Origin of the sequence: uncultured Mailhella sp., assembly GCF_944324995.1 — a bacterium.
In the GTDB taxonomy this organism is placed as follows: Bacteria; Desulfobacterota; Desulfovibrionia; order Desulfovibrionales; family Desulfovibrionaceae; genus Mailhella.
Window position 1 is genome coordinate 1 of sequence record NZ_CALUYL010000002.1, and the last position, 57,160, is coordinate 57,160.

Genomic DNA, 57,160 nt, shown 5'->3' on the forward strand with positions numbered 1-57,160 from the left:
GCTCGTTTGAGCCGCTGTGCCTCAGCGCGTTTTCGAGTTATGCCCATTTACCCCCGACTTGTCAAACACTTTTTTGCAGTTTTTTTATTCTTTTTACTCTTTTTATATTTAATATACTGATTACATTTATTTTATTTTTCTATTTTCAATAGCGCCAGGCTCATTGCATCGCGAGTTCTGCCTGTCCGCACGGCGCTCCCCGCCCCGCATTGCCCGCAAAAAAGCAGCGGAAGGGCAACGCCCGCCCTTCTCCGCTGCTTCCAGAGACGCTTCCCCCCTCGCCGTCAGGCGAGTCTGGGGATAACGCGCCTGAACAGTTCCAGCACCTTTTCGGCGTTGGCATGCGCCACGGCAAGAATCGCTTCCCAGGTGACGGCGTCATCCTCTTTCCAGGAATCGTAATCCGTGCTCATGGCCACGGCCGCATAGGGCACGCCCAGCTCATTGGCCATGATCGCCTCCGTGGCGATGCTCATATTGATGATGTCCGCCCCCCAGAGGCGGAACATGCGGGATTCGGCTCTTGTGGAAAAACGCGGCCCTTCGATGGTCACGACCGTGCCGCCGTTGTGAAAGCGATACCCCAGAGCCGAAAGTTCCTCGGCCATGATCCGCCGCAGACCGGCGTCGAACGGTTCGGCCATGGCGGTATGCATGGGAGAACCGGGCTCGAACGATTCAAAAAAGCTCAGCTTGCGCGATCTCGTGAAATCTATGAACTGATCGGGAAGCACCAGATCGCCGCGTCCGATTTCCTCCCGCAGGGAGCCGACCGCCGTGCTGGCCAGCACGTGCGTGCATCCGGCTTCCTTCAGCGCCCAGAGATTGGCCCGATAGTTCACCTGGCTCGGCGGAATGGTGTGTCTGCGTCCGTGCCTGGCCATGAGCACCACCGGAACGCCGCCGATGAAGCCTTCGCGCAGCGAACTGGAAGGCTCGCCCCAGGGCGTGGTCATCTCCGTGTCGCGAGGATGCTCAAACAACGACGGATCGTCAAGTCCGCTGCCGCCGATAATGCCTATTTTCCTTTGCATCTTTCTCTCCTCTCCGTTGTCGGAACAATAATCTGGATCTTCGCCGAGCTCCGGGCAGCCGCCGGCAAGGGCCCTTTCGATTCCGCCCGCCTTTCAGGCAAACGCGAAGCCCTCCGCCGGACGCCCGCCGCTCGGCAACGCCGCACCCGAAACGAACGCCAGGCAACGCCCTCCCCGGTCTGTCGTCTCCCCCTGTCCGGGGCGTCTTTTGTGCGGGAAACCTCTTCCACCGCTCCTCGCGCTAACAGGGAATGTAGCCCTGCGAAAGCATGTAGAGCAGATCGCGCATGTGATCGACGTTCGGGGCGTACATGAGAAAGCCGCCCTGATGCCCGGACATGACGATAATGCCGTCCGCCGGATGCCGCCGCACCAGCTCGGCAACGCTGTGCGCCATGGCCGGAGTGCCGAAGGCCGCGTCCGGCGACGTGGCGGGAGCCTTGCCCGCCATGAGCTGACCGTACAATCCGTCGTTGTGCAGATGGATGACGCATCCGGTCACGGGCGACGCCTCATACACGGCCGCATGAGTCATGGATTCGGAACTCGCCTGCGCGGGCCCCACCGACCACACCGTGTTCGCGTCCACGTCGCAGCGGGTGACCAGACAGTAATGTTCCGGGCCCAGCACGGGAATATGCCCCGTGGCCGTCGCCGTCACCACAAATCCCTGATCCGCGCGCAGGGAAACGTTGCCGTAGCCCACGCCGTTGTCCAGCACGCCCACAAGCCCGGCCCGGACAAGATCGGTGCGCAGCGCGTTCAGCGCCTCCCAGTCGGGATGTTGCGGAGCCGGCCCGTATTCATGCACACAGCGATATTTGACGTATCCTTCATCCACGCTCATGGCTTGCTCCTCAATCATTGCGATGTTCCGGGTACAGGGAAAGAATCCCCTGCTCCGAGGCCCCGCACACGCCTCTTTCGGTAATGAGTCCGGCAATGAGCCGCGCGGGCGTTACGTCAAAGGCCCAGTTTCGCGCCGAAGTTCCGGCAGGACAGATGCGCACGCTCGTCACGCTCCCGTCGTCCGCAAAGCCGGTCATGACGCGCACCTCGTCGGCGTTTCTCTCCTCTATGGGAATGTCCCTCACGCCGTCGCGCAGAGAAAAATCAAACGTCGAAGACGGCAGCGCCACGTAAAAAGGCACGTTGTTGTCCGCCGCGGCCAGCGCCTTCAGATAGGTGCCTATCTTGTTGGCCGCGTCGCCGCAGCGCGTCACTCTGTCCGCACCGGTAATCACCATGTCCACCATGCCGTGCTGCATGAGATGGCCGCCCGCGTTGTCCGCAATGAGATCATGCGGCACGCCGTGCATGCCGAGCTCCCACGCGGTGAGGCTCGCGCCCTGATTGCGCGGCCGCGTTTCATCCACCCACACGTGAACGGGAATGCCCGCGTCGAAGGCCGCGTACACCGGAGAGAGCGCGGAACCGTAGTCCACAAAAGCCAGCCACCCGGCGTTGCAGTGCGTCAGAATATTGACCGGACGCCCGGGATGTTTTGCCGCGGCCTCTTCAATGAGACGAAGCCCGTGCGCGCCTATGCGTCGGCAGAATTCCGCGTCCTCATCGGCCACGGCCTTGGCTTCGGCATGGGCGGCAAGCACGGCCTCGCGGCCGGAACGCCCGGCCAGCGCCTTTTTCTGACGCTCCAGCGCCCACGCCAGATTGCTGGCCGTGGGACGGGTCAAGCGCAGCGCCTCCATGCTCCTCGCCATGAATCCGGCAAAATCTCCCTCGGGAGCCGTGCGCGCGGCCACCCACACGCCCCACGCCGCCGCAGCTCCGATAAGTCCCGCGCCGCGAACCCACATGTCGCGGATGGCCCGGCACACGTCATCCACCGTGCGCAGCGCCTTCACCCGAAATTCGTGGGGCAGCGCCGTCTGATCGATGATGAACAGCGTTTCGTTCTCGCCTTCGCCCTCCGTCCAGATGGTGCGGTAATGCCTTCCGTCGACGTTCATCTTCCGCCCCCTACTGGATGCGCAGCTCAAGCGAGTTGCGGTTCAAAGGCACCAGCGCCACCTTGCCCTGCGTTTTCATGTCGAAGACAATGCGGGTCTTGTCGTCGTGCTGGCCTACGCGCACGGCCTCAATAAGCCGGTTGCTCGGCACGCGCGGCACGGCGACGTCCCAGTTGCCCGCCAGATCGAGCACCACGCGGTCGGGTTCGGCGAGCGTGAAATAATGCCCCACCATGGGCGCGTTGCCCTGGAGCACCAGCTTGATCTGACTGCCCTGCATGGAAAATCTGGCGGACGTCACCACCCGCTCATACTGCGGCTTCTTGTCTTCCGACGCGGTTTCCGCGGAAGACTGCGATGCGGCGGATGCCTGTTCAGGCGCGGCTTTTGCGGCAGGCGTCTCTTCTGCCTGTTTGGGGGCCGCATCTTCCGCACTGCTCTTTTTGGACGAGGCGGACGCGTTTTTCTTTCCGCTTTCCGCCTCGGCGACGGGTTCCTTATCCTTTAAAGAGGAAGGGGCAGACGCGACGCGCTGTTTCTTTTCCGAAGCGTCGGCTTTGTTGACTTCACTCTTCCCGGCGTCGTCCGACGCCACGGAAGCGGGTCGCGTATCAAAGGGCGCGGAGGCGGAAGCCGCTTTTCTGTCCGCGGCTCCGTCGTCGACCGCATCCAGCACCCGGCCGACGGACGCCGCAGCACTTTCGTCCCCGTCGGCGCGGACTTCGGACGCCTCGGTGTTTCGGTTTTCCTGATACTCGGTAAGTCCCACGAGTTTTCCCGATATTTCCGAACGTCCGGCCTCGTAGCCGGGATCATCCTTCAGCACGGCGGCAACGCCGACGGCCACGATCAGCATGACCGCCGCATAGACAAAAAGACGCAAAGTCCTGCGCATATCTTCCTCTCATGATGCATGACGCGAAGCAATGTTTTCTCCCTCTATAGCCGAGATGGCCGGGCCATGACAAGCCGCCGCGTCATGTGAAAAATTCTGCCACGGTGGACGGTCGGGACTTTTTACTATAGACCATCTTCATGCATGAACTTTCTCTTATGGCAAGCGTTATGGACATCGCCCAGGAAGAGCTCACCCGTCACGGCGCCCGCCGCCTCACGCTTCTGCGCATCCGGCACGGCGTGCTCGATCAGGTGCAGCCCGACGCCATGCGCATGGCCTTTGAAGCCATGACCGCAGGCACTCCCCACGAAGGGGCAAGGCTCGAACTGGTGGAGGAACCCCTGCGTCTTTCCTGCTGCATGTGCGGCCATCAATTTTCTCCCGAAAACAGAAACGCCCTGTACGAGCCCTGTCCCGCCTGCGGCGAAAGCGTTCCCTTCAGCGTCGTCGGAGGGGAAGGCATTTTTCTCGATCATCTGGAAGCGGAATAACGCCGCTTTTTTCTCTGCATTCTGAACCATTCGAGGCATATCATGGAAATCCCCGTCGTGCGCAACGTCCTGGAAGCCAATGACCGCATTGCCGCCCGCCTTCGCGAAGAATTCGCGAGCCGCGGCACACTCGTGCTCAACCTCATCAGCTCTCCCGGCTCCGGCAAGACCTCTCTTCTGGAACGCACGCTGAACGACCTTGCGGGCGAGTTCCGCATGGCCGTCATCGAAGGCGACCTCCAGACCGACAACGACGCCCGCCGCGTGGCCGCGTCCGGCGCGCAGGCCGTGCAGATCAATACCGAAGGCGGCTGCCATCTCGACAGCAGCATGGTGAGCGAAGCGCTCCGGTCCATCGACTGCGACAATCTCGACATTCTGTTCATCGAAAACGTGGGCAACCTCGTCTGCCCCACGGAATTCGACTGCGGCGAAGACGCCAAGGTGGCCCTGCTCAGCGTGACCGAAGGCGACGACAAGCCCCAGAAGTATCCTTACCTGTTCCACAAGGCCAAGGCCATGATTCTCAACAAGATCGACCTGCTCCCCTACGTGGATTTCGACGTTGCCCGGGCCCGCGCCCACGCCTCCGCCCTGAATCCCGATCTGGCCGTCATGGAAATTTCCTGCCGCGCCCGCACCGGCCTCGACGCCTGGTACGACTGGCTGCGCGCCTCCGTCAAAGCCAAAAAAGAAGCCTCCCATGAGTGAAACGCCTTCCTGCTGCATGCTGTCCGCTTCCGCGCCCTTCCACTCCTATGAGGAAGTGCTGCGTCATCTCGATTCTCTGGGCATGTTCCACATGGACATGGGCCTCGGCCGCATGGAACGTTCCCTGCGCGCGCTCGGTCTGACGAAGTTCCGCTGTCCGGCCGTGCAGGTCGTGGGAACCAACGGCAAGGGTTCGACGTCCGTGTTTCTGCAGTCCATAGCCATGGCCCACGGCATGAACGTAGGGCTCTACACCTCGCCGCACTTCGTCTGGCCGGAAGAGCGCATTCAGCTCAATCACACCATGCTGCCCCGCCGCGTGTGGCCCGCTCTGGCGGACAGCGCCGTGGAAGTGGAAAAGGATCTCACCTACTTCGAGCTGCTCACCGTCATGGCGGCCGAAGCCTTCCAGACCAGCGAAAGCGATCTCATGATCTTTGAAGCCGGTCTCGGCGGCCGCTACGACGCCACCACGTCCCTGCCTGTGGACATGGTGTGCTTCGCCCCCATCGGCATGGATCACATGAACGTGCTCGGCGACACTCTCGCCGCCATTGCCGACGACAAGTCCGACGCCCTGCGCGCGGGCGTGTCTCTGGCCGTGAGCGCGCCCCAGCAGGAAGAGGCCCGCAGCATACTCCTGTCCAAGGCGGAAGCGCGGGGCATTCCCCTGTGTTCCTGCCCCGCGCCGGAAGGCTGCGACGGCACCAAAGCGGGCAAGGCTCTGTGGGAATGCCTGCCCGACGACTTGAAGGCCTGCTCCGTGCTGCCGGAAGACGTGACTCTCGGCCTGCGCGGCGCTCATCAGCGCATGAACGCGCAGACGGCCGTGCTGGCCTGGGTCATGCTGTGCCAGCGCTTCCACTGGAAGACCGACGCACACACCATTGCCCGCGGACTTTCCCGCGCCTTCATTCCCGGCAGACTGCAGTTTGCGCCCGCCGGAGAAGGGCATCCCGCCCTGTGGCTGGACGGCGCGCACAATCCGCACGGCATGACGGCCCTCCTGACCGCCGTGGAAGGCATGAGCGAGAACGAGCGCCCCGGCGCGGTGGTGTTCTCCTGCCTTGCCGACAAGCAGCCGGAAAAGCTCACCGCACTGGTGAAGAAGCTGGCCGGAGACAAACCGCTGTTCGTGCCCGCCATTCAGGACAATCCCCGCGCCGCCTCGCCGGAAACGCTGGCCGCGCTGCTCGGCGACAACGCCGTCGCCCTGCCGGATCTGAAAGCGGCGCTCGCCGCCGCAGAAAAGGCCGCCGGCGGCAGGCCCGTGCTGGTGTGCGGCTCTTTGTATCTGCTTTCGGAACTGTTCAGCCTCTGGCCTTCCCTGCTCAAGCCTGCCGAAAGCGTCCGCTGAACGGCTTTTCCCGGATCCCGTCCGAAGCTGGTCTTCGGCGGGATTCCGTCATATGAGGAGAATCCATGTCGTCACTTTTCCGCTCTCTTCCCTCGGTGGACGCGTGTCTCCGCTGGCTGGAGGACTCCTTTCCCTCCACGCCGCACAGCGTGCTTCTGGAATGCTCCCGCGCCCTGCTCGACGAACTGCGCGAAGACATCCGCTTCGGCCGCGTGACGGACGAAGCCGCCCTGAGCCCGAACGCCGTGAAGCCCCGTCTTGAAGCGCTCGTCGCCCGCAAGGACAGGCCCCGGCTGCGCCGGGTCATCAACGGGGCAGGCGTGGTGGTTCACACCAATCTCGGCCGCTCCGTGCTGGCCAAAGAAGCGCAGGAAGCGGTGCGCATTGCCGCGTCCGGCTACAGCAATCTGGAATTCGACCTCGAAACCGGAGAGCGCGGCAGCCGCATCAGCCTTGTGGAAGAGCTGCTCTGCTCCCTCACCGGAGCCGAGGCGGCGCTCGTGGTGAACAACAACGCCGCGGCCGTGCTGCTCATGCTGGACACGCTGTGCAAGGGCGGCGAAGTGCTGCTTTCCCGCGGGCAGCTTGTGGAAATCGGCGGCAGCTTCCGCATTCCCGACGTCATGGAGCGCAGCGGCGCCACGCTCAGGGAAGTGGGCACCACCAACCGCACGCACCTTGCCGACTACGAGCGCGCCCTTTCCGAAAACACGCGCGCCGTGCTCTGGGTGCATCCCTCCAACTACCGCATCATCGGCTTCCATTCCAGCGTGCCCGCCAATGAACTCGCCGACTTCGCCCACGCCCATCAGCTGCCCATGCTCGAAGATCTCGGCAGCGGCAGCCTCATGGACTTCTCCCGCTGGGGACTGCACGACGAACCCACCGTGCCCGAAGTGCTGCGTCAGGGAACCGACGTGGTCACCTTCTCGGGCGACAAGGTGCTCGGCGGACCGCAGGCGGGCATCATCGTGGGCCGCAAGGTCTATGTCGATCAGATGAAGAAGAATCAGCTTCTGCGCGCCCTGCGCTGCGACAAGCTCACCCTTGCCGCCCTGGAAGCCACGCTGCGGCTGTACCGCGATCCGGAAACGGCCCGCAGGGCGATTCCCACGGTGCGGCGCATGAGCATGGACACCGCAGAGCTCAGAAGCCGTGCCGAGAAGCTCGCCGCCCTGCTTTCGCGCGAACTCGACGGCCTCGCCGTCTGCTCGCTCAAGGACGATTTTTCCCGCGTGGGCGGCGGCTCCTTCCCCGAACAGGGCATGCCCACCACGCTGGTGTGCGTGCATCCGGCAAAGGGTTCGGCCACGCATCTGAAAATGCGCCTGCTCTCCACCGAGCCCCCGGTCGTGGGCAGACTGGAAGGCCCGTATTTCCAGCTCGATCCGCGCACCATGGAAGACGACGACTTTGCCGACGCATCCCGGGCGCTCAGGGAAGCGCTGCTGCGCGAAGACTGATCATAAAAAAGCGCCTCGTCTCCCCGGCGAGGCGCTTCGTTTTTGTCTTCCGCCCGCCCCTGAACGGAATCACGGCATTTGACGCAACGCGTCCGCGTACTTATTTTTTAGGCGTTGCCCGAGGCGAACCGCCCTTTTTCTGGAAAACAAACGTTTTTTCCGCAAGAGCGCCGCGCCCGGGCACGACAACCTTTGCACATCATTCCATTTTCCTATCGAGGTTATCATGGACGAACTTGCATCCTGTTCCAAATCCGGCTGGGAAGTTTATCGCTCGGCCGAAGACCGCCGGGCCATGACGACGCTGGCCGACGACTACATCCGCTTCATTTCCGACTGCAAAACCGAACGCGAAGCCGTGGACGGCGTGATCGCCCGTCTGAAAGACGCCGGATACACGGAAGGCTTCGGCACCGGCAAGGGTTGGCAGGCCCTGCACGGCAAGGCCATCTTCGTGGCCCGCAGAGGCCGCAAGCCTCTTTCCGAAGGCATCCGCCTCATCAGTGCCCACACCGACAGCCCCCGCCTCGACCTCAAGCAGCATCCGCTCATGGAACAGGTGGGCGTGGGACAGGCCAAAACCCATTATTACGGCGGCCTGCGCAAGTATCAGTGGTTTGCCCGTCCTCTGGCCATTCACGGCGTCATCGTGAAATCCGACGGCGAAGTCATCCGCGTCCGCCTCGGTGAAGAGGAAAACGAACCCGTGTTCACCATTGCCGATCTGCTGCCGCATCTCGCCCACAAGGACGGCAATCTCAAGCTCTCCGAAGCCTTCGACGCGGAAAAGCTCAACATCATCATGGGTCACGAACCCGTGCTCGCCGACAAGGACAAGGAAGACGACAAGGCTCCCAAGGACGCCGTGAAGGCCCGCGTGCTCCAGCTTCTGAACGAAAAATACGGCATCCGCGAAGACGACCTCATTTCCGCCGAACTGGAAGCCGTGCCCGCCGGACGCGCCCGCTACGTAGGCCTCGACAAGGGCATTGTCGGCGGCTACGGCCAGGACGACCGCATCTGCGTCTATACCGCTCTTCAGGCCCTGCTCGATGCCGAAGACCCCGAATATACGAGCTGCCTCATCTTCTGGGACAAGGAAGAAATCGGCTCCGACGGCTCAACCGGCGCAAGCTCCCGCTTCTTCCAGTACTGCGTGGAAGACATGGCCGCCGCCTGGGAGCCGGAAACGCCCTTCCGCAAGATCATGATGAACACCAGGGCCATGTCCGGCGACGTCCACGCCGCCGTTGATCCCGACTGGCAGGATCGTCATGAACTCAAGAACTCCGCCTTCTTCGGCTACGGCGTGGCGTTCTGCAAGTTCACGGGCTCCCGCGGCAAGTACGGCGCCAACGACGCGCACCCCGAATACATCGGCTGGATGCGCGGCGTGCTCGACGCCAAATCCATTCCGTGGCAGCTTGCGGAACTCGGCAAGGTCGATGTGGGCGGCGGCGGCACCGTGGCGCTGTTCCTGGCCGCCTACGGCATGGACGTGGTGGACGCCGGTCCCGCCCTGCTCGGCATGCACAGCCCCTTTGAGCTGGCCTCCGTGCCCGACATCTACTCCACCAAGCTGGCCTATCAGGCCTTCCTGGAAGCCAAATAACCAAATAATGTGCTTCTTCTGACGAAAAGAGCCGCTCCATCGTGGGCGGCTCTTCTTTTTTTTGCCGAACGCTTTCCGCCCTGCGACGCCCGATTGAACATCAGCAAGGGCGCATCCTCCCCGCTCCCGGCCGAAAGTCTGCATTTTTCTGTAGCGACGCAAAGCCTTCTCCCGGCACGACGCGCCGCGATGGCGCTTTCCCTGCATTTCTCAGCAAAGACCGCTCCCGCGGAGCGATCCGCGCCCACAAACCGCGCCACCATCCGCGCGCCGAGGAGCGAACGGCAGGCGGCCGCCCTTCTCGCTGCCGCGAACCAGAGCTCGAGGCCGGTCCGACCACCCGCAGCGACGCCCGCGCGAATCGAATCACGCTCTCCGCGGGATGCCGCCCTGCGCAGCGCCGCCAACGCGGCATGCCGACGCCAGCCGCGGCGTCGGTCAGCCTTGTCGTCGATGCGGTTCAGACACTTCGTCAACACCGACGGCAACACCAGACGCGGACTAAAAAAGAGACGTGCGCATATGCCGACCATATGCGCACGTCATCGGGGAGGTGGATGTACCAGGTTAATGCCGGAGGGGAGACTCCGGCATCATTTCATGCCGCTCTTACAGAGCCTTCTTGTAGATGGCCGCCACGGCAGCGTCGGTCATCGTACGAGGGTTGGTCAGGCCGCAGGCGTCCTTCTGAGCGTTGGCGGTCATGATCGGGATGTCTTCTTCGCGCACTTCCTTGCCGTACTTCTTGCCGAGGGCGATGAGGCCTTCGGGGATGTCGACGTCGCGGGACAGTTCGCGGATGGCCTTCACAGCGGCTTCAGCGGACTGGTTGGCGGTGTAGCCTTCGGTGCGTTCGCCGAGCAGAGTGGCGATGCGGCCGAAGCGGCGGCGGGCAGCGATGAGGTTGTATTCGCAGACGTAGGGCAGCAGGATGGCGTTGCATTCGCCGTGAGGCAGGTTGTAGAAGCCGCCCAGCTGGTGAGCCATGGCATGCACGTGGCCGAGGCTGGCGTTGTTGAACGCCATGCCGGCGAGGTATTCAGCGTAGCACATGCCTTCGCGGGCTTCTTTGTCCTTGCCGTTGGCCACGGCGCGACGCAGGTAGCGGTTGATGAATTCAATGGCCTTTTCAGCGCAGGCGTCGGTCATGGGAGTGGCGGCGGTGGAAACATAGGCTTCCACGGCGTGGGTCAGGGCGTCCATGCCGGTGGCGGCGGTCAGGGAAGGCGGCATGCCCATCATGAGGACGGGGTCGTCGATGGCGACGCTGGGAGTGCAGCGCCAGTCAACGATGGCCATCTTAACCTTGCGGGCAACGTCGGTGATGATGCAGAAACGGGTCATTTCCGAAGCGGTGCCGGCGGTGGTGTTCACGGCAACATAGGGAGGGAAGGGCTTGGAGGACTTGTCCACGCCTTCGTAGTCCTGAATCTTGCCGCCGTTGCTGACCAGGAAGCCGACGCCCTTGCCGCAGTCGTGAGAGCTGCCGCCGCCGAGGGTGATGAGGCTGTCGCAGCCGTTGGCCTTGTAAACTTCGGCAGCGTCATGCACGTTCTTGTCGGTGGGGTTCGGAACAGCGCCGTCGAACACGACATAAGACACGCCGCCTTCGTCGAGAATGTCGGTAATCTGCTTCAGAATGCCGCAGGCAACAATACCCTTGTCAGTTACTATCAGAGGATGCTTGGCGCCCAGGCTCTTCAGACGGTAAGGAATTTCCTTGCTGCAGTTAGGACCAACGAGAGTCACAGTAGGAATAAAGAAGGAAGTGATCTGTCCCTGGTACATGCATTTGACATCAGTGCTCATAGTAACTCCTTGAAAGCAGTAGTTAGCAAAAGGATAAGAGACTTGTACTGTATTTGTCCTACGGTACTGCTGAGAAAAAGTCAAAGGTTCTGAAAAAATAAAAAAATAACTTTTTCATTTCAAAATTCAATAAATAAAATAATCAATCATCAGGCCATATTACCGCGTTACTAAAAAAAACAAGCTCGAAACTTTTCCCGTTTCATTTCAAAATTCCATTTCAAAATTCACCCTTTTTCCCCTGTTTTGTGCCTCTTGGGGAAGTGCGTAACATTCTCGGCGCATTCCCTGGATATTCATTCTTAACATTGCATAATATCATAATAAATTTTATTTTTTATTTCAAAACTACGGCATCGCGCCCCTTTTGCCTCTTCCGCGTTTCCCTCTTTTCTTATTAAGAATGGCTCTCCTTTTATAACCATGCGCCCAGGAAAATCGGCGGCCCGCGGCACGAAAAACCACCCCTTCCCGACCGGCGCCGCAGGGAAAACCGCCCCCCTCTTGAAACGCTCCCGGCACTACGCTATAAAAAGGAAAAATCGGAAGAGCAGATATGACGACATCTGGGCTGCCGTATCTGCCTTTTGCAAAACACGGAGTAGGATATCATGCGTCGCACTCTTCTCACCTGCGCCCTTCTGGCCGCTCTGGTTGTTCCCGCTTCCGCCGCTGTCGATACCAGCAAACTCCAGCTTCCCGGCGATCTTACGCTCGAACAGGCGCAGAAGGTCGTTGACGGCGCCTTGGCCTTCGCCAAGAAACAGGGCGTGCCCATGAACATCAGCGTCATCGACGCCGGCGGCAACCTGAAAGCCTTCTGCCGCATGGACGGCGCCTTCCTCGGCAGCATCGACGTTTCCATGAAGAAGGCCAAGACCGCCCGTCTGTTCAACATGTCCAGCGCCGAACTCGGCGCGGCCGCCCAGCCCGGCGGCGAACTGTACGGCATTGAAGTCACCAACAACGGCCTCGTCATCTTCGGCGGCGGCGAACTGCTGAAGGACAAGAACGGCGTTGTCGTCGGCGCCATCGGCGTGAGCGGCGGCTCCGTGCAGGAAGACACCAACGTGGCCAAGGCCGGCGTTGCCTCCCTGAACAAGTAGCGCTCCGGCCGCCTGAACTCCGGCATGAGGGCGCAGATTCCCTTCATGCCTGCCCGTTTTCCCGGGGCGGATGTCTTCAGGCATCCGCCCTTTTTCGCTCTCCCCTTCCTTTCTTTAATAGGAGACTCATCATGGATGTTTTGGAAGCCATAGAAAAACGACGCAGCATTCGCAGCTACACGGATCGTCCCGTGGAAAAGGACGTGCTGGAAAGGCTCGTGAAGACGGCCGTGAAGGCTCCCACCGGCTCCGGCATGGAGCCGTGGGGATTCGTGGTTCTTCAGGACCAAAAGGAAATCGACACGCTCTCGGAACGCGTCAAGCAGAAGGTGCTGAACAATATGGCGGACTATCCGCAGTTCAGCCAGTACGAATCCTGGCTCAGGAATGAGAAATACCACATCTTCAATCACGCGGGCACGGTGCTCATCGTCTATGGCGACTGCGCTTCGCCCTGGCATGTGTACGACTGCTCCCTCGTGGCCGGCAACATCATGCTCGCCGCGGAAAACGAAGGCATAGGCTGCTGCTGGATAGGCTTTGCCGAAGCCCTCTTCAACGACGCCGACTTCAAGGCCGAGCATCATGTTCCCGAAGGCTACCATCTGGTTTCCACGCTGAGCATGGGCTACACCAAGGTGCCCGTGCCGCCGTGCACCCGCAAGGATCCGGTGTTCTTTTCCTGGACAAAGTAGCAGGCGACTTGCCGCACGGGGCAGACTCTCTGCCCCGCCGCCTCCTGACCGTCACGAAATGGGAGATCTTCATAAAAAGCGTGATTGTTTTTTCTCTTCCTTGACGAAAAAAAACATACGGCCCTATGGTCGGCTTAAAGAGGCTTCTCCGATTATCGTGAATCCATAACCCAAGGAGCACACGGCATGTTTCGTTTTCTGCGTGTCAACATGGCTACCAAGAGCTGCGTGTTTGAGGACATCCCCGAAGAATACGCCGGTCTTGGCGGTCGCGCCCTGACCTCCACCATTGTGGCCCGCGAGGTCAACCCCATCTGCACTCCTCTCGGACCGCACAACAAACTCGTTTTTGCCCCCGGTCTGCTGGGCGCCACCAACAGCCCCAACTCCAACCGCATTTCCGTGGGCTGCAAGAGCCCCCTCACCGAAGGCATCAAGGAATCCAACTCCGGCGGTCAGCCCGGCGGCCATCTTGCCAAGCTCGGCATTCTGGCCATCATCGTGGAAGACATGGCCACCGAAGGCGAATGGTGGCAGCTTGAAATCAGCAAGGATTCCGCCAAGCTCGTTCCCTCCACCGTGGCCGGCCTGAACAACTTCGACGCCGTGGCCAAGCTCGTCGAGCAGTACGGCAAGGATTGCAGCTACGTCACCATCGGCCGCGCGGGCGAATTCAAGCTCACCGCCGCCAGCATCGCCTTCACCGACCGCGAACTGCGTCCGCAGCGCCATGCCGGCCGCGGCGGCGTGGGCGCCGTCATGGGTTCCAAGGGCCTCAAGGCCATCATCATCAATCCCGAGGGCGGCAAGAATCATCCTCTCGTGGATGAAGAAGGCTTCAAGGCCGCGTCCAAGCGCTTTGCCAAGGCTCTCACCAGCCATCCCATCACCGGCAAGGGCCTTGCCGAATACGGCACCGCCGTGCTCGTGAACATTCTGCACGAAGCGGGCGGCCTTCCCACCCGCAACTTCACCTGCGGCCAGTTCGAGCATCACGAAGCCGTTTCCGGCGAACGCATGAACAAGCTCACCAAGGAACGCGGCGGCGAAGGCTCCGTGGCCCACGGCTGCATGAGCGGCTGCATCATCCGCTGCAGCGGCATCTTCCCCGACGAAAAGGGCAAGTTCAAGAGCAAGTGGCCCGAATATGAAACCCTGTGGTGCTTCGGTCCCCACAGCAACATCGACGACCTCGATCTCATCTGCACCTTCGACCACATGTGCGACGACATCGGCGTGGACACCATTGACGTCGGCGTGGCCGTCGGCGTGGCCATGGCCGGCGGCGGCATTCCGCTCGGCGACGGCAAGGCCGTCATGGAAGCCATGAAGGGCATCAGCGAAGGCACCCCGCTCGGCCGCATCATCGGCTGCGGCACCGCCACCACCGGCCGCGTGTTCGGCGTGCGCAGAGTGCCCTGCGTCAAGGGTCAGAGCCTGCCCGCCTACGATCCGCGCGCGGTCAAGGGCGTGGGCGTCACCTACGCCACCACCCCCATGGGCGCGGACCACACCGCCGGCTACGCGGTCACCGCGAACATCCTTTCCTGCGGCGGCAAGGTTGATCCGCTCAAGAAGGAAGGTCAGATCGAACTTTCCCGCAATCTGCAGATCGCCACGGCTTCCGTGGACAGCGTGGGCCTGTGCCTGTTCACGGCCTTCGCCATCCTCGACATTCCGGACGCCCTCGCGGCCATCGTGGACATGCTGAACGCCAAGTTCGGCTGGAAGCTCACCGGCGACGACGTGGTCACCCTCGGTCAGCGCATCCTGTCCACGGAAATCGACTTCAACCGTCGTGCCGGCATCACCGAAGCCGCCGACCATCTGCCCGACTTCTTCACCGACGAGCCCGTGGCGCCTCACAACACCACCTTCGACTTCACGCCTGAAGAACTGCAGACCACCTTCAACTGGATAAAGAAGTAACCTCTTCCCGTCCCGCGCGGGGTCCGCTCCGCGCGGGACTTTTCTCCCATGAGCATACTGATAAAACTCAGCACCACCCTTCGCGATCTCGTTCCCGACTACGATCCGGAAGCGGGTCTTCAGTTTTCGCTCGGCGAGGGCGAGAGCTCGCTGACCGCCGGAGAACTGGCGAACCGCATCGGCATCCCTCACGAGGAAATCAAAATCGTCATGATCAACAGCCGTCAGAACGACCTTGACTCCACCGTGAACGACGGCGACCGCGTGGCGTATTTTCCCGCCGTGGGAGGAGGCTAAATGCGTCCCTTCCCTTCCGACACGGAACTTGCCGAACGCTTTGCCCCCTATCTCAGGCAGCAGCGCGGCGAACGCTCCATGATTCGGGAAGGCGTGCGCCTTCTGGCGCAGGAACTCGGCATTCCGGAACGCGTCGCCATGACGGAGCTGCTTGCCCGCGACATCTGGCCGGAACGTTTCAGCCGCTGCCGCGGAGCCTTCAGCGCGCAGGCGCTTTCCGCCCTGCTTTCCACGAGAGTTCTCCTTGCCGGATGCGGCGGCCTCGGCGGTCACGCGGCGGCGCTTCTGGCGCGCATGGGCGTGGGGAGCCTTGTGCTCTGCGATCCCGACAGGTTCGAGGAAAGCAATCTCAACCGGCAGCTTTTCTGCACGGAACAGGCGCTGGGACGCTTCAAGGCGGAAGTCTGCCGCGAGGGAGTTCTGAGCATCGCTTCCTACATGGATGTGGAAGCGCGCACCGTGGCTCTGGACGAAGACAATCTGCCGCAGATGCTGGAAGGCGTGGACGTCGTCATGGACTGCCTGGATTCCATCGCTCGCAAAAAGATGCTGGAGGAAGCCGCCAACCGCGTCGGCGTTCCCTGCGTACAGGGTTCCGTGGCCAGAAACGAGGGCCTCGCCCTTTTCGACGGCAGCGGAGACATGCCCTTCTCTCTGGCGTATCCCGGCGAAGATGCGGGCAACAGGGAAGGCGCTCCCATGAACACCCATGTGCTGACCGTGGCAGGCACGGCCTGTCTTATGGCCTCTCTTCTCATGCGGAGACTCTGCCGGAACAAGAACGACGACGGAAAGCTCTTTCATCTCGACCTTTCCATCCCGGAACTGGAAACGCTTACGGTTCTTCCCCGGCGCTGAACCCCAAACATTTCACTCAAAGGAACATGGCATGGCATTCATCAGCGATCAGCAATGGAGACGCATCGAGCCGTTTCTTGCCCGGGGCAAGAAGGTAGGCCGCCCCCGCAAAAGCGACCGGGAAACGCTCGAAGCCGTTCTCTATGTTCTTACCACAGGCTGCCGCTGGAGCGACCTGCCCCGCGACATGGGCAGCTATGTGACGGCGTGGCGACGCTTTACGGCCTGGAAAAAGGACGGCACCTTCGACATCATCCGTTCCTGCCTGCCCGCAAGCGTGCAGCTTTCCGAAAACGCGACGACGCCGCGGAAAATCAAGTCCGGAAAATGCAGTCTGGCCATGAAAAAATATGCCGGAACCAAAACGGCGCAGACCGATTCCTGATATTCGCGCCTTTTCTGTCGCCCATCCGTCCGCCGCGGGTGCCGGACGATTTGCCCGGCACGGCTCGCAGCCTCCGGCAATATTCCTTCCGTTTTCCTGCGGCAAACATGTTTCCTTCGCTCCGACGCCTGTCCTCAGACGTCGGAGTTTTTTCGTTCCGCCATCATTCCGGCAAACGAAAAAACGCCGCACCGAAAGCAAACGGCATCCATCCCGTATCGGCCTGCGCCGGGAAAACCGCCCTGCGGCAGCCCCCGGCCTGCGGCGCAAAAAAAAGCGCGCCCCCGGAAACACTCCGACGACGCGCGTGAACATGCGAAGGCCTGCGGCGTTATTTGCCGTCGTACGTCCAGAGAATCTCGCCGGTGCGATCCGTGCCGTATCCGCCCATGTCGCGCACGTTTTCCTTGAATTCTTCCGAACGTATCACCTCAAGCAGCGCCTGAATGCGGGCGTCCTGCATGTAGCGCTCGGGAATGACGAGGTCGTATTCCTCCACGCCCACGGAAATGAAGTCCAACCCGAGGGCCGCCGCCGCAGAACGCACGCCGAGACCCGCGTCGGCCCGGCCGGAAAGCACCGCCGCCGCCACGTTCATGTGCGTGTATTCCTCGTCGCGATAGCCCTGAATGCGGGCAGGCGAAAGTCCGCGCTTCTTCAGCTCGTAATCCAGCAGCACCCGGGTACCGCTGCCGCGCTGACGATTGATGAACTGCACGTCTTCGCGGCACAGATCCTCAAACGTCGTGATGTTTTTCGGATTGCCGGGCAGCACCATGATGCCCTGTTCGCGATCCACGAGCTGCACCAGCACGGCGGGCATGCCCTTCATGTTCTCCTGAATGGCCTTTCTGTTGTAAATGCCGGTTTCCTCGTCGAGAAGGTGGCTTCCCGCCAGATGGCACTGGCCGCGCCGCAGCGCCAGCAGTCCGCCCAGAGAGCCCACGTGCGCCGAGGTCAGCCGGAAGCCCGGATGCGTGCGCCGAAGCATGCTGTCGATGAGATCCAGCGTATTGTCGTGGCTGCCCACCGCAAGCAGCGCGCCCTCAATTTCTTCCCGGGAGCGCAGAAGTTCCGCCTGCACGGGCTGTCCGGCGTCCAGACCTTCGCGGTCGCGCTCGATGGGAATCACGGCGTCGGCCCGGGAAAGGCTGGTCACCGTGCCCGCGCCGCGCGGCAGCGTGACCGCGTAGCAGGCGCCGTCCACCACGCCGAGCTTCACGCGCACCCGCTCTTCCATGCCGGGGCGCGAGGGAATGGGATTGCAGGGCGTCACGGTGACGGTTTCGCGGCGCTTCACCCCGTGCTTCTGCCAGCGGGCGAGCAGCGGCAGAACGAATTCCTCCATGGCCACGATGGCGGAAACCGGATATCCGGGCGTGCCGACAATGGGAACCCGGCGGCCTCCCACCTCCACAATGCCGAGCGCCGTGGGCTTGCCCGGCATGACCGCCACGCCGTGCACCAGCACCTCGCCCATGCCGGCAATGACGTCGGCCGTGTAGTCGTGGCTGCCCGCCGAAGAGCCCGCGTTCATGATGACGAGATCGGCCCCGTCCTCCACGGCGGAAGCAATGGCCTCGCGGATGCGGTCCATGTCGTCGGGAACGATGGGGCAGACGCGGGCATTGCCGCCCGCCTCCTCGATCATGGCGGAAAAAATGAGGGAATTGAATTCCGGCAGCGCCCGGCCCGCGCGCAGATCTTCTTCCCGCGCCTCGCTGAGCGCCACGATTTCCGAGCCGCTGGGAATCACGGCCACCTCGGGCTTGCGGAACACCGGGGGCCTCACCACCCCGGCGGCGGCCAGCGCGCCCAGTTCATAGGGGCCTATGACCACTCCGGGCGCAAGAATGATTTCCGTGGCCACCATGTCTTCGCCGAGCTTGCGCACGTGCTGCCAGGGAAAGGCCGCCTTTTCCGTGACCACATACCGGCCGTTGTCCTCAACGTTGAGATGCTCCACCATGACCACGGCATTGCATCCGGCGGGAAGCGGATGACCGGTGTTGATCCAGAAGGCGTCCTTGCCAATTTCCAGGCGCAGCGGCCTGCGCGCAGAAGCCGTGAACGTGTCCTCGGCCTTCACGGCCACGCCGTCCATGGCCGCGCCGTGAAAGGCGGGCGACGAACGCAGCGCCTCCACGGGACGGGAAATCACCCGATGCAGCGCGGCGGAAAGCGGAACGGTCTCCTCCGAAAGTTCCATTCCCAGTTCGTCCACGCGGGAAAACCACAACTCCCGCGCTTCCTCGGGAGTCTTCATCGTAAGATAGGTATGTCTGGCCATAATTCCTCTCTCGGCGCGACGCGCCAGGATGCAACACAAGACGAAGCCCGCAGACGCGGGCGCGCCGCAAGGCGGAATCAGGTTCCGCCCGAGGCGGCGTCAAAAGCGCGACGGCTCATCGACGCGCCGAAAAAAAATTCGACACGGCCAGGCCGCGCTAATCCAGCAGTTCGGCAAACACTTCCTGACCGGCGTACAGGCCTTCGCTGTTCTCCGGGCAGACCACCAGCGCGTCGGCAACGACCAGCCCGGAAATGAGTCCCGAAGGCGCGGTGACGGGATCCGCAACCCAGCCCTGTTCCGTGCGGGAGAGCTTCACGCGGATGAAGTCGCGCCGCCCCTGCGCCGAAGCCACGGCGCGCGAAAGCACGGCCTGCACGCCCGGAACCACGGGAGCCTCGCCGCCCTGCAGATGTCTGAGCAGCGGCGAAAGAAAAGCGCGGGCGCACACCAGCGCGCTCGACACGTGTCCGGGCAGGCCCATGAGGCATTTGCGCCCGGAGCGGGCAAGAATGAACGGCTTGCCGGGGCTGATGGCCGCGCCGTGCACCAGCAGGGCGCTCTCCGGCATGGAAAGAAAAATATCCACGGTGTGATCGCGCATGCCGGCCGAAGAACCGCCGGAAAGCAGCACCACGTCGGCCCAGTCCAGAAGCCCGCGCACCGTTGCTTCCAGCCTGGCGACGTCGTCGCGCACCAGACCGGCCAGACGCACTTCGGCTCCTTCCTTGCGGCACAGCGCCGCGAGGGAGTGAGAATTCACGTCCCGCACCTGCCCGGGCTGCGGCTTCTCCTCGCAGGGAACCACCTCGTCGCCCGTGGAGAGCACGGCCACGCGAGGGCGTCGCGTCACCGGCACGCGCACCTGTCCGAGCGCGGCCAGAAGTCCCGTTTCCTGCGGACGCAGACGCCGTCCCGCCGGAATGAGCACCTGCCCCTTTGCCGCGTCCTCGTCACGTTCGAGCACGTGATCGCCCGGAGCCTGCGTGCGCACGAGCTCCACAAGATTGCCGCCCGCCGGCCTGGAATATTCCACCATCACCACGCAGTCGGCCCCTTCTGGAAGCATGCCTCCCGTAAAGATGCGCGCCGTCTGCCCCGGCGCAAGGGAGAAGTCCGGCGTTCTGCCCATGGGGCATTCGCCCACGCATTCCAGCAGCGCGGGCGAACCTTCCTGCGCGCCGAACACGTCCCTGGCACGGACGGCATAGCCGTCCACCGTGGAACGGTCGAATCCCGGAAGATCTTCGGGAGCGCTCCAGTCCCGGGCAAGATAGCGGCCCGCGCTTTCATCCAGAGGAACATATTCTTCTGGAAGACGCTCAAACGTTTCGACGAGGGACAGAACCTCGTCCACCGACTTCAGAGTAAGAAAGGACTTCATGACGGCTCCCGGATAAATGGAATGATACTGCTGCGGAGTATAACCTTTTGAAGAAAAAAGGAAAGGCGGCCGCCTTTCCGCCTTCGCCGCCCCCGAAAACCTCCTCTCCGCAACTTTTTATTTTTGGTGCAATCTTCCTGAAAAGAAATATGATAATTTTGAAATAAAACTTTGCCGATTCACTGTTTCGTCATTTCAGTATTGCTCATGCGGGTCTTTTCCGTTATATTGAAATGCGCATATTTTTTTGGAGAGCCTTGTATATGGAGTAGCGGATATTTTCACAGCAGATCGTCCCGGTCCCATCGCCGTTCATTTTGAAACGGCAGAGCTCTCCCCCGGTTCCCTTTTCAACGCTTCACGGAACCAAACCGCAACATTGCGAAGTGCGCCTTGCCTCAGGAACATTTGACCAGATCCATGCTTGAACAGCTCACCCTCCGCTGGGAAGCATGGGAAGCGGAAGCCACCACCACGGCGAAAAAGATCGTGCGTGCGAGGCTTCACCTTCTCTTTCTGCTCATCCGCTACGGCGGCCTCCGCCTCGGCGAAGCCCTGAACCTGCCCGTGAAGAACGCCGTGGACACCGTGACCGGCATGGTTCACATTCCCGACCCCGGCGGCCGCGACGTTTTGCTTCCCCTCTCCTGCATGAAGCATATCCGGCGCATTCTCAGCCTGCCCGAGGCCGAAGATCCCGCCTTTCTGCACTTCGATCAGGGCTTCGTGCGGCGCAAGTTCTACGCCGTGGCCCAGGGCATGGGACTTGCGCCGGGCATGGCCGGTCCGCGGGCCATACGCTACGCCCGCGGTCTGGAACTTCTGGAACTGCACGTGCCCTTCAACGTGGTGCAAGCCTTTCTCGGACAGCAGAAGTCCTCACAGATTGCGGAATTTCTCGAATTTGCCGGCGGCGAAGCCAAGCGCATCGTGAAGGATCACGCCCCGGCAGCAGGTCCGGACGACGAACCGGACAACTCGTTCATCGGCATCGTCACCGGTCTGGAAACCGGCATGCGCGCGGTGGGCGTGGAAGTCACCACCTTTTCCGATCTCGTCATCGCCGCCCTGTGCGACGCAAGACAGTTCATGGACATGGAACTTCACCTCAATCAGGTGGTCACCGCGTCCGTCGATCCCGAACAGATCGTGCTTTCCACGGAAAAAGCCGCCCTCAGCATTCAGGGGCCGATACGCGCAAGCGTGGCGGCCCTGCACAAGGACACGGCGGAAACCTTTCTCGTGCTGGAACTGGCCGACGGCACCAGAATGAACGCCGTGCAGGAAACCTCCGCCGTTTCGCGGCTCGGCCTCCGGCAGGGAAGCAGAGTGTACGTCAGCTTTCCCGCGCGAAGCGTCAGCCTCCGCACCGACTAGACACCACGCGGCTCTCGCAAGAGCGCCGCAAAACCTTATAAGGAGCATCTCCATGAATCATCTCGGCAAAGTCCTCTTCGGCACCCTGATCTCCCTCTCCTGCGTGCTTCCCGCGCAGGCCGCCGACTCCCTCATGATGGCCACCACCACCAGCACCCAGGATTCCGGCCTGCTGGAATACGTCGCGCCCGTGTTCAAGAAGGAAACCGGCATCGACCTCAAGTGGGTGGCCGTGGGCACCGGCAAGGCTCTTGAAATCTCCAAGAACTGCGACGCCGACGTGCTGCTCGTTCACGCCCCCGACGTGGAAAAGAAGTTCATCGACGACGGCTACGGCATCGATCGCCGTCAGGTCATGTACAACGACTTCGTCATCGTCGGCCCCAAGGCCGACCCCGCGAAGATCGCCGGCAAGACCACGGGCGAAGCTCTCAAGGCCATCTATGACGCCAAGGCCGGCTTCGTGAGCCGCGGCGACAAGTCCGGCACCCATTCCGCCGAACTCAAGCTGTGGAAGCAGTTCAACCTGAATCCCGACAAGGAACCCTTCTACATTTCCGCCGGTCAGGGCATGATGGCCACCCTCGCCATTGCCGCCGAAAAGGGCGCCTACGCCCTCACCGACCGCGGCACCTGGATCAAGTACGAAAGCCAGCAGGGCAAGAACAATCCTCTCGCCATCGTGGTGCAGGGCGACAGCGCGCTGTTCAATCAGTACAGCGTCATCACCACGAACCCCAAGCTCTGCCCCAACGTCAAGAAGGATCTGGCCGTGAAGTTTGAAGACTGGTGGGTGAACCCCAAGACCCAGAAGCTCATCGAAGACTACCAGCTTGAAGGCAAGCAGCTCTTCTTCCCCAACGCCGGCAAGTAAGCCAACCCGCGGGCCGGATTTCCGGCCCGCCTTCCATTTTTTTCCTCGCAGGTCATCATGGGATATTTCAGCGACGGCTTGCAGAAGGCCATCGACCTTCTGCTGCACATGGACGACGCCACCTTCTCCGCCATCGAGGCCACGCTCACATCCACGAGCTGCGCCCTCATCATTGCCTCCGTTCTCGGGCTGCCCCTGGGCTTTCTGCTCGGCTACACCAACTTTCCGGGCAAAAAGCTCATACGTCTCGTGTCCGATACGCTTCTGGCCTTTCCCACCGTGCTCATCGGCCTCGTCGTCTATGTGCTCATCACCTACCGCGGCCCGTTCGGTCAGTTCGGACTGCTCTTCACCGTGCCCGGCATGGTCATAGGTCAGAGCATTCTCGCCCTGCCCATCGTCGTCTCCTGGACGGCGCAGGCCGTGGAAAATCTGGACCGGCGCTGCCGGGAAACCCTGCTCACGCTCGGCGCATCCTCCACGCAGCTCGCCCTGCACACCATTCGCGAAATACGCTACGATCTCGGCATGGTCTGCGTGACGGCCTTCGGCCGCGTGGTCACGGAAGTGGGCGTGGCCATGATGCTCGGCGGCAACATCCGCTATTCCACGCGCACCATGACCACCGCCATTTCGCTGGAAACCAGCAAGGGCGAATTCGCGCAGGGCATAGCCCTCGGACTCGTGCTTCTGTTCATCGCCTTTCTGGTGAACTTTCTCATGACCTGGCTCAGACAAAAGGGGCGCGCATGAACACTCTTTTCGAGGCGCACGATCTCTGCAAGCGCTACGGCGACATCACCGCGCTGCGTCTCCCCTACTTTTCCATGGAAAAGGGAGAGACCGTGGCGCTCACCGGAAGAAACGGCAGCGGCAAATCCACTCTGCTGCGCCTGCTCGCCTTTCTGGAAAAACCGACGTCCGGCTCGCTGTTCTACGCCGGAAGTCAGACCGATCCGCGTCGGGAAATCACCCTGCTGCTTCAGGAACCCTACCTCATGAAGGCTTCCGTGTTCTGGAACGTGACGCTCGGTCTGCGCCTGCGCGGCCTCGACGCGGAACGCCAGCGCAAGGGCTACAGGGAAAGCATGCTCGCCGTGGGCTTCGCCGATCCCGACGGCATGGCCACCCGCGGACCGGGAGAACTTTCCGGCGGCGAACGCCAGCGCATCGCCCTTGCCTCGCGTCTTATTCTCTCTCCTTCCGTACTTTTACTCGATGAACCGACATCCAATGTTGACGCGGCAAGCGAAAAGGCCATACTCAATGTTGTGCGTACTCTGCGCAGCCGGGGCGTCAGCATCGTGTGCGCCACGCACGACAGAGACATTCCCGCCGCTCTGGAAGCCCGGGAGATAAGTATTGTCAACGAAAGGCTCTGAAAGGCCCGGTCACTAAAAAAACCAACCGTTTTCCGCAAGGATGGAGAATATCATGCGTATCGTTGCCGTATCCACGAGTGCCCGCAAGGGAGAAAAGAAAATCAATCAGCCTCAGGTGACCCTGGTGGCCAATCACGGCGTGGAGGGCGACGTCCATGCCGACGGCACCCATCGTCAGCTCAGCCTGCTGGCCATGGAAGACATTGAATACATGCGCTCCATGGGCGCCGACGTGCATCCCGGCGACTTCGCCGAAAACATCACCACCGAAGGCGTGGAACTCTATACCTGCCCCGTGGGCACCCGCTTCGTCATCGGCGACGACATCGAGCTCGTGCTCACCCAGATTGGCAAGGAATGCCACATGGGCTGCGCCATCCGCCAGCAGGTGGGCGACTGCATCATGCCGCGGCGCGGCGTGTTCTGCCGCATCCTCAAGGGCGGCGTGGTCAAGCCCGGCGACAGCTTCCGCATCACCTTCCGTCCCCAGGTTCTTCCCCAGGCGTAGGCATCGAGGCTCCCATGTCTGAATTCTCTCATATCGACGCCGCAGGCACCGCCCGCATGGTGGACGTGAGCGCCAAAAAAGAAACCAAGCGCACCGCCATCGCCCGGGCCGTGGTGGAACTCAATTCCCACACGCTGGAACTGCTCAAGGCCAAGGCCCTGCCCAAGGGCGACGTGCTCACCGTGGCGCAGGTGGCCGGCATCATGGCGGCCAAGCGCACCTCGGAACTCATTCCCATGTGCCATCCGCTGGGCCTCACCCATGCCGACGTGCGCTTCAAGGTGCAGGACGAACCGCCTTCCGTGCTGCTCGAAGCCTCGGCCAGCACGTCCGGCCGCACCGGCGTGGAAATGGAAGCCATCGTCGCGGCCCAGGTGGCGGCGGCCACCATCTACGACATGGTCAAGGCCGTGCAGAAGGACGTTATCATCCGCGACGTGCGCCTCATTCTCAAGTCCGGCGGCAAGAGCGGCCTGTTCAAGACCGACGATCCGCTGCTCTTCGAGGTGGAGGACACGCCTCTGCCCGCGCCGCGTCCCGCGCCCGAAGCCTGGACGGGCGAAGGACTCGCCGTGGCCTGCATCACCCTTTCCGACAAGGGCTACGCCGGCGACCGCGTGGACGAAAGCGGCCCCGCCCTGCTCGACATGCTCTCCGCGCTCTCTCCGGCCCGCCGTCAGCTCTTCCTGCTGCCCGACGATCCGCGGGCGCTGCGCAAGCTGGTCAGGGATCTTGCCGCGTCCGGCTGGGGACTCATCGTCACCACCGGCGGCACCGGCCTCTCGCCCCGCGACTTCACGCCGGAAGCCCTGATTCCCGTGCTGGATCGCCGTCTGCCCGGCTTTGAACAGGTCATGTTCGCCGAAGGGCTCACCCACACGCCGCGCGCCGTGCTTTCCCGCTGCCTTGCAGGCACGCTGGGACGCACCATGCTCATAGCCCTGCCCGGAAGCCGCCTGGCCGCGCAGGAAAATCTCGCCGCGCTCCTGCCCGTGCTGCCGCACGCGCTGGAAAAGCTCAACGGCGACATGAGCGACTGCGGAAGGAGCTAGCCTCATGGCAGAACCGCACGAAGACTACCCCGCCGTTCTCACCGACGCCCACGGCAGAACGGTGCGCTACCTGCGCATTTCCGTGACCGACCGCTGCAATCTCTGCTGCCGCTACTGCCGCGACGACAGCGTGCCCTTCATTCCGCACGAAAACATTCTGCGCTTTGAAGAAATCGAAAAGATCATTGAAATCGCCGTGAAGCTCGGCGTCCACAAGCTGCGCTTCACCGGCGGCGAACCCTTTGCCAGAAAGGGCTTTCTTGACTTTCTCATCAAGATTCACCGGCGCTTTCCGCAGGCGGCGCTCAAGCTCACCTCGAACGGCACCCTGCTTGCTCCGGCGCTCGACACGCTCAAGGAGCTCGGCGTGTCGGTCAACCTGTCCCTTGATTCGCTCGATCGCGCCAAATACGCGTCCATCACCGGCAAGGACGTGCTGCCCACCGTGCTCGACAACATGCACAGAATGCTGGAGCTCGGCATTCCGCTCAAAATAAACGCGGTGGCCATGCGCGGCGTCAACGACAACGAGCTTCCCGCCCTGGCCGCCATGGCCATGGACTGGCCCGTGGACGTGCGCTTCATCGAGTTCATGCCCATGGGCGATTCCACCATCTGGTCGAACAACCTGTTCTGGCCCGCGGCCGACATTCTGGAGAGCGCCCGCAGACACTGGCGGCTTGAACCCGTGGCCCTGCGCCGCAAGGACGGCCAGGAAAGCGAAGGCCATACGGCCGAAGAGCGCGGACCGGCCAAGCTGTGGAAGCTCATCACGCCGGAAGGAAAAGTCTCGAAGGGAAGCTTCGGACTCATCACTTCGGTGACGCAGAGCTTCTGCCAGTCCTGCAACCGCCTGCGCCTCACGGCGGAAGGCAATATCCGCACCTGCCTTTTCGACGACAGGGAATACCCCATCCGGGACGCCCTGCGCGACAAGGGCGAAGAGGAAGTGCGCCGCATCATGATCGACGCGGTGTCCCGCAAGCCCGTGGGCGCGGAAATTCTTGCCGCAAGCAACGGCCCCGTGGCACACAAGCGCATGTCCGCCATCGGCGGATAAGCGCGCCGTCTCCGCCGCCTCTGCGGCGCAAACCCGCAACGCTGACTTCTTCTCTCGGCGCGCCCTGAACTTCGGAGCGCGCCGACTTTTTTGCCCGCCTCAAGCGCAGACCGCCCCGTCCCGCGGACAACCTTTCTCCGTCGCACAGGCAAGACGTTCGCTCCGCCTCCATCACGTCATTATTAATTAACGCGCCTTTTCCCAACGCCTGCCGCAGGCTCCCGCGCTCTCCCTCGCGCCCTGCGTCCGCGCGCCCGAAATTTCCGCACGCGCGCCCGTTCTGCCTGAGCGTCCTGCCGCAACTTCCGAAGCGCGGAGGAAGTTGCTCCGCGCCGTCACATCTTCCGGCACAGACCAACGGCCTCCCTGAGGTTGCGTCCTGAACGGCGATAGGGCGCGTTCCGACGCTTTGCACGTTCTCCGCCATACAGAAAAGGTCTGCGCGAACCCCGAACGCCCGTCTTTTGCCGGGACTCCGAACAGGCATGTCCTTTTTGCAAAAAATAGCGTATCATGTCCTCCGACTGAACATTCCCGTTTCCGCACGGGCACGAGCATGCCGACAGGCAAGGTGGCGCATGAAAACTTCCACGGTAAAATCGCTTCAGGCCTACGAGCTCATCCGGGAGCTCATTCTTCAGGGAGAACTTCTTCCCGGCGCGCGGCTGGTTCTGGCCGATCTGGAAGAAAAGCTCCAGGTCGGCCGGGGCCCCATACGCGAAGCGCTCATGCGGCTCGACCGCTCCGGCCTCATACGCAATCTTCCCTACAAGGGCGCCGTTGTCGCGCCGCTGCCCACGGTGCGGGAAATCCGGCACATCTATGAACTTCGGGTGCATCTGGAATGTCTGCTCGCCACCGAGGCCATGAAGTACGCCGACGACAAGCACTGCGAAGACATCGAGGAGATTCTGCACGGCATGGAACAGGCCGCCGTGCCTTCCGCCACGCTGTTTCACGCCGACCGGGCCTTTCACGCGGCGCTGTACAAGGCTGCGGCCATGCCGCATCTGCTGGACACCGCCGATACGCTTGTGGATCACGTGGAAATCTTTCTGCATCACCGCTGCTACGCCGCGCAGGATCAGAAAACGCTGCTGGAACAGCACAGGGAAATTTTTGACGCTTTTCAGAAGAAGGACGAAGCCCGGCTTTGCGAGAGCCTGACGAACAATATCCTCATGGGGCTCCGTCTGATACAGAAGGAAATGGAACGCCGGGGAAAACAGTGCTGGTAGCAAGGCTCTGACGAGCGCTCTTCCGGCGACTCCGGGAAGACCGACCGGCAGAAAGCAAATGGGCCCAGCTCCCTGCGCGGCAAAGGCTCAAAAAAATCCCGCCCGCGGCAAACGGATTCCCCCTTCGCTCTTCCGTCCGGCGCGCTTTTCTCCGCTGCGTCGCCCGCACGTTTTCCGCGCTCCGCATTTCCTTTTCCGAAACAAGACACCCCTGTCCGCCCGTCAGACCGGCCGTACCGTCGAAAATTTCGCCGAACATCGCCGGGCCGACTGCAAGGAACTCGGGGCAGCATCGAACGCAAAGGCAGCGCATCATTGCCCGCGCGCGTTCGTCATCAGATTGACGTCGAGCCCTCAGGCACGCCTTGCAGGAACGACTTGTCCCTCCTCCGCTCCGCAATCCCCGCCCGGGAAAACGGTGCAAGCCATGCCCGTTTTTCTGCATGCGGGCGGATGCCGACTTTGCCGTCAACGGAACCCTCGCTCCGCGAAACGCGCCGCGCGTGCAACACGCCTGACGCGCGCGCAAAAAATGCATAAAAAAAGAGCTGCAAACCTCAGCTTGCAGCTCTCGCTCTCATAATGGTGCCCAGGGGGAGACTCGAACTCCCACGCCATTCGGCGCTACCACCTCAAGATAGTGTGTCTACCAATTCCACCACCTGGGCACGAGGAGGAACTTATAGAAAATTGTTCGCGCTGGCAAGCGTTTTTTTGCCGTTTTTCCAAAAAAATCTGTCTTTCTGCTCCGTGGTCAGGAAAAACATGCGTGTACATGCCGAAAAGAACCGAACACGGAGAGTCCGATGATGCAGAACGCTGCACTCTTCATTCCGCAAAAAGCCGTTCAGGCCGTCGGCGAAACGCCCGGCGAAGCACGCCGCAGCCAGCCTGCTCCGCCGCTTTCTCGAAGATGCCGCCTGAGGCGGCTTCCCCGTTCCCCTCTTGCCGGATCCGGCCACTTTTTCCAGAGCGTCCGTTTCTGTAGACAAGGGGCTGGGGAGCGGATATTTTTTATCAAAGCATTCAGCCGTGCCCGTTTTTCGGCATTTCGGCACGAAACTTGCTAGATCATGAGTATTCAATGCTCATCGTTTCCTCAAGGAGGATATCATGCCCCGCATACAGCCCGACCAGGTTTTGCACAGTCAGCTTGAAGCCCGCGGCATTACGGAAAAAACCGGCGTTTTCGGCAAACACAGAGTGCAGCTCGGCAAGGGAGAACCCATCCGTCTGGACAGCATAAAGGCCAACAAAGTTCCCTTTCAGGGCTTCACGACTGCCACAAAAATTGTCAGAGGCAAGGAAGGTCTCACCAGAAGCGCCGGCGATGCGCTTCAGGTGCTCAAGGAACCCGGCACGCTGAACGCGAAGGCGCTGCTCGGCAGCCTCAAAGCTGTGCAGGACTACATGACGCGGCTCGACAAGCTCGGTCAGCTTTCAGAGCAGCAGAAGGAAAGCCCCCTGTGGGCCTTTGCGCCCGCCGTGGAGCATCTGAGCAATGCGGAACTCGCCGCCGTGTATCAGGCCTTCACCACGGCGGACATGGATCTTCTGCAAAGCGCGCTCATGCGCGAAGGGCAGATCAACGCCAAGGCCGGGGACGCCCGCAGCGCCGCCTCGATGCTGTTCGACCTTCAGGCGCTGGTGCTCAAGGAAGTGAGCAACCGCTCCGTGCGCGGCATGGTGGACGACCTCGTGGCCGCGCATCCGGAAGACGCCTCGCTCACGGCCCTCAGAATGCCGCCGCGTCTCAGCGAGGAATACGGCGCGCAGGGCGCGGCCATAGCGCCTGCGCAGCCTCACGACATCACGCCCGCCAACCTGCGCACGCTCGTGGAAACCGCGGCCGAAAGCGCCACGACGCGAGAAAAGACGGCCGCCGGGGAAACGGAAGCGCTCCGCCGCCGCGATCTTCCTTCCGTATCCGTGAAGGAAATGGCCGACATTCTGCGCAGCGCGGAACTCACCATCAACGTCGACGTGGACGTGCTTCTGAGCGAGAGCGGCATCATGGCGCATCCCGACGAGCCGATGAAGAACATCTTTCATCTGGCCGCAGAAGAAACGCTCATCAAGGGCGAAGGCTACCTCGCCCGCCGCGACGCCGCGGAACGGCTGCTCTTCCCAGAGCTCGAAGGACACGCCGTGCAGGCCGACGAGCGTCCCGTGTACGGCGCGCTCAACGTGCAGGGCCGCAGAATAGGCGCCGTATCCGCAGGAGCGGGCTACGGCTCGGCGGCCATAGTGCTGAAGGACGACGTGGCAAGGCGCGCGACCTACATTGCCGAAGACACGTTCTATGCGCCCGTGGTCAACATGTCGCAGGAGCGCCGCGCGGACTTCTACGCGCTTCTCGACGGCGCGGGACTTCCGGCAGAATTCACCACGGCCTGCCGCGACGTGAACTCCGCCGAACACAAGGCGCTGGAAGCCTGGTTCGACAGCATCGCCAAGGTGCCGGACGCCCGCGCGTCCGCCTTCATCGCCCTGCCCTCGGGCATCGAATTCACCGACCTGGACCAGGAGTCTCACTTCAAGGCTCTGCTTCTGGACTGCTTCGGCGACCGCGCCGCCACGCGCAGTCTTCTGGCCACGCACGACAATCTCGAAGCGCTCATTCCCCACATGAGCACCTTCGACGGCAACGCGCTTGCTCTGGCCGCCATGAAGAATACCGACGGAAATCACCCCCGCGTGCACCTGACCGGAGCGCAGTACATAGAAGCGCAGATACAGGGACCGCTCGTCCCCTCCCGCGACATTGCCGAGATACGCATCAACATCGACGACGTGCCGGAAGAGAACCTCGAGGAGCTGAGGGCCCGCATGGCCGCCTTTGAGAAGCGCACGGGCATCCATGTAAACCTCATCGAAAACTTCGACCTCGGCAGGGAAGTGGAAGGCATCAACAGGCTGCATCAGGAAGAAAGAACGTTCCAGGTCAGTCATCTGGACAAGGAACGCATCGACGCCGAAGCCGAAGCCGTGCTCGCGGATCTTCCCGGACAGATCGCAAGATTCATCGAAGCCGAGCAGATAGGCGACAATCTTGCTCCGGGAACGCTCCGCCTTGAAGGCAACGCCCTTGCCGCTCTGGCCGGAAAGTTCATGCAGACCATCGCGGCCGACATGAAGAGCCTGAGTCAGGCAAGCCTGGATCCGCAGAGTCTGGTCCGGCAGGCCTTCCAGAAGACGGCAAAGCCCATGCTGCAGCAGAAGGCCGAACTTCTGACCGAGCTTGAGCGTCTTCCCTTTGCCACGAAGGCCCAGAAGGACGCCTTCGCCTTCTGGGTATGCAGCGCAAGGGTGCTGCGTTCCCCGGAAGAGCTGCGCATCATTCACACCCACGCCACGGCGCAGGCCAATGTTCTGCGCGGGCTCATGAACGCCGGAGCCGCGCCTTCCCCCGAAGATGTCTTCCGAAACATCGGCGCGCTCATGCAGAGAGCGTCCGAGGATCTCAACGACTTCATCCAGCACCTCGGCGACGCCGACTTCGGCGCGGACGACAAGGCCGCCGAGCTCGACCGCATCTCCTTCATGTCTCTGGCCATGCTCGAAAACGGCTCTCCCGCCGTGAATATGCAGGATTTGCAGCGTCTTCAGGCCCGGCTGAACTCTCCTGAGCAGCTGGGCTTCATGGGGCAGCTCTTTCAGGTCGGTCACCGCTCCGGAGACGAGGCTCTGGCGGATGCCGCGGACTTCGGCGTGATGAGCTCAACGCTCCTGCTCATGCAGCGCAACGCCGTCAACGCCTCAAGAGTGGCCGACGTCGCGTTCAAGGACGTGCCGACCTTCACGGCCGAGCTGTCGCTCATCCCGCAGTCCGCCCGCGAAGCCCTGCGCGCGGTGGCCCCGCAGACCGCCGCCGTTCTCGACAGGACGCATCCGGGCTATCCGGCCTTCCCCGCCGCGGCCGTGCCGACATCCATGCCCGCAGACGGCGCGCAGAGAAGAAACTTCCTCATCGCCAATCTCGACGCCTACATGAACCATGAACAGACCTTCGAGCGCGGCACCTCGGTGCACGGACGCGGCCATATCGCCCGCGCGTTCATCTTCGCCTCGGTCATGTGCTCCATGCTGGAGGAACAGGGCGTGCCCATGGACCGCAACGCCGTTCTGTGCGGCATCACGGGACACGATCTCGGCAGACAGGGCGGCGGCACCGACCGCTGGGAGGACAGAAGCGCCAACATGACCGTGGCCGCCATGAAGACCGCCTTCGGCGATGCAACGCTCGGCGCGGACTACGAGCAGGCCGTGAAGGACAGCATTGACGCCCACCGCGGGCAGACGCTGGAAGCCATGCTGCTCAACGCCGCGGACTCTCTGGACATAGGCCGCACGCAGGAATTCAATCCCGAGCGCTTCGCCTTCCTGCACGGCAAGGAAGGCGAGAAGCCCACGCAAAGCGCGGAGGCCATACGAAGAGAACTTGCCGTGGAGGCCGACAGGCTCCAGCGACTCACCAATCCGCTCTGCATGTCCCGCAACGTGCTGGACAAGCTCGTGCAGACGGCGGCCACGGCGCCCGCGCCTCTGGCCGAAAGATGCATGCAGGACAGGCGGGATATGCTCGACGCCATACGGGAAGATTTCGCCAGGGAATGGAACAAGGATGCGGACACCTTCATGCGCGGCATCGAAAAGGTGATAGCCGACCATGCGGACATCTTCCCGCTGCTTTCCAAGTACTACAGACCGTAACGCATGACCGGGGAGGGAGCCGGACTCCTTCCCCCTGAGAACAGTCCCGGAATCAACGCATGAGCCCACGCTCATCAAGGAGTTTTGCCATGGAATGGAACGCCGCGCTGGAGAGCTTCGGCAGCTCTCTGGGCATTGATGGTCTTGCCCCCGACGCCGACGGCAGCTGCTCGCTGCTTTTCGACGGCGAAAACGAAATCACCTTCACCCACGACGAGGAAGACCGCGCGCTCTTCATGTACAGTGAAATAGGCGACGCCGCCGATCTTTCCAGAAACGCCTGTCTGGCGCTGCTCGAAGCCTCGCTTCTCGGCGCCGAAACCGGCGGCGCGGCGCTCTCCGTTCACGGCGCGCTCGGCCGCGTCGTGCTCTGGAAGCGCTTCGACGACAGCGCTCTCACCTCCGACACCCTGGGCCTTGCCGTGAACGACTTTCTGGCACAGGTTGCCGTCTGGAAAAAGAAGCTGGCCGAACTCTGCTCCGCGCCCGGCCAGGAAGAGGCTCCGTCGGAAGGCGCGTCTCTCGATGCCATGAGCAACTTCGGCATGTTCGTCTGATCGACGGGGAGTTAAAACATCAGGGCCGGACCTGCGCAAGGCAGTCCGGCCCTTTTTGTTCTATAAGAAGACGCGATTCTACACCGCCGCGTTGATGAGCAGATTGTCTCTGTGGATGACTTCAGGGTAGTGCGCATCGCCGAGCGCGGCCGCGACTTCCACGCGGCGCAGGCCCTTGATGCGGTCCAGATCTTCCGAAGAATAGTTGCTCAGGCCGACGCCGATGTGATGCTCTCCGCACACGACGCGCACGAGCGCTCCGGGTTCAAAGCTGCCTTCCACGGCAATCACGCCGCCGGGAAGCAGGCTTCCGCCCTTCTCTTCCAGAGCGCGGGCCGCGCCTTCGTCCACCACAACGGTGCCCTGCGGCTCGGACTGATAGGCCATCCAGTACTTGCGGCGCGACACTGCCTGTTCTCCGGGGCACACCCATGTGCCCACATGCTCCCCGGCAAAGGCCCGGTCGAGAATGTCGGGGCGACGCCCGGGAAGAATGAGCGTGGGCACGCCGAGCTGCGCCGCGCGGCGGGCCGCCATGAGCTTGGAGCGCATGCCGCCGGTTCCCACACTGGTCTTGGCTCCGCAGAGCGATTCGATGTCCAGAGAGGCGATGTCCTCAATGCTGTCGAGGAAGGGAGCGGTTTCGCCCTGCGCAACGCTTGCGGGATTGACGGCCATCACGCCGTCCGCGCTGGTGAGATTGATGTAGAGATCCCCTTCCACAAGATTGAGAAGAAGACTCGCAAGCTGATCGTTGTCGCCGAACTTCAGCTCCTGCACGGCCACGGTGTCGTTTTCGTTGACAATGGGAACCACGCCCCAGTCGAGCAGATTCATGAACGTGTTGCGGGCGTTGAGAAAGCGGGTGCGGCTGCGCAGATCGTCCCTCGTGAGCAGCACCTGCGCGCACAAAAGTCCCTGCGCGGCAAAGGCGTGTTCGTACTCGCGCATGAGGCAGCCCTGACCGATGGCGGCCAGCGCCTGCTTGCCGGAAAGACCTTCCACCGTGCGTCCGCGATCCGGAAGCGCCGTTCTGCCCGCGGCCACCGCGCCGGAACTGACCAGACACACGCGCCTGCCCTGACGCGCCAGACGGGCGAGCTGCTCCACCAGATTGTACAACACGGAAAGATGCAGTCCTTCCACCGTGGTGAGCACGGCGCTGCCCACCTTCACCACCAGCGTATGCGCCGAGGCCAGAGTCTTTTCACGGGTATCCATTATTCGCGCGTCCATATCACTTCGATATCGGGGAATTCCTCGTCCACCACCACTTCGTCCTGATAATGGACAAGCGGATCATTGAAGTCCAGCTCGTCGCGCAGTTTCCACATGCGCTCGACAAGCTCCTCAAGACCTATCTGCTCGCGCGCGGAAATGAACACGATGTCACGACCGTCGGCTTTGGCGCGGGCCTTGACGGCATCCAGTTCTTCCGGCGTGCGCAGGTCGATCTTGTTGACCACTTCTATCTGACGACGCAGCGCAAGCTCGGGATCAAAGCGGGAAAGCTCGTCGTTGATGAGATCAAAGCCTTCCCACGGATTGTCGGCTTCGAGGTCCACGTCCTCCACGCTGAGAATATGCACCAGAAAACGCGTGCGCTCCACATGACGCAGGAAGCGGTCGCCGAGTCCCTGTCCGGTGTGCGCGCCTTCAATGAGACCGGGAATGTCGGCAATGACCATGCGTCTGTCCGGATCGCATTCGTCGATGAGCACGCCGAGATTGGGGGTCAGCGTGGTGAAGGGATAGGCGGCAATCTTGGGACGGGCCGCCGACACCCGGGACAGGAAGGTGGACTTGCCCGCATTGGGCAGACCGAGCAGACCGGCGTCGGCCAGAATCTTGAGTTCCAGGCGGAACGTCTTCTCTTCGCCGGGTTCGCCCTGCTGGGCAAAGCGCGGGGCGCGCATGGTGGACGACTTGAAATGTTCGTTGCCCTTGCCGCCGCGGCCGCCTGCGGCAAGAAGCACCAGCTTGTCCGGATCGGAAACGTCGGCAAAGAGCGCCTCGCCCTCGCCGGTGCGTTCGTAGAGCTGCGTGCCGGCGGGCAGTTCGATGACGAGATCTTCGCCCTTGTGGCCGTCGCACTGGCTGCCCATGCCGCCCTGACCGTTCTCGGCCTCGTAAATGCGCTTCAGACGGAAGTCGTACAGGCTGTAAAGCCTGGTGGAGGCCCGGGCGTACACGTTGCCGCCGTCGCCGCCGTTGCCGCCGTCGGGGCCGCCCTTGGCCACAAACTTTTCGCGGCGGAAGGAAACGCAGCCGTTGCCGCCCTTGCCCGCCTTCACCTGAATGGTGGCTTCATCCACAAATTTCATATGCTTTCCTCACGACTGGAGCGCATGAACCGCAAAAGCACGGCCGCGCCGTGGAAATCCGACGCCAGACGCCTTTCCGTGCCGAACCTGCCGAAAGCGGCGACGGGCCCGAACATTGCGCAACACGCGCCGGATTCAGAGTGGGGAGCCGGACAAGTCGCCGGATTCAGGCAGGGCCTGCTTCCCCGAACAAAGACGCAAAGGGCGAGAAGAGCCACAGCCCTTCTCGCCCCAAAATCATACCGAAAGCGCGATTACGCCGCGGCTTCCGCGGGCACGATGCTCACACGCTTGTGAACGCGACGCTTGCGGAGGAACTTTTCAAACTTCACAACGCCGTCGCACTTGGCGAAAAGGGTGTAGTCGCGGCCCATGCCGACGTTGGCGCCGGGATAGACCACAGTGCCGAGCTGACGAACGATGATGTTGCCGGCAAGAACATGCTGGCCGCCGAAGCGCTTCACGCCTCTGCGCTGACCTTCACTGTCACGACCGTTGCGGGAGCTGCCGCCTGCTTTTTTATGTGCCATGATGAAACTCCTTGGAAAATAGCGGTACGCCCGTTAGGCGACGATACCGGTAACAGTAAGAACGGTGTATTCCTGACGATGACCCTGAGTGCGGCGTTCGGCCTTGCGGCGCTTGTGCTTGAACACCACGACCTTGTCGCCGAGAATGTGATCAACGACCTTGGCGGTCACCTTGGCGCCCTCCACGACGGGGGTGCCGATCTTGGCGCTTTCGCCGCCGATCATGAGCACGCGGTCGAGGGACACTTCGCTGTCCTTTTCAGCGTCCATGCGGTCGACAACAACCTTGTTGCCTTCCTGAACGCGGTACTGCTTGCCGAGCACTTCAACAATAGCGTACATTAAAACCTCCGAAAAACGGGTCAGAAATGAAGCCTGCTTCCCATACTACAGGTAAACCGGCGAACCGGAAGCCGACAATGCGGCGCACACTCCCTGAATGATGCTGGCAGGCATGACGACCTGTTCCCGTCAGTCGGTGCAGGTGCATCCTTCAAAAGAAGGACGACTTTTCCATTACAGGCAAGTGCATAGATGTCCTGTTCGGACATACGAAGGACGTTCATATCCCGTTTTTCTGCAAATGGCAAGTCATTTCCCCGCCTCCGGGAAATTTTTTGTTCCGGCGCTCCGGCCTTGCCGCCGCGCACCGTCCCGGCAGAGTTCAAGAATCGTCCTGCGCATGATCTGCGCGGAGCGAGCCTCGCCCATCAAAGATGTTCCGGGGAATGCGGGGGAATCTCGTCAGTCAAGGAGTCTCCGGGGCCGCGGGGGCAACCGGGGCGGCGACTGCGAAGGAGGCCGAAGCACACATGCCCTGCGCTCGGGGAGAAACCTGATCCAGCCTGTGCGTCACACTTTCGACGACGGCGCATGCCCCGCGCGCAGGGAGAATCGTCGGCAGGCCCGCCGCGCGCGTCACGGCCCCCTCTCCTGAGCAACGCTTCTCTTTTTGCCGGAAAACGGCAGCGAGAACCGCACGCCGCCCCCAGTTCAGGCGATGATTATTCGCCGCCCGTTCCGCCCTGCTCCGAGCGGCACAGGCCCGTGCTCGTGACTCCCGCCTGATCAATCTCCCGATCTGCTCAAGCGCTCAGGCCCGGACTGGCGTCGTTCTCAAAAAAACGCGCGACGCCGCGTTTCTGCCGGGCCCTATCCTTTTTTAAGCATCTTGTCCGCCGCGCCCAGCCAGCGCGCCAGTGCCGCGTCGGCCTTGGCTTTCGACGCATCGTCCACATACATGGCCACGGCCGCAAGCGCCGCCGCAAGAATGCCGATGTCGTCGGTAAAGCCGAACACCGGAATCAGATCGGGCACGATGTCCGCAGGAAGAATCAGATAGCCCAGCGCGCCGAGAATGATGGCCCGCGTCTTTCCAGGCAGATCCTTGCGCTGCAGCGTGTAGTAAAGAATGAGCGCCGAGCGCAGCCCTTCCTTGCCTATGGTTCCGGCAAAACGCAGCAGCTTCGTGTGAAACGCTTCCTCGGAATAGGCCCGGCTGTACTTCTCGTCTGTCACCAGTTCCGGCTCCACCACTTTTCGCTCTTCATTTCGCTCTTCATCATGTTCCGTCATCATCATCTCTCCCGGCATAGGCTCAGGTTCTTTCCCGTATATTTAAATGTATGTCCGTTTCCGGCGCAGGGCAATCCCCGCGCCGCAGCGTCCGCTTTTACGCCCTGACCAGTGTGAAATCCCTGATGGCCTCCACGCGACATCCGGCCGACGCTGGCGCATCGCGCCTTTGCTGATGGCGGGCACTCCCCGCGCCGCAGCACGGCGAAAAGTCGCGGATACGAAAAAGGGGAGCCGCCTACGCGGTTCCCCTTTTCTATCAGGCGCGACGGGCAAAAGCCCGTCGGAGCGTTTTTAGTACATGCCGCCCATGCCGCCGCCCATGCCGGGCGCAGCAGGAGCCGCAGGCTCAGGCTTGGGCAGTTCAGCAATGGCGCATTCGGTGGTCAGCAGGAGAGCGGCCACGGAAGAGGCATGCTGCAGAGCGAAGCGGGAAACCTGCTTAGGATCAATGATACCGGCAGCCATGAGGTCTTCGTATTCGCCGGTAGCGGCGTTGAAGCCGAAGCCGTCCTTGCCTTCGCGAACCTTTTCCACAACCACGGAGCCTTCAAAGCCGGCGTTGGCGGCAATCTGGCGCAGAGGTTCTTCCACAGCGCGGCGAACGATGTTCACACCGGCCATCTCCTCTTCGGTGGCTTCGATGTCGTCCAGAGCGGGCAGGCAGCGGATGTAGGCAGTGCCGCCGCCAGGCACGATGCCTTCGGCAACAGCGGCGCGGGTAGCGTTCAGGGCGTCCTCAACGCGGTCCTTCTTTTCCTTCATTTCGGTTTCGGTAGCGGCACCGACCTTGATCACAGCCACGCCGCCGACCAGCTTGGCCAGACGTTCCTGCAGCTTTTCGCGATCGTAATCGGAAGTAGCTTCGGAGATCTGGGCGCGGATCTGAGCAACACGGGCCTTGATGTCGGCGGACTGACCGGCGCCGTCAACGATGGTGGTGTTGTCCTTGTCGATGTGGACGCGCTTGGCGGTACCGAGGTTGGCAAGGGTGAAGTTTTCGAGCTTGACGCCCATTTCTTCGGAGGCAACGGTGCCGCCGGTGAGAATGGCGATATCCTGGAGCATGGCCTTGCGGCGATCGCCGAAGCCGGGAGCCTTGACGGCGGCCACCTGCAGGGTGCCGCGCAGCTTGTTCACCACGAGGGTGGCGAGGGCTTCGCCTTCCACGTCTTCAGCAATGATGAGCAGAGGACGGTTCATCTTGGCCACCTGTTCGAGGACAGGCAGCATTTCCTTCATGCCGGTGATCTTCTTTTCCTGAAGCAGGATGAAGGGGTTCTCAAGATCGCACACCAGCTTTTCGGCGTCGGTCACGAAATAGGGGGACAGGTAGCCGCGGTCGAACTGCATGCCTTCCACGGTTTCCAGAGTGGTTTCGAGGCCCTTGGCTTCTTCAACGGTGATGACGCCTTCCTTGCCCACCTTGCTCATGGCTTCGGCAATGATGTTGCCGATGGTGGGATCGGAGTTGGCGGAAATGGTGCCGACCTGGGCGATTTCCTTCTGATCGCGGGTGGGCTTGGCGATGTTGCCGAGCTCAGCGGTGATGGCGGCCACGGCCTTGTCGATGCCGCGCTTGATGGGCATGGGGTTGCGGCCGGCGGCCACGAGCTTCACGCCTTCATGATAAATGGCCTGAGCCAGAACGGTGGCGGTGGTGGTGCCGTCGCCGGCGGCGTCGTTGGTCTTGGAGGCCACTTCGCGAACGAGCTGAGCGCCCATGTTCTCGAACTTGTCTTCCAGTTCAATTTCCTTGGCCACGGTCACGCCGTCCTTGGTGATGACGGGAGCGCCGTAGGCCTTTTCAATGAGAACGTTGCGGCCCTTGGGGCCGAGGGTGACCTTCACAGCATTGGCAAGCTTGTCCACGCCAAGGGCCAGACGTTCGCGGGCCTTGGCATCGAAAAGAATCTCTTTAGCAGACATGATATGTTCTCCGGAAAAATAGGAAGTTGTACGAAGTTAGTCGAGAATGGCGAGGATATCTTCTTCGCGCATGATGATGTGATCGGCGCCGTTGACCTTGATTTCAGTGCCGGCGTACTTGGCGAACAGCACGATGTCACCGGGCTTCACTTCCATGGCGACGCGTTCGCCCTTGTCGTTCAGCTTGCCGGGGCCGCAGGCAATGACTTCGCCCTTGGAAGGCTTTTCCTTGGCGGCATCGGGGATGAACAGACCACCAGCGGTCTTTTCTTCGGATTCAAGGCGTTTCACGAGCACACGGTCATTCAGGGGTTTCATTACCCATATCCTCCCAAAAAATTTTGTTGTCACTGATGGCGTTTCAGCGCTCCCGGCATGCGCCGGAAAAAGGACAGGATAGAAGCGCTGATCGCATTGTCGCAGGAGAATTGCGCTCCCGGCGACGAACCATAAATAAGCCCGCTTTCGCAGTTGAAAAGGGGCAGAAACGATTTTTTTTTGACTTTTTCTTGATCTGTAAATAAATATCTTTTAATTTCATTATATTACAAATAAAAATAAATTTGATTTTTCTTTGCGTCCGGCGCGTTTTCCTCACGTTTTCCGAACATTCCGCCGTATTTTCCGTCTTTTTCCGCGCCTGTTTTTCCCGGCTTTCTGCGCCCGCAGCGGCGAGAAAAACGCGCTTGTCCCCGTATTTTTCCGCGCCTCTCCCCCTTCGCGCCGAACGCTCCCTCCCCTTCGGCGCGCTTCTCCGCTTCCACCGCAATCGGCAGATTCAGGCAAGAATTAGAGAGAAACGGCACTGGCTTCCGGCGCTCGGCGAAACTATGCTGCTTCCGTGCGTCGGAGAGCTCAAGACTGCGCCGCCTTTTGCGGCAGCCATCCACCATTTTTGCGGCAGCCTTTCAAGCTCCGTCCACGCAACACCATCAATTCCGGAGGGGAATCATGAACGAATGCAAAGTGCGCGACGCCTGCGCCGCCGTTTCCGAATCCAGAGCCGATCTTGCCCGCAACAATCCCGACGTCGCCGCCATGCGCGCCCGTCTCGAACGCGACGCCTTTTCCCGTCAGGGCGCGCTTTCCACAATCAAGAAGCATCTTGTGACGCTCTCCGCCCTCACGGCGCTGCGGGCCGTCAGCAACATCAGAGAAAAAACGGAAGCCGCGCTTGCGGACGGCGTTTCCCCTGTGCAGATCCGCGAAGCCGTGTATCAGTGCGCGCCCTATGCCGGATTTCCCGCCACGGAAGACGCCCTGCGGGAAGTCGATGCGGCGTTTTCCGCGCGCGGCATCGCCCTGCCGCTGGAAAATCAGGCCACGGTCACGGATGAAAACCGCTTTGAAAAGGGACTTGCCGTGCAGAAGGGCATTTTCGGCGACGTCATCGACGCCATGCACGCCTCCGCGCCCGAAGGCCAGAAGGCCATCATGGTGGATCATCTTTCCGCCTTCTGCTTCGGCGACATCTACACGCGCAACGGACTCGATCTGAAAACCCGCGAACTGCTGACCTTCTCCATCATCAGCGCCCTCGGCGGATGCGAATCGCAGGTCAAAAGTCACGTGCAGGGCAACGCGAACGCAGGCAACGCCAAGCAGGAACTCATCGACGCTCTGGAAGTGTGTCTGCCGCTCATGGGCTTTCCCCGCACGCTGAACGCGCTCTCCTGCGTCAACGCGGTGATGCCCGACTGAGAACGTCTCGCTGTCGGCGGAGGCCTTGACAGTTTTCTCCCTTGTTCTTTTAATGGATACAACGCAAGGAGCGTTATACAGAAAAAGAACCTTGCTGGAGGAAACTTATGAAGACTGCCGCCGACATCATGACAAAGAACCCCGTTACCGTCACTCGCGACACCACCCTGCGCGACGCGGCCCGGCTTCTGCTCGACGGGCATTTCAACGGACTTCCCGTGGTGGAGGACGACCGGCTCATCGGCATACTCACGCAGTCCGACCTCATTTCTCTGGACAAGAAGCTCGAAACGCCGGGATACTTTCTGCTGCTCGGCGGCGCCATTCCCATGCAGATGCCGGGCAAATTCTCCCGTGAGCTGCGCCGCATGGCCGCAAGCACGGTGGGCGAGGTCATGAGCTCCGATCCGCACGCCATCACGCCGGCAACCACGGTGGACGAAATCGCCACGCTCATGGTGGAACAGCGCTACTACACCCTGCCGGTTCAGGAAAACGGACGTCTCGTGGGCGTGGTCGGCATGGAGGATCTGCTCAAGCGACTCGCCGCCGAAGAATGATTCTCCGTTTCTTCGCCCTTTTCATGCTCACTCTGGCAGCCATCCCCTCTGCGGGATGGCTGGTTCTCATCTGCGCCGATTTTCTCTCGCTGGACGACTGTCTTGCTCCGCAGCCCGGCTGGACGGCCTTTGCGCTCATCATCGCCCTCTCGCTGATTCTGCCGCCCGCGCTGCACGGCTGGCCGGATCACACGCGCCCCCTGCGCGACGTCGTGCGCGAAACGGCCCGCGCCATGCTGTTCTCCCTGTCCCTGTTCGCCGTGATCTTCTTCATCGGCGCAAGGCCGATCTTCCAGTGGTTCCGGGTGCCGGAACTCATGCTGCCCATGGCGGCGGCATTTCTGGCTCCGCTCATCTCCTGTCCGCTGCTCTACGTTTCCTACAAAATAGCCGTCGTTCTGCTTCCCCGTCCGGGCCCGTCCGACCCCAGGCCCCGCGCCATGCAGGCGTTCGGCGCGCTCTCGCTGATATTTCTCCTTGTGCTGATTGTCCATGCCTTCGTTCTCCCCGGCGCTCTTTCCATCGTCCATGCCGGCAGGCAGAACATGATCGCCGCGGCATGGCGCTTCTTTGCCCTGCGCCATGTGCTCGCCGTGTGCGGCAACGCGGGCTTTGCCCCGGCGTGGGGAGGCTGCTGCCTGATTTTTGTGCTGGACATGGCGCAGGCCGTGCCCGGAGCCGGAGCGGCGGAACTTGCGGTCATGGCCCTGCTTCTTGCGCTCATGGTCGCAAGCTGCGCCTGCCTGCTTCTGCCCTCCAGCAGGAAGTGGCTATGCTGACGCCCTTCCGCAAAAAACGTTCCTCCAGACAAAAAAACGCCAGGCGCATTCTCGAAGAGCAAAACGTCACCCTGCCCGACGCCGACCTTTCCTTTCTCTTTCAGCGCGACGGCTGCCGCACCCTGCGCATGACGGTTCGCGCCGACGGTTCGGTGCGCGTCAAGGCTCCGGCGTCGATCCCCTGGGAAAACGTGCTCGCCTTCGTGCGCTCCCGTCTGGACTGGGTGCGGGAAAAGCGCGCGTTTTTTGCCGAGCATCGAGGCGTGCCGGCTCCCGCGCGTGAAGGCTCCACGGCGCTCTACCTCGGCAGAGCGTTCACCCTGCGCCCGGTTCCCGCCCGGCGAAACGCCCGCGCACATTTTCTAGGAAATACGCTGGAACTGCCCTGTCTGCACCCCGGCCTCGACGACGAGGCCAGAGACCGCGCCGTGGAAAGGGCCTTTCTGCGCTGGAGGCTCGAGGCGGCAGGCCTGATGCTGGGCCGACGCCTGACCCGCCTGGATGAGCACGTCCGCAAGACGCTCGGCGACAGCGCCGCCGCGCATTCGCTCACCGTGCGCAGCCTCAAACGCCGCTGGGGAAGCTGCTCGGTCCGGGGCGACATCACCCTTGCCGCCCAGCTTGTGGAAATGCCCCTGCCGCTCATCGACTACGTGATCTGTCACGAACTGTGCCACCTGAGGGCCATGAATCACGGCCCCGCCTTTCATGCACTGCTCCGCACGCTGCTGCCCGACGCCGGAGAACGGGAAAAGCTCATCCGCATCTGGGGGCTGGAGCATCCGCGAACGTAGCGCCCGCCAAAAGCCCGCCGTTCCTGCCCCGGAACGCAGCGTTGCCCCGCCATCTCACGTCGTCCGGTCATGGTCCGACAAGTTCTCCGACGCCTCCGGATTTTCGGGCCTCTTTCGCGCGTCCTGTGCGGGAGCCTTCCGCGCGACCGCCGCAGACCCGGAAAGCATCGCGAAGGTCGAGCTTCCGCGCGCATCCGGCAGACCAGCAAAAGCCTCCCCCTGCGGGCGGAAAAATCTTGCGCGCAATGCCCCGCAACGCCTCTCTCCCATATTAACAAGCTCCGCCTTTCCGTGTAGTCTGACGGCAAAGCATTCTGTCACCTCTGCCATTTTCCGGAGACTCGCCATGGCCCTTGATCCTCAGGCGGGCAAACTGCCCCGCCCCGACCAGCTCACCGACATTCCCGCTCTCATTTCCTCCTACTACACCTATGAACCTTCCGCCGACATTCCCGAACAGGCCGTAAGCTTCGGCACGTCCGGACATCGCGGCTCCTCCCTGCGCACCAGCTTCAACGAAGCCCACATTCTTGCGGTCACGCAGGCCGTGTGCGACGTGCGCAAGGCCGAAGGCGTCACCGGTCCGCTCTTCCTCGGCAAAGATCCTCACGCCCTTTCCGAACCCGCCTGGCGCACCGCTCTGGAAGTGCTCGCCGCCAACGGCGTGGTCACCATGGTCCAGACCGGCCACGGCTACACCCCCACTCCCGCCATCTCCCACGCCATCCTCAGCTGGAACCGGCAGTCCACCGCCACGGCGGACGGCATCGTCATCACGCCTTCCCACAATCCGCCTCAGGACGGCGGCTTCAAGTACAATCCCCCGCACGGCGGCCCGGCCGACACCACCCTCACCGCCCGCATTCAGGACCGCGCCAATCAGCTCCTTGAAGACGGCAACAAGGACGTCAGGCGCATCAGCCTCTACAAGGCGCTGCGTTCCGGCCTCGTGCAGGATCACGACTACGTTTCCTGCTATGTGAACGATCTTTGCAACGTCATCGACTTTCCCGCCATCGCCGCCTCCGGCCTCAAGCTGGGCGTGAACCCCCTGGGCGGCGCAAGCCTCGCCTACTGGGCCCCCATCGCCGAAAAGTACGGACTGAACATCGAAAACACCAACAATCAGTACGATCCCACCTTCCGCTTCATGCCCCTCGACCACGACGGCAAAATCCGCATGGACTGCTCTTCCCCCTACGCCATGGCCGAACTTTTGAAGCTCAAGGATCGTTTCGACATCGCCTTTGCCTGCGATCCCGACTCCGACCGACACGGCATCGTCACGCCCGAAGGCCTCATGAATCCCAACCACTACCTCTCCGTGGTGGTGGACTTCCTCATCCGCGACAGCAAGGACGGCTTCCGCAAAAACTGGCGTCCCGACGCCATGATAGGCAAGACCGTGGTCACGAGCTCCATGCTCAACCGCGTGGCCGAAGCCCACGGCCGCAAGGTCATGGAAGTGCCCGTGGGCTTCAAGTGGTTCGTGCCCGGCCTGCATTCCGGCACCTGCTGCCTCGGCTGCGAAGAGAGCGCCGGAGCCTCCTTCCTGCGCGCCGACCGCCTGCCCTGGAGCACCGACAAGGACGGCCTCATTCTCTGCCTGCTGGCCGCGGAAATCACCGCCAAGACCGGAAAGAATCCCTCCGTGCTCTATCATGAACTCGAAGAAAAGTTCGGCGCGCCCGTGTATCGCCGCATCGACTCGCCCATGACGCCGGAAATGAAGGCCGCCTTCAAGACCATCTCTCCCGACGACGTGACCATGACCACCCTGGCCGGCTCGCCGGTCAAGGCCGTGCTCACCAAGGCTCCGGGCAACAACGCGCCCTTCGGCGGCCTGAAGGTGGTCACCGACGACGGCTGGTTCGCCGTGCGTCCTTCCGGCACCGAACCCATCTACAAGCTGTACATGGAAGACTTCAAGGGCGAAGAACACTTCCAGAAGATGCAGGAAGAAGCGCAGAACTTCCTGAACGGTCTGGCCAGGGCCTGATCGATTTTCCTCCCATAGCAAGAAAGACGCGGCTCCGGTCGCGTCTTTTTTCATGCCCGAACGCCGGGGCTAAGCAGCGACCGACGGAGGCTTCAGCGTCCGCCTGCGGTCATCGCCGGAGCGCCGGGGCGAAACTTTAAGCTTCCCCTCTGCAATTCTCGTTTCGCCGGCATGCAGCATTCAGGCAAAACGCTTCTAAAGAGCGCCGCGCCGGAGCGTCGCCGGACAGAACAACGCCTCGCCCCCCGCCTCGCGTCGCAGCGCGAGACAGCTTCGCCGACAAAGCGCCGCAAAAAATTTTGCCGTCCGAAAAAAGTCGTCTCAACCCCCTTTTCCCGGGGCTCGACGCCGCATGCAAGGCGCACGCCAGAAACGCGTTTTTCCGGAGAAGCATTCGTCATGTCATCATATCTTTTATGAACATGTCATATCACACAGCATCCGCATGCCGGGCTCTCTATTATTGACACATACAGTGACGTTGCATCCGCCATGCGGAGAAAAAGTCTCTGCATCCCTTGTCATTCTTTGTCCGGACCGCTCTTCAACGGAAAATTTTCAGAACGTAAAGACAAAAAAATACCATCGCATCACAACTAATTTATTTTTTCACAACCTTATTTTTCCTTGTGCGCCAATATTTTTCCATGATATTGTAAGTTGCCTGTACCCCCTTTGTTCCCACGGGGTACGGCGCGCCGAACCGGCGCGGACATGCCTGAACAATTCGGGCCCCGCGCCGCTCCAGAACCGTTTCGGCCCACACGCGTCGTCCTTCCGGGAGCCGCAAGTCAGGAGAAAAGAAATGCCCGTCAGCAGAACACGCATGCTCGCCAAACTGAGCGACGCCTACTCCGTCTATTTCGACGAAGAGCCCGTTGACTCAGGCGCGCCGCTGCTTGCCGCCTGCTACGCCTTTCACTCCACCGACGAGTGCTTCGTGCTGTCCCGCAAGGTCAGGCTCTGGCGCGCAGAAATCAACGAATTCGTGTATGTGTTCTCCGTTCCCGAACTGAGTGCGGATCTTTACGAGTCATGCCGGGGGAAGGCTCTTGAGCTTGGCATGGCAAAAATACGTCCGCACATCGAACATCGATCGTCCTTCATCACGGCCCTGTTCATCTGCGACAGCGTCACGGAACAGGCGGCCGGAGCCGTACGCGGCACCCGCCATCACAAGGACTTTCTGTTCTCCCTGCACGGCTGGATGGATTTTCGCGCCGCAGCGCTGAATCTTTCCACGGGCGAGGTCGCCGTCAACCGGGCAGGAAGGGAACTCGCGCAGTTCCTACGCGGAAATCTGGGAAAGTGCTAACTCAATTGAGGAGGATTTAAATTGAGTTCCGTTGTCATTCTCATCGGCGGATTCGCCTGCCTCATCGCAGGCTACGTCTTCTACGGCTCATGGCTGTCCAAACAGTGGGGCGTGGATGAAAACAGACCTACTCCCGCCATCACCATGCAGGACGGCGTGGACTACGTTCCCGCCAAGACTCCCGTGCTCTTCGGTCATCATTTTTCGTCCATCGCCGGCGCGGGCCCCATCAACGGCCCCATTCAGGCCGCCTTCTTCGGATGGCTCCCCTGCCTGCTGTGGATCATCATAGGCGGCATCTTCTTCGGCGCCGTGCATGACTACGGCGCGCTCTTCGCCTCCATCCGCCACAAGGGCGAATCCATAGGCGAAGTCATTTCGCAGAACATCGGCGTGCGCGCCAAGCGTCTGTTCATCGTGTTCGCCTACCTTGCGCTGCTGCTCGTCATCGCCGCCTTCGCCTCCATCGTGGCCAGCACCTTCAACGGCTTCGCTCCCGACGGCTCCCACATCGAGGCCAACGGCTCCACCGCCACCATCTCCCTGCTGTTCATTCTCATGGCCGTGGTGTTCGGCTTCTGCGTGTATCGCAAGAACATGTCGCTCGGCTTCTGCACCGTGGTCGGCATCATCGTGCTCATCGCCTGCATCGTCATCGGACTCAAGTGCCCCATCTACCTTCCCGGCGACACCTGGATGTACATCATCGGCGTGTACATTCTCGTGGCCTCCGTCACCCCCGTGTGGATTCTGCTTCAGCCCCGCGACTACCTGAGCTCGTTTCTGCTCTACGCCATGATGATCGCGGCCGTGATCGGCGTGTTCGCCGCCAATCCGACCCTCGATCTGCCCGCCTTCGTCGGCTTTGAAGTGAACGGTCAGTACCTCTTCCCCGTGCTCTTCGTCACCATCGCCTGCGGCGCCATTTCCGGCTTCCACTCCCTGATCTCCTCGGGCACGACCTCCAAGCAGCTCAACAGCGAAAAGAACGCCAAGATCATCGGCTACGGCGCCATGCTCGTGGAATGCGCCCTCGCCATCGTGTCCCTCATCACCATCGGCTACATCTACTCCAAGGCCGGCGCGGACGCCTTCAAGATGCCGCCTACCGCCGTGTTCGCCCGCGGCATTTCCGAAATGCTCGCCGTGGTCGGCTTCTCCAGCCCCGAAGCGCAGAAGACCGCCTACGGTCTGCTCATCCTTTCGGTGTCCGCCTTCTGCCTGACCTCCCTCGACACCGGCACCAGACTCGCCCGCTACATGTTCACCGAATTCTGGCTGAACCCCGGCGAAACGCCTGAAACCGTCACCGGCATCCGCAAGCTTCTGTGCAACAAGTACCTCTCCACCGGGTTCACCGTCATCGTGGGCATCGCCTTCGGCATGGGCGGATGGTCCAAGGTGTGGCCGCTCTTCGGCGCGTCCAACCAGCTGCTCGCCGGTCTGGCCCTGCTGGCCGTGGCCGCGTGGCTCAAGAACGCCGCCCGCAATCACAAGATGTTCATCTTCCCCATGGTGTTCATGATTCTTGTGACCCTGACCTCCCTCGCCCTTACCTTCAAGGATAAGATCCTCGTCATCGCGTCCGGCCAGGGCGACCTCTTCGCCGCCTACCTGCAGGCCGGTCTTGCGGCCATTCTGTTCATTCTTGCCATCTTCCTCGTGCGCGAGGCTCTGCCCGTGCTCACCGGCAAGAAGCACGCCGCCGCGTCCAAGTAGCCCCGGCCTTTCTGCCGCATAAAAAGGCGCGCCCTTCGGGGTGCGCCTTTTCTTTTTCTCCGCTTCCCGCTACATTTCCCGCATGAACATGCCTGTCGAATCCTCCTTTCCCGCCCTTCTTGACGCCCTCCGCACCCACAACCGCGCCCTGCTCGTCGCGCCTCCCGGCTCGGGCAAGACCACGCGCGTACCCCTCATGCTCATGGAGCACATGCAGGGCTCCATTCTCATGCTGGAGCCCCGTCGGCTGGCCGCGCGTTCCGCCGCCCGCTACATGGCCGCCTCTCTCGGGGAATCTGCGGGGCGGCGCGTCGGCTACCGCGTCCGCCTGGAAAGCCGCGTGAGCCGCGAAACGCGCGTGGAAATCATCACCGAAGGCATACTGACCCGCCGTCTCGTGTCCGATCCCGAGCTCTCCGGCGTCTCCTGCGTCATTTTCGACGAATTTCATGAACGCTCCCTGCAGGCGGACACGGCCCTCGCCCTCTGCCTCGAAGCGCAGGAAGCGCTGCGCCCCGATCTCAAGATTCTCGTCATGTCGGCCACGCTGGACGCGGAAGAGCTCTCGTCGCTGCTTGCCCCCTGCCCCGTGATCCGCGCCGAAGGCAGAATGTGGCCCGTGGACATCCGCTATTCCCCCTGCCCTGCGGGCTCCGGCTCCTTCGGCACGTTTTCCGGCCGCGAGGCGCTGCTTGCCCACACGGCCTCCTCGGTGAAACGGATGCTCGCCGAAGAGCAAGGCTCCATGCTCGTGTTTCTGCCCGGTCAGGGAGAGATTCGCCGCGTGGCGGACATGCTCGCCAATCTGCCCGACAACGTTTCCCTGCATCCGCTCTACGGCGATCTTTCCGCCGCCGAACAGGACGCCGCCATAGCGCCCGCCGCGCCCGGCAAGCGCAAGGTGGTGCTTGCCACCTCCATTGCGGAAACCAGCCTCACCATCGAAGGCGTGCGCGTGGTGGTGGACTGCGGTCTCTCCCGCACGGCGCGCTTTTCTCCGGCCACGGGCATGAGCGCTCTCGTCACCGTTCGCGTGACGCAGGACGCCGCCGATCAGCGCGCAGGCCGCGCAGGCCGTGTGGAACCCGGCATCTGCGTGCGCCTCTGGCATGAAGGCGACGTGCTTCTGCCCTCGCGCCGCCCGGAAATTCTGGACGCCGATCTTGCGCCCTTTCTGCTCGACGTGCTGGCCTGGGGTTCGCTGCCGCAGGAACTTCCGCTTCTCACCCCCGCGCCGGAAGCCTCGCTTGCGCAGGCCAGGCAGACGCTGGAACTTCTGGGAGCCGTCCGGGAAAGCAACGGACGATCTGCGCTCACTTCGCACGGCGAGGCGCTCGCGCGCATGCCCATGCATCCGCGCCTTGCGCACATGGCCCTGCTTGCGGGAGAGCATCTGCCGCTTGCCGCCGCCCTTGCCGCGCTTGTGGAAGAGCGCTCCTCCGGTTCCGGCTGCGACGTGCGCCCCCGCCTTGCCGAACTTCGCCGCTCCACCCGCCTGCGCCGCGCCGCCGAGCAGATTTATTCGCTCTCCGGCGGAAAGGGCGCGTTTCCCATAAACGACGTGTTCCGCGACGAAGAGAGCGCGGGAGCCATGCTTTCTCTGGCCTGGCCGGAGCGCATGGCCCAGCGCCGGGAACGCGGCAAGTTCCGACTGGCCTCCGGCCGCGGCGCGGAGCTTCCCCCGGAAGACGCCCTTGCCGACGCGCCTTTTCTGGCCGTGGCCGCCATGGACGGCGGCGCGCAGGGCACGGGGCGCATTCATCTGGCGGCGCCTCTGGACAAGAGCACGCTGGAAGAGCTGCACGGCGACCTTCTCCGGGAAGAGGACGTCGTGCGCTGGGACGACCGAACCGAGACCGTGCTTGCGCGGCGCAGAACGCTGCTGGGCAGCCTTGTGCTGAGCGACGAGCCTTTGCGGGGCCGCGATCTGCCCGCGGACAAGGTCCTTTCCGCCGTGACGCAGGCCGTGGCGGATCTCGGCCCGGCATGCCTTCCGTGGACGAAGGAACTGCGCGAATGGCAGGCACGCGTGCTTCTCATGCGCCGCATGGACGGCGAAGCATGGCCCGACGTGAGCGACGAGGCGCTCATGGCCGGGCTCAAGTCGTCGCCGCTCGACAACTGGCTGAGTCCGTGGCTTTCCGGCGTCACGAGGCGCGCGCAGTTTTCCTCCATTGATCTGACCGGAGCCCTGCATGCGCTGCTGCCCTTTGCCGAGGCGAGGCGTCTCGACCGCGAAGCGCCGGAACACCTTCGCGTGCCGTCCGGCTCTCTGGTGCGCATCGACTATCTTCCCGAAGGCGGCCCCGTGCTGGCCGTAAAGCTGCAGGAAATGTTCGGGCAGCAGGACACGCCCGCCGTGTGCGGCGGCCGATGCCCCCTCACCGTGCATCTGCTTTCTCCCGCGGGACGCCCGCTTCAGGTCACGCGCGATCTGTCCGGATTCTGGCGCGGAGCCTACGCCGCCGTGCGCGCGGAAATGCGGGGCCGCTACCCGAAGCATCCCTGGCCGGAAGATCCGCTTGCCGCGATTCCCACCAAAAAGACCAAGAAGGCTCTGGAGAGAGGTTAGCGCATGGAATTTCGCACGGGAGACATCGTCATCAATCCGTCCATGCCGCAGTGGGGCCCGGGAGAAGTGCTGGCCGTCATCGAAGGCAAGGTCATGGTGCAGTTCAAAAGGCACGGCGTGCGCAAGATGGCGGCGTCGTTTCTGGCGCTGGCCGACACCGGCGAATGCCCGGAACCCACGGCTGCGCCCAAAGCTCCGGCATCTCCTGCGGCTGCAACAAAAGTTCCGGAGACAGCGCCCGCGGCAAAAACGCGCCCCGCTGCCCGCAGCGCCGCCGCACCGAAGACGTCGCAGGCAAGGCGCGGCGCATCAGCTCAGCGCGGTGCAGAAAGCGCCCCGGCCGCCTCGAAGGACTCGGATCTCGTGTCCCAGGCGCTTGCCATGCTGAACAAAGACAGCGCCCCGAAAGACGCCTCTCTTGAAAAGGCGGAACGCGCGGCCGAACTTGCCGCGGACGCCAAAAGGAAGGCCGAAGAGGACGCGCTGCGCCGAAGGAACGAAGCGATTCTGCGTTTCTGGCGCGACACGGAAGTGTTCATCATTCCCGAAGTGCCGCGTTCCTCGCGTCCGCCCGTGACCGGCGCAAGGCGCTGGGAAACGGTGTCTGCGGCGCTTTCCTCGCCGAACGCCTCAGGCAGGGGCCAGGCCCCCGCCGCTCCCGGAACGGACGACGGCGCGCTCCCGTGGTTTCATCCGCTGCCGTCGGGCTTTGTCGCGGCATGGCACATCGTCTATCTCGGCGTGCTCGCCCGCCAGCACATTTCCGACATCATTCTGGAAAAGACGGGAAACCGTCCCGAACGCCCGGAAGAGCCCGGCCTCGGCGAAGGATGCCTGGCCGCCGTGGTGCTGGACATGACGGGAGAGCCCGTGCCGGAAAGCTACGTGCCGGCCTCGTTCGTGCCCGGCCTTGCGCGCTGTCTGGCGGACAAGAGTCTCGATCAGCTTCCCGCCGACATGCTGAGCATGCAGTCCGATTTCGACCGGCGTCAAAGCTCGCGCGCCGAGCCCTTCCGCTGGCCGTGGATTCAGGAGGAAATCGAGCGTCTTTTCCGCATGACGGACATGGAAGGCGAAGAGGCGCGCATCGTGGTGCGCTCCGTGTATTTCCGGCCGGATCCCAAGGGGCGGCGCATCGACGACGTGCAGAACGATCTGCTCAACTCCTTTTATCTTTCCGATCTCGATCATCTGCTGGCGCTCGCGAGGCGCGGATTCACGGGCGTGTTCGCCCGCTATCTGGAAGGCGAAAAGAACGCCCGCAAGCGCTGCGACGTGCTGGCTCCCGGCGAGGAAAGCCGTCTTGCGCGCGAAAAGGCGCTCTCTCTCGAACGCCTGCCCGACGGACGCTGGCCGTTTCCGCCTTCCCAGCATCTGCTTCCCGCGCAGCTCGGGGCGGTCACGGAAATTCTGCACGGCAATCTGACGGCGGTGAACGGGCCTCCGGGCACGGGCAAGACCAGACTGCTCTGCGACGTGGCCGCCGAGCTCGTGGTCCGACGCGCCCGCAGACTTGCCGCGCTCAAGAACCCCTTCGAGGCCTTTGCCGCATCTTCGGGAGATTTTTATCCGCTGCGGCGCGACATCATGCGCGGCACCTGCATGGTGGTTACGAGCAGCAACAACGCCGCCGTGGAAAACATCACGCGCTTTCTGCCCTCGGAAGACGCCGTGTGCCGTCGCGCCTTTCCCGACGCGGACTATTTTCCCGAAGTGGCCAGCGCGGTGAACGCCGCCTTCACGCCCGCCGACAGCGAAGAGCCGCCGCGCCCCGCCTGGGGCCTGCTTTCCGCGGTGCTCGGTTCCGCCTGGAACTGCGAGCAGTTCGCCCGCGCGTTTTTCTGGGGTTTCCGCGATCAGGAACGTCAGATTTCCCTGCCCGGCATGAAGCAGGTGCTGGACGCCTTCCGCTCCTACGACGCGAGGCAGGACGCCCTGCGCCGCTGGCGTCAGGCCAGGGAAGATTTTCTGGCCACGGCCGCCGAGCTCAAAAGGCGCAGGCAAGAGCTGGCGCAGCAGGTCAAACAGGCGTCGGGCCCGGAAGACAAGCCCAGGTCCGAGGAACATTCGCTTCTCGGGCAGTTCATGGCGCTCATGGAAAAAAGCCGCGTGCTCCGGGCCGAGGCCGGAGAAGACAACAGGGCCGCGCTGGAACTGGCCGACCGGCTGGAGGCGCTGGAAGAACTGGCCCGCAGGGCGCAGGACGAAATGAGCAGGGATCGAAGCGGCGGCGAAGCGCTGCGCGCGCCCTGCCGTGAATTCTGGCGTCAGCCCGACTGGCAGCTCAAAAGCGTATGGAACGACGAAGAGCTCGAACGCCTGCGTTCTCTGCTCTTTCTTCAGGCTCTGCGCCTGCATGAATGGACCATCAAATCCTGCGCGCGGGAATGTTCCGCCAACATCGGCATCATCACGCGCTATCTGCGGGGCGCGTCCGTGGAGGAAGCGGAAAGCGCGGACATCTGGAACGCGCTGTTCTTCATGGTGCCCGTGGTGTCGTCCACGCTGGCGTCGTTCGGACGCGTGTTCTCCGGCATGGGGCAGGGCTCGCTCGACTGGGTGCTGCTCGACGAAGCCGGTCAGGCCACGCCGCAGAGCGCGGCAGGCGCGCTCTGGCGAGCGTCCCGGGCCGCCGTCATCGGCGATCCGCAGCAGATAGAACCCGTGGTTCCGCAGCCGGAAGGCCTGCTCAACACGCTGCGCGCCAGGCAGGAGAGAGGCGGACTGCATCTTGAACACTGGTCGCCGGAAAGTCAGTCCGCCCAGACGCTGGCCGACCGCAGTTCCGTGCTCGGCGCATGGATGGAAACCGCGGGCCGCCGCGTGTGGACGGGCTTTCCTCTGCGCGCCCATTACCGCTGCGCGGAGCCCATGTTCGGCGTTTCCAACCGCATCGCCTACGACGGGCAGATGGTGCAGGCGCAGACCTCGTTTCCCACAATCCGGTCGCTGCTCGGCCCAAGCTGCTGGTTTCACGTGAGCGGCCACATGGCCGACGCCCAGCTCGTGCAGGAAGAGCTCGCCTGTCTGAAAAACTGCCTGCTGAGGCTCCAGGCGAAGTGGCCGGAACTTGAAGGGGCAAACGGCCCGCAGGAAGCCTCGGTGTTCGTCATTTCGCCCTTCCGCAAGGTGGCGCGGCACTGCCGGTTGCTGCTGCGGGCCATGCGCTTTCCGGAAAACCGCGTGCGCTGCGGCACCATTCACACCTTTCAGGGCAAGGAAGCGGACATCGTGTTTCTCGTGCTCGGCTCCGCGCCGGGTCAGGCCGGATGGGGCAGCAGGCAGTGGGCCTCGCGCACGCCCAACATGCTCAACGTGGCCCTCACGCGGGCGCGCTCGCTCATCTACGTGGTGGGCAATCGGCGCGACTGGAAACGGCATCCGTTTTTCGACGTGCTGGCGGAAGAGCTTCCCGTGCAGGAATACGCGGAAGGAGGCCTTCTTTCAGCCGCATTCCCCGAGGATTAGGCCCCGTCGAAATGCCGCCCGCCCCGACCTTCTGGCGAACGCTCAGCGCTGATCCTTCGCCTCTTTCGACGGAGCGGACGCATCCGCCTCGTCTGCGATCAGGAAACCGGCCGCCCGCGCGCAGGGAAACACTTCCACGCGCTTTCCGGCCAGGCGCGCCTTGACGATGGCGTCGCGCGTGCCGCGGGACACGCCGTCCCAAAAAGCGACCAGCGCGTCGGCCCGGGCAACGATGTCCGTATTGCGCAAAGGTCCGGCCTTCTTGCCGTGCGCCTTCCAGTCCGCCGGAACAACGAGCAGCGGCAGACCATGCGCTCCGGCAAAACGCGCCGCAAGGGCGTCCGCGCCCCTCGCCCCGCCGGAAATGACGGCGTCGATCTCTTCCACGGAAAAACGACGGAGCAGACAATGCTCCATCCATGCATAATCGGAAAAGTTCCGGGAACCCACAACCGCCAGTTTCATGTTCGCTCCGGCTCCTGGGCCTGAAGGCCCTCTCATACCCGTAAAGCATACGAAAAGCCCGCATCGGCCGCAAGCGCTTGATTTCAGCGCCCGGCGGGACAATAATGATCAGGCCCTCTCCGAGGGTCAACCTGAACCACGAGACTCGTCATGCCTGAAACCATTGTTCTTGACCCTGAACTTGCCGCCAGGGCCGACGCTCTTTTCCGCGAACTCGGCCTGGATCTGTCCACCGCCGTGCAGCTTTTTCTGAAGCAGTCCCTGCGGGAGCACGGCCTCCCCTTCACGCCCCGCCTGACCCCGCCCGCGCCCCGTCCGGCCGACGACGCCTCTCCCGCGCCCGAAGGCGGACGCACCGTCTCCCGGCAGGAATCGCCCGAAGCCTGCCCCAGCGAAGATCAGGAACCGGCCGAAGAGCCCGGCCGCGGCGCGGAAGACGAGGCGGACATGGCGGAAGCCCCCCTTGCGCGCGAATCCGCTCCCGTTGCCGATCGCGAAAAAGAGCGCGCGGACGAGGCCGGGGAGAGCGAGCCCGTCAGACAGGAAGGCGGAGAGACCGAACAGACTCCCGAAACTTCCGACGGCCGCGTGGCCGGGCAGGACGGCGGAGAGCTTCGTCAGGCCTTCATCAACGCGCATCTCATCGGCGCGCCGCTGCGCCGCGTGCGCTCATTGAACCGCCTCTACTCCATCGGCGAACCCAACGATCATGTGCAGGGCTGGCGGGAAGTCTATGTGTCCGGCGACGAGCCCTTTGCCCTCGATTTCGGCATGGTGCGCGTGGAACTCGGCTTTCACGGCGGCGGCAGCCTGCGCATGATGGACGGAAGGCTTCCCGACGAAGTGCTCGAAGCGGACGCCGTGTATCCCCGCGATCTCAGCGCGGTATTTTCTTCCGTCATCGGTCAGAGGCTCGCGGACGTTTCCTCCTCCCGCATCTGGAACGAGGGCCGCGAACGCGAACAGCTCTGTCTACGCTTTGCCAACGGCTGCACGCTGAATTTCGCGCCCGGAGGCGAATGGGGCGCGCTGTGGCTCACCGACGCTCACGGAGCGGTCATGTTCGCTCCCGAGGCGGTCTGGCTGCGCGTTCTGGACGACAGCACCAGAAGCGGTCTGCGCTAGCGCCCAGCGCCTCTCTCTTCCTGGCCGAGCCGAAGCGCATGAAACGCGGGCCGGGGCTTTCTCCGACCTGCGTTTTTCCGCCGAAAACCACGTCGTTCCGTTCCATTGACCGGAGCGGTTTAAGCGAGTATTTATGGGAGACTCTATACCCGCAAAGGATTCGCTATGGAAAAACATCTTGCAGAAATGGAGCGCAAGTTCTCCGACTATCTCAAGCAAAAAGGCCTTCGCGTCACGCCGCAGCGCCTGAAGATACTGGAGGCCTTTCTGCAGGCCAACGATCACGTGTCCATGGAAGAACTCTTTCTCCTGGTGCGCACCCGGGACAATACCATCGGTCAGGTCACGGTGTACCGTACCCTCAAGCTGCTTTGCGAAGCCGGTCTTGCTTCCGCCGTCAACTTTGAAGAGGGCATGGTGCGCTATGAACCTGTGGGCATGCATCACCATGATCATCTGGTGTGCGAAAAGTGCGGTAAAAAAATAGAGTTCGTCAACGACGCCATCGAAAATCTTCAGGAAAAAGTGTGCCGGGTGCATGACTTCGTGCCCACCTCGCATCATATGGTGCTCTACGGCATCTGCGCCGACTGCCGAAGCAAGGCGTGATCATGGAAACCATATCCCTCTCCACCCGCCTGCGGGAAGAAATGAAGAACGTCACCGAAGAAGTGCGCGAGGTCGTGCGCAGAAATCGCTGGCAGGACGGCGCGCTCGTGGTGTTCTGCCCGCACACGACCTGCGGCGTCACCATCAACGAGGGCTTTGATCCCGACGTGGCCCTCGACATGACCCGCTTCTTCCACGACCGCGTGCCGGAAAACGGCATGTTCCGTCACGCCGAAGGCAATGCCGACGCCCATATCAAGGCCAGTCTTTTCGGCTCTTCCGTCACGATCATTGTGGAAAACGGCGAACTTCTGCTCGGCACCTGGCAGGCCGTCTGGCTTTTCGAGGGCGACGGCCCCCGCACGCGCAAGCTCTGGCTGAAATGGCTCCCCGCCTGACGCCGACCCTCCCTCTCTTTCGCCGACGCGTCGCACACTGAGCGCCATGCTGCGCTCAGGCGACAATGCCGCACGCCCGGCTCGACCTTCCGCTTTCTGCGCCGCGCCCCTGAAAAAAGGAGAGCGCCCCTTCGTTGCCGAAAAGACGCTCTTCCCGTTTCCGAGCCTGCCGCCTTCGACGCGCAAAAACGCGCGCCGATCATCGTCTGCCCGCGCTTTTCCGCGCACGAAGCAGGCTCCGGCAAAAG

Annotated in this window: 50 protein-coding genes and 1 tRNA gene; 33 read left to right on the plus strand and 18 right to left on the minus strand. The window is 62.4% G+C overall.

The genetic code is table 11. The features are described from left to right. Window positions 1-284: 284 nt before the first annotated feature. The 4 genes from mtnP to Q0K02_RS01950 all read right to left on the minus strand — a co-directional run bounded on the left by mtnP (window position 285) and on the right by Q0K02_RS01950 (window position 3,899). Window positions 285-1,034, minus strand: a complete 750-nt coding sequence (gene mtnP, locus Q0K02_RS01935; RefSeq protein WP_294484524.1) for an S-methyl-5'-thioadenosine phosphorylase — start codon at window positions 1,032-1,034, stop codon at window positions 285-287. Window positions 1,035-1,275: 241 nt separating this feature from the next. After that, window positions 1,276-1,881, minus strand: a complete 606-nt coding sequence (locus Q0K02_RS01940; protein ID WP_294484527.1) for a class II aldolase/adducin family protein — start codon at window positions 1,879-1,881, stop codon at window positions 1,276-1,278. Window positions 1,882-1,891: 10 nt separating this feature from the next. Then, a complete protein-coding gene (mtnA, locus tag Q0K02_RS01945; protein ID WP_294484529.1) occupies window positions 1,892-3,004 on the minus strand; it encodes an S-methyl-5-thioribose-1-phosphate isomerase in 1,113 nt (370 codons plus the stop codon). 10 nt (window positions 3,005-3,014) lie between these two features. Further along, window positions 3,015-3,899, minus strand: coding sequence for an AMIN domain-containing protein (locus tag Q0K02_RS01950; RefSeq protein ID WP_294484531.1), 885 nt, complete (start codon window positions 3,897-3,899; stop codon window positions 3,015-3,017). 140 nt (window positions 3,900-4,039) lie between these two features. Between Q0K02_RS01950 and Q0K02_RS01955 the strand changes: the two genes are divergently transcribed. The 5 genes from Q0K02_RS01955 (at window position 4,040) to Q0K02_RS01975 (ending at window position 9,536) form a co-directional block, all read left to right on the plus strand. After that, complete coding sequence (locus Q0K02_RS01955) at window positions 4,040-4,393, plus strand: hydrogenase maturation nickel metallochaperone HypA (RefSeq protein WP_294484533.1); 354 nt, start codon at window positions 4,040-4,042, stop codon at window positions 4,391-4,393. A 42-nt stretch (window positions 4,394-4,435) separates the two neighbouring features. Beyond that, window positions 4,436-5,104, plus strand: a complete 669-nt coding sequence (gene hypB, locus Q0K02_RS01960; RefSeq protein ID WP_294484535.1) for a hydrogenase nickel incorporation protein HypB — start codon at window positions 4,436-4,438, stop codon at window positions 5,102-5,104. Next, window positions 5,097-6,461, plus strand: coding sequence for a cyanophycin synthetase (locus Q0K02_RS01965; RefSeq protein ID WP_294484538.1), 1,365 nt, complete (start codon window positions 5,097-5,099; stop codon window positions 6,459-6,461). Before hypB ends, Q0K02_RS01965 begins: the two co-directional genes overlap by 8 nt. Window positions 6,462-6,526: 65 nt before the next feature. Continuing rightward, on the plus strand, window positions 6,527-7,924 hold the full coding sequence (selA, locus tag Q0K02_RS01970) for an L-seryl-tRNA(Sec) selenium transferase (RefSeq protein WP_294484541.1): 1,398 nt from the start codon (window positions 6,527-6,529) through the stop codon (window positions 7,922-7,924). 226 nt (window positions 7,925-8,150) lie between these two features. After that, on the plus strand, window positions 8,151-9,536 hold the full coding sequence (locus tag Q0K02_RS01975; RefSeq protein WP_294484544.1) for an aminopeptidase: 1,386 nt from the start codon (window positions 8,151-8,153) through the stop codon (window positions 9,534-9,536). Window positions 9,537-10,145: 609 nt separating this feature from the next. On the opposite strand, the gene Q0K02_RS01980 is transcribed toward Q0K02_RS01975, so the two are convergent. After that, on the minus strand, window positions 10,146-11,345 hold the full coding sequence (locus Q0K02_RS01980; RefSeq protein WP_294484546.1) for an iron-containing alcohol dehydrogenase: 1,200 nt from the start codon (window positions 11,343-11,345) through the stop codon (window positions 10,146-10,148). A gap of 611 nt (window positions 11,346-11,956) precedes the next feature. On the opposite strand from Q0K02_RS01980, the gene Q0K02_RS01985 reads away from it, so the two are divergent. The 6 genes from Q0K02_RS01985 to Q0K02_RS02010 all read left to right on the plus strand — a co-directional run bounded on the left by Q0K02_RS01985 (window position 11,957) and on the right by Q0K02_RS02010 (window position 16,615). After that, window positions 11,957-12,451 (plus strand): heme-binding protein, encoded by a 495-nt coding sequence (locus Q0K02_RS01985; protein WP_294484549.1) that lies wholly within the window; start codon window positions 11,957-11,959, stop codon window positions 12,449-12,451. Window positions 12,452-12,582: 131 nt separating this feature from the next. Next, complete coding sequence (locus Q0K02_RS01990; protein WP_294484550.1) at window positions 12,583-13,146, plus strand: nitroreductase family protein; 564 nt, start codon at window positions 12,583-12,585, stop codon at window positions 13,144-13,146. Window positions 13,147-13,332: 186 nt separating this feature from the next. Further along, window positions 13,333-15,075 (plus strand): aldehyde ferredoxin oxidoreductase C-terminal domain-containing protein, encoded by a 1,743-nt coding sequence (locus tag Q0K02_RS01995; RefSeq protein WP_294484552.1) that lies wholly within the window; start codon window positions 13,333-13,335, stop codon window positions 15,073-15,075. A gap of 48 nt (window positions 15,076-15,123) precedes the next feature. Further along, complete coding sequence (locus Q0K02_RS02000) at window positions 15,124-15,372, plus strand: MoaD/ThiS family protein (RefSeq protein ID WP_294484556.1); 249 nt, start codon at window positions 15,124-15,126, stop codon at window positions 15,370-15,372. Next, the gene (locus tag Q0K02_RS02005; RefSeq protein WP_294484557.1) at window positions 15,373-16,230 is read left to right on the plus strand and encodes a ThiF family adenylyltransferase; all 858 of its coding nucleotides are present in this window, start codon (window positions 15,373-15,375) and stop codon (window positions 16,228-16,230) included. It abuts the gene before it with no gap. 31 nt (window positions 16,231-16,261) lie between these two features. Continuing rightward, window positions 16,262-16,615 (plus strand): transposase, encoded by a 354-nt coding sequence (locus Q0K02_RS02010; RefSeq protein WP_294484558.1) that lies wholly within the window; start codon window positions 16,262-16,264, stop codon window positions 16,613-16,615. A 331-nt stretch (window positions 16,616-16,946) separates the two neighbouring features. Here the strand turns inward: Q0K02_RS02010 and Q0K02_RS02015 are convergent, their stop codons facing one another. Both Q0K02_RS02015 and glp read right to left on the minus strand, forming a co-directional pair. Beyond that, window positions 16,947-18,905, minus strand: a complete 1,959-nt coding sequence (locus tag Q0K02_RS02015; RefSeq protein ID WP_294484559.1) for a molybdopterin biosynthesis protein — start codon at window positions 18,903-18,905, stop codon at window positions 16,947-16,949. 157 nt (window positions 18,906-19,062) lie between these two features. Next, window positions 19,063-20,289 (minus strand): gephyrin-like molybdotransferase Glp, encoded by a 1,227-nt coding sequence (gene glp / locus Q0K02_RS02020; RefSeq protein ID WP_294484561.1) that lies wholly within the window; start codon window positions 20,287-20,289, stop codon window positions 19,063-19,065. A gap of 408 nt (window positions 20,290-20,697) precedes the next feature. Here glp and Q0K02_RS02025 point away from each other — a divergent pair, with 408 nt between their 5' ends. The 8 genes from Q0K02_RS02025 (at window position 20,698) to Q0K02_RS02060 (ending at window position 27,780) form a co-directional block, all read left to right on the plus strand. Beyond that, on the plus strand, window positions 20,698-21,666 hold the full coding sequence (locus tag Q0K02_RS02025; protein WP_294484563.1) for a TOBE domain-containing protein: 969 nt from the start codon (window positions 20,698-20,700) through the stop codon (window positions 21,664-21,666). 52 nt (window positions 21,667-21,718) lie between these two features. Continuing rightward, window positions 21,719-22,540: a substrate-binding domain-containing protein gene (locus Q0K02_RS02030; protein ID WP_294484568.1), complete on the plus strand. Its 822-nt coding sequence runs from the start codon at window positions 21,719-21,721 to the stop codon at window positions 22,538-22,540. A 57-nt stretch (window positions 22,541-22,597) separates the two neighbouring features. Further along, window positions 22,598-23,293, plus strand: a complete 696-nt coding sequence (locus Q0K02_RS02035) for an ABC transporter permease (protein ID WP_294484571.1) — start codon at window positions 22,598-22,600, stop codon at window positions 23,291-23,293. After that, complete coding sequence (locus Q0K02_RS02040; protein WP_294484573.1) at window positions 23,290-23,922, plus strand: ABC transporter ATP-binding protein; 633 nt, start codon at window positions 23,290-23,292, stop codon at window positions 23,920-23,922. The genes Q0K02_RS02035 and Q0K02_RS02040 overlap by 4 nt, the downstream gene beginning before the upstream one ends. Before the next feature lie 52 nt (window positions 23,923-23,974). Further along, a complete protein-coding gene (locus tag Q0K02_RS02045; RefSeq protein WP_294484576.1) occupies window positions 23,975-24,430 on the plus strand; it encodes an MOSC domain-containing protein in 456 nt (151 codons plus the stop codon). A 14-nt stretch (window positions 24,431-24,444) separates the two neighbouring features. Then, on the plus strand, window positions 24,445-25,482 hold the full coding sequence (gene moaCB, locus Q0K02_RS02050) for a bifunctional molybdenum cofactor biosynthesis protein MoaC/MoaB (RefSeq protein ID WP_294484578.1): 1,038 nt from the start codon (window positions 24,445-24,447) through the stop codon (window positions 25,480-25,482). Between the two features lie 4 nt (window positions 25,483-25,486). Further along, window positions 25,487-26,542, plus strand: coding sequence for a GTP 3',8-cyclase MoaA (moaA, locus tag Q0K02_RS02055; RefSeq protein ID WP_294484581.1), 1,056 nt, complete (start codon window positions 25,487-25,489; stop codon window positions 26,540-26,542). Window positions 26,543-27,120: 578 nt separating this feature from the next. Further along, the gene (locus Q0K02_RS02060) at window positions 27,121-27,780 is read left to right on the plus strand and encodes a GntR family transcriptional regulator (protein ID WP_294484584.1); all 660 of its coding nucleotides are present in this window, start codon (window positions 27,121-27,123) and stop codon (window positions 27,778-27,780) included. A 583-nt stretch (window positions 27,781-28,363) separates the two neighbouring features. Here the strand turns inward: Q0K02_RS02060 and Q0K02_RS02065 are convergent. Both Q0K02_RS02065 and Q0K02_RS02070 read right to left on the minus strand, forming a co-directional pair. Next, window positions 28,364-28,448, minus strand: a tRNA-Leu gene (locus Q0K02_RS02065). Between the two features lie 12 nt (window positions 28,449-28,460). Then, window positions 28,461-28,865, minus strand: coding sequence for a hypothetical protein (locus Q0K02_RS02070; RefSeq protein WP_294484586.1), 405 nt, complete (start codon window positions 28,863-28,865; stop codon window positions 28,461-28,463). Window positions 28,866-28,893: 28 nt separating this feature from the next. Here Q0K02_RS02070 and Q0K02_RS02075 point away from each other — a divergent pair, with 28 nt between their 5' ends. Next, a complete protein-coding gene (locus Q0K02_RS02075; RefSeq protein ID WP_294484589.1) occupies window positions 28,894-32,493 on the plus strand; it encodes a DUF3626 domain-containing protein in 3,600 nt (1,199 codons plus the stop codon). A gap of 89 nt (window positions 32,494-32,582) precedes the next feature. Next, window positions 32,583-33,050 (plus strand): type III secretion system chaperone, encoded by a 468-nt coding sequence (locus Q0K02_RS02080; protein ID WP_294484592.1) that lies wholly within the window; start codon window positions 32,583-32,585, stop codon window positions 33,048-33,050. A gap of 78 nt (window positions 33,051-33,128) precedes the next feature. Here the strand turns inward: Q0K02_RS02080 and proB are convergent, their stop codons facing one another. The 8 genes from proB to Q0K02_RS02120 all read right to left on the minus strand — a co-directional run bounded on the left by proB (window position 33,129) and on the right by Q0K02_RS02120 (window position 40,301). Next, window positions 33,129-34,271 carry a glutamate 5-kinase gene (gene proB, locus Q0K02_RS02085; protein WP_294484595.1) on the minus strand — a complete coding sequence of 381 codons (1,143 nt, stop codon included), beginning with the start codon at window positions 34,269-34,271 and terminating at the stop codon, window positions 33,129-33,131. After that, a complete protein-coding gene (obgE, locus tag Q0K02_RS02090) occupies window positions 34,271-35,374 on the minus strand; it encodes a GTPase ObgE (RefSeq protein WP_294484596.1) in 1,104 nt (367 codons plus the stop codon). Before obgE ends, proB begins: the two co-directional genes overlap by 1 nt. Before the next feature lie 254 nt (window positions 35,375-35,628). Further along, on the minus strand, window positions 35,629-35,904 hold the full coding sequence (rpmA, locus tag Q0K02_RS02095; RefSeq protein WP_294445406.1) for a 50S ribosomal protein L27: 276 nt from the start codon (window positions 35,902-35,904) through the stop codon (window positions 35,629-35,631). A gap of 33 nt (window positions 35,905-35,937) precedes the next feature. Then, a complete protein-coding gene (gene rplU / locus Q0K02_RS02100; protein WP_294484598.1) occupies window positions 35,938-36,246 on the minus strand; it encodes a 50S ribosomal protein L21 in 309 nt (102 codons plus the stop codon). Window positions 36,247-37,056: 810 nt separating this feature from the next. Beyond that, complete coding sequence (locus tag Q0K02_RS02105; RefSeq protein WP_294484601.1) at window positions 37,057-37,479, minus strand: DUF1232 domain-containing protein; 423 nt, start codon at window positions 37,477-37,479, stop codon at window positions 37,057-37,059. A 294-nt stretch (window positions 37,480-37,773) separates the two neighbouring features. Further along, on the minus strand, window positions 37,774-39,408 hold the full coding sequence (gene groL, locus Q0K02_RS02110; RefSeq protein WP_294484602.1) for a chaperonin GroEL: 1,635 nt from the start codon (window positions 39,406-39,408) through the stop codon (window positions 37,774-37,776). A 36-nt stretch (window positions 39,409-39,444) separates the two neighbouring features. Beyond that, window positions 39,445-39,726, minus strand: a complete 282-nt coding sequence (gene groES, locus Q0K02_RS02115) for a co-chaperone GroES (protein WP_294484603.1) — start codon at window positions 39,724-39,726, stop codon at window positions 39,445-39,447. 227 nt (window positions 39,727-39,953) lie between these two features. Continuing rightward, window positions 39,954-40,301 carry a hypothetical protein gene (locus Q0K02_RS02120; RefSeq protein WP_294484605.1) on the minus strand — a complete coding sequence of 116 codons (348 nt, stop codon included), beginning with the start codon at window positions 40,299-40,301 and terminating at the stop codon, window positions 39,954-39,956. A 58-nt stretch (window positions 40,302-40,359) separates the two neighbouring features. Between Q0K02_RS02120 and Q0K02_RS02125 the strand changes: the two genes are divergently transcribed. The 9 genes from Q0K02_RS02125 to Q0K02_RS02165 all read left to right on the plus strand — a co-directional run bounded on the left by Q0K02_RS02125 (window position 40,360) and on the right by Q0K02_RS02165 (window position 54,315). Next, a complete protein-coding gene (locus tag Q0K02_RS02125; protein WP_294484606.1) occupies window positions 40,360-41,109 on the plus strand; it encodes a carboxymuconolactone decarboxylase family protein in 750 nt (249 codons plus the stop codon). Window positions 41,110-41,216: 107 nt separating this feature from the next. Then, window positions 41,217-41,669 (plus strand): CBS domain-containing protein, encoded by a 453-nt coding sequence (locus Q0K02_RS02130; protein ID WP_294484609.1) that lies wholly within the window; start codon window positions 41,217-41,219, stop codon window positions 41,667-41,669. Continuing rightward, on the plus strand, window positions 41,666-42,448 hold the full coding sequence (locus tag Q0K02_RS02135; protein ID WP_294484612.1) for a hypothetical protein: 783 nt from the start codon (window positions 41,666-41,668) through the stop codon (window positions 42,446-42,448). Before Q0K02_RS02130 ends, Q0K02_RS02135 begins: the two co-directional genes overlap by 4 nt. Next, the gene (locus Q0K02_RS02140) at window positions 42,442-43,242 is read left to right on the plus strand and encodes a SprT family zinc-dependent metalloprotease (protein WP_294484616.1); all 801 of its coding nucleotides are present in this window, start codon (window positions 42,442-42,444) and stop codon (window positions 43,240-43,242) included. The genes Q0K02_RS02135 and Q0K02_RS02140 overlap by 7 nt, the downstream gene beginning before the upstream one ends. Window positions 43,243-43,588: 346 nt before the next feature. Beyond that, window positions 43,589-45,241, plus strand: coding sequence for a phosphoglucomutase (alpha-D-glucose-1,6-bisphosphate-dependent) (gene pgm / locus Q0K02_RS02145; RefSeq protein ID WP_294484617.1), 1,653 nt, complete (start codon window positions 43,589-43,591; stop codon window positions 45,239-45,241). An 805-nt stretch (window positions 45,242-46,046) separates the two neighbouring features. Further along, on the plus strand, window positions 46,047-46,556 hold the full coding sequence (locus Q0K02_RS02150; RefSeq protein WP_294484619.1) for a hypothetical protein: 510 nt from the start codon (window positions 46,047-46,049) through the stop codon (window positions 46,554-46,556). Between the two features lie 21 nt (window positions 46,557-46,577). Then, window positions 46,578-48,275: a carbon starvation protein A gene (locus Q0K02_RS02155; protein ID WP_294484622.1), complete on the plus strand. Its 1,698-nt coding sequence runs from the start codon at window positions 46,578-46,580 to the stop codon at window positions 48,273-48,275. An 82-nt stretch (window positions 48,276-48,357) separates the two neighbouring features. After that, window positions 48,358-50,847, plus strand: coding sequence for an ATP-dependent helicase HrpB (gene hrpB / locus Q0K02_RS02160; RefSeq protein ID WP_294484625.1), 2,490 nt, complete (start codon window positions 48,358-48,360; stop codon window positions 50,845-50,847). A 3-nt stretch (window positions 50,848-50,850) separates the two neighbouring features. After that, complete coding sequence (locus Q0K02_RS02165) at window positions 50,851-54,315, plus strand: DUF3553 domain-containing protein (protein ID WP_294484631.1); 3,465 nt, start codon at window positions 50,851-50,853, stop codon at window positions 54,313-54,315. 42 nt (window positions 54,316-54,357) lie between these two features. Here Q0K02_RS02165 and Q0K02_RS02170 read toward each other — a convergent pair whose 3' ends face one another. After that, the gene (locus Q0K02_RS02170) at window positions 54,358-54,780 is read right to left on the minus strand and encodes an SLOG family protein (RefSeq protein WP_294484636.1); all 423 of its coding nucleotides are present in this window, start codon (window positions 54,778-54,780) and stop codon (window positions 54,358-54,360) included. A gap of 150 nt (window positions 54,781-54,930) precedes the next feature. Between Q0K02_RS02170 and Q0K02_RS02175 the strand changes: the two genes are divergently transcribed. The 3 genes from Q0K02_RS02175 to Q0K02_RS02185 all read left to right on the plus strand — a co-directional run bounded on the left by Q0K02_RS02175 (window position 54,931) and on the right by Q0K02_RS02185 (window position 56,912). Beyond that, window positions 54,931-55,905: a hypothetical protein gene (locus Q0K02_RS02175; protein WP_294484637.1), complete on the plus strand. Its 975-nt coding sequence runs from the start codon at window positions 54,931-54,933 to the stop codon at window positions 55,903-55,905. Window positions 55,906-56,070: 165 nt separating this feature from the next. After that, window positions 56,071-56,514 carry a Fur family transcriptional regulator gene (locus Q0K02_RS02180; RefSeq protein WP_294484638.1) on the plus strand — a complete coding sequence of 148 codons (444 nt, stop codon included), beginning with the start codon at window positions 56,071-56,073 and terminating at the stop codon, window positions 56,512-56,514. A gap of 2 nt (window positions 56,515-56,516) precedes the next feature. Then, window positions 56,517-56,912 (plus strand): secondary thiamine-phosphate synthase enzyme YjbQ, encoded by a 396-nt coding sequence (locus Q0K02_RS02185; RefSeq protein WP_294484639.1) that lies wholly within the window; start codon window positions 56,517-56,519, stop codon window positions 56,910-56,912. Window positions 56,913-57,160 lie beyond the last annotated feature (248 nt).

Coding starts and splice junctions, on each gene's coding strand:
- rpmA (WP_294445406.1), bottom strand. CDS start 35,904: ATGGCACATAAAAAAGCAGGCGGCAGCTCCCGCAACGGTCGTGACAGT.
- Q0K02_RS02120 (WP_294484605.1), bottom strand. CDS start 40,301: ATGGTGGATGGCTGCCGCAAAAGGCGGCGCAGTCTTGAGCTCTCCGAC.
- hypB (WP_294484535.1), top strand. CDS start 4,436: ATGGAAATCCCCGTCGTGCGCAACGTCCTGGAAGCCAATGACCGCATT.
- Q0K02_RS02040 (WP_294484573.1), top strand. CDS start 23,290: ATGAACACTCTTTTCGAGGCGCACGATCTCTGCAAGCGCTACGGCGAC.
- Q0K02_RS02060 (WP_294484584.1), top strand. CDS start 27,121: ATGAAAACTTCCACGGTAAAATCGCTTCAGGCCTACGAGCTCATCCGG.
- Q0K02_RS02170 (WP_294484636.1), bottom strand. CDS start 54,780: ATGAAACTGGCGGTTGTGGGTTCCCGGAACTTTTCCGATTATGCATGG.
- Q0K02_RS02035 (WP_294484571.1), top strand. CDS start 22,598: ATGGGATATTTCAGCGACGGCTTGCAGAAGGCCATCGACCTTCTGCTG.
- Q0K02_RS02045 (WP_294484576.1), top strand. CDS start 23,975: ATGCGTATCGTTGCCGTATCCACGAGTGCCCGCAAGGGAGAAAAGAAA.
- Q0K02_RS01975 (WP_294484544.1), top strand. CDS start 8,151: ATGGACGAACTTGCATCCTGTTCCAAATCCGGCTGGGAAGTTTATCGC.
- mtnP (WP_294484524.1), bottom strand. CDS start 1,034: ATGCAAAGGAAAATAGGCATTATCGGCGGCAGCGGACTTGACGATCCG.
- Q0K02_RS02125 (WP_294484606.1), top strand. CDS start 40,360: ATGAACGAATGCAAAGTGCGCGACGCCTGCGCCGCCGTTTCCGAATCC.
- Q0K02_RS02185 (WP_294484639.1), top strand. CDS start 56,517: ATGGAAACCATATCCCTCTCCACCCGCCTGCGGGAAGAAATGAAGAAC.
- moaCB (WP_294484578.1), top strand. CDS start 24,445: ATGTCTGAATTCTCTCATATCGACGCCGCAGGCACCGCCCGCATGGTG.
- Q0K02_RS02080 (WP_294484592.1), top strand. CDS start 32,583: ATGGAATGGAACGCCGCGCTGGAGAGCTTCGGCAGCTCTCTGGGCATT.
- Q0K02_RS01995 (WP_294484552.1), top strand. CDS start 13,333: ATGTTTCGTTTTCTGCGTGTCAACATGGCTACCAAGAGCTGCGTGTTT.
- Q0K02_RS02030 (WP_294484568.1), top strand. CDS start 21,719: ATGAATCATCTCGGCAAAGTCCTCTTCGGCACCCTGATCTCCCTCTCC.
- proB (WP_294484595.1), bottom strand. CDS start 34,271: ATGGATACCCGTGAAAAGACTCTGGCCTCGGCGCATACGCTGGTGGTG.
- mtnA (WP_294484529.1), bottom strand. CDS start 3,004: ATGAACGTCGACGGAAGGCATTACCGCACCATCTGGACGGAGGGCGAA.
- hrpB (WP_294484625.1), top strand. CDS start 48,358: ATGAACATGCCTGTCGAATCCTCCTTTCCCGCCCTTCTTGACGCCCTC.
- Q0K02_RS01965 (WP_294484538.1), top strand. CDS start 5,097: ATGAGTGAAACGCCTTCCTGCTGCATGCTGTCCGCTTCCGCGCCCTTC.
- Q0K02_RS02010 (WP_294484558.1), top strand. CDS start 16,262: ATGGCATTCATCAGCGATCAGCAATGGAGACGCATCGAGCCGTTTCTT.
- Q0K02_RS02130 (WP_294484609.1), top strand. CDS start 41,217: ATGAAGACTGCCGCCGACATCATGACAAAGAACCCCGTTACCGTCACT.
- Q0K02_RS01940 (WP_294484527.1), bottom strand. CDS start 1,881: ATGAGCGTGGATGAAGGATACGTCAAATATCGCTGTGTGCATGAATAC.
- Q0K02_RS02135 (WP_294484612.1), top strand. CDS start 41,666: ATGATTCTCCGTTTCTTCGCCCTTTTCATGCTCACTCTGGCAGCCATC.
- Q0K02_RS02165 (WP_294484631.1), top strand. CDS start 50,851: ATGGAATTTCGCACGGGAGACATCGTCATCAATCCGTCCATGCCGCAG.
- pgm (WP_294484617.1), top strand. CDS start 43,589: ATGGCCCTTGATCCTCAGGCGGGCAAACTGCCCCGCCCCGACCAGCTC.
- obgE (WP_294484596.1), bottom strand. CDS start 35,374: ATGAAATTTGTGGATGAAGCCACCATTCAGGTGAAGGCGGGCAAGGGC.
- Q0K02_RS01990 (WP_294484550.1), top strand. CDS start 12,583: ATGGATGTTTTGGAAGCCATAGAAAAACGACGCAGCATTCGCAGCTAC.
- Q0K02_RS02015 (WP_294484559.1), bottom strand. CDS start 18,905: ATGGCCAGACATACCTATCTTACGATGAAGACTCCCGAGGAAGCGCGG.
- Q0K02_RS02150 (WP_294484619.1), top strand. CDS start 46,047: ATGCCCGTCAGCAGAACACGCATGCTCGCCAAACTGAGCGACGCCTAC.
- Q0K02_RS02005 (WP_294484557.1), top strand. CDS start 15,373: ATGCGTCCCTTCCCTTCCGACACGGAACTTGCCGAACGCTTTGCCCCC.
- selA (WP_294484541.1), top strand. CDS start 6,527: ATGTCGTCACTTTTCCGCTCTCTTCCCTCGGTGGACGCGTGTCTCCGC.
- Q0K02_RS01955 (WP_294484533.1), top strand. CDS start 4,040: ATGCATGAACTTTCTCTTATGGCAAGCGTTATGGACATCGCCCAGGAA.
- Q0K02_RS01985 (WP_294484549.1), top strand. CDS start 11,957: ATGCGTCGCACTCTTCTCACCTGCGCCCTTCTGGCCGCTCTGGTTGTT.
- moaA (WP_294484581.1), top strand. CDS start 25,487: ATGGCAGAACCGCACGAAGACTACCCCGCCGTTCTCACCGACGCCCAC.
- Q0K02_RS02180 (WP_294484638.1), top strand. CDS start 56,071: ATGGAAAAACATCTTGCAGAAATGGAGCGCAAGTTCTCCGACTATCTC.
- Q0K02_RS02000 (WP_294484556.1), top strand. CDS start 15,124: ATGAGCATACTGATAAAACTCAGCACCACCCTTCGCGATCTCGTTCCC.
- glp (WP_294484561.1), bottom strand. CDS start 20,289: ATGAAGTCCTTTCTTACTCTGAAGTCGGTGGACGAGGTTCTGTCCCTC.
- Q0K02_RS02075 (WP_294484589.1), top strand. CDS start 28,894: ATGCCCCGCATACAGCCCGACCAGGTTTTGCACAGTCAGCTTGAAGCC.
- rplU (WP_294484598.1), bottom strand. CDS start 36,246: ATGTACGCTATTGTTGAAGTGCTCGGCAAGCAGTACCGCGTTCAGGAA.
- Q0K02_RS02175 (WP_294484637.1), top strand. CDS start 54,931: ATGCCTGAAACCATTGTTCTTGACCCTGAACTTGCCGCCAGGGCCGAC.
- Q0K02_RS01950 (WP_294484531.1), bottom strand. CDS start 3,899: ATGCGCAGGACTTTGCGTCTTTTTGTCTATGCGGCGGTCATGCTGATC.
- Q0K02_RS02140 (WP_294484616.1), top strand. CDS start 42,442: ATGCTGACGCCCTTCCGCAAAAAACGTTCCTCCAGACAAAAAAACGCC.
- groL (WP_294484602.1), bottom strand. CDS start 39,408: ATGTCTGCTAAAGAGATTCTTTTCGATGCCAAGGCCCGCGAACGTCTG.
- Q0K02_RS02105 (WP_294484601.1), bottom strand. CDS start 37,479: ATGACGGAACATGATGAAGAGCGAAATGAAGAGCGAAAAGTGGTGGAG.
- groES (WP_294484603.1), bottom strand. CDS start 39,726: ATGAAACCCCTGAATGACCGTGTGCTCGTGAAACGCCTTGAATCCGAA.
- Q0K02_RS01980 (WP_294484546.1), bottom strand. CDS start 11,345: ATGAGCACTGATGTCAAATGCATGTACCAGGGACAGATCACTTCCTTC.